Source organism: Mesorhizobium sp. M6A.T.Cr.TU.014.01.1.1, from assembly GCF_004022765.1.
Taxonomy (GTDB): Bacteria; Pseudomonadota; Alphaproteobacteria; order Rhizobiales; family Rhizobiaceae; genus Mesorhizobium; species Mesorhizobium mediterraneum.
The window spans coordinates 169,876-227,546 of sequence record NZ_RZPG01000001.1; the positions used below are offsets into that span (position 1 = coordinate 169,876).

Annotated in this window: 51 protein-coding genes and 1 pseudogene (2 of these 52 only partly in view); 13 read left to right on the top strand and 39 right to left on the bottom strand. The window is 61.7% G+C overall.

Features of this window, described 5'->3' with window-relative positions; genetic code table 11:
* The 15 genes from EN885_RS00855 to msuE form a co-directional block, all read right to left on the bottom strand.
* Nucleotides 1–1,294: the 5' portion of an LLM class flavin-dependent oxidoreductase gene (locus tag EN885_RS00855; protein ID WP_128241531.1), read on the bottom strand. It extends 32 nt beyond the left edge of the window; only the first 1,294 of its 1,326 coding nucleotides appear in the window; its start codon is at nt 1,292–1,294; its stop codon lies beyond the left edge, outside the window.
* 78 nt (nt 1,295–1,372) lie between these two features.
* Nucleotides 1,373–1,756, bottom strand: a complete 384-nt coding sequence (locus tag EN885_RS00860; RefSeq protein WP_128241532.1) for a ferredoxin family protein — start codon at nt 1,754–1,756, stop codon at nt 1,373–1,375.
* On the bottom strand, nt 1,753–3,342 hold the full coding sequence (locus EN885_RS00865; RefSeq protein WP_128241533.1) for an FAD-binding protein: 1,590 nt from the start codon (nt 3,340–3,342) through the stop codon (nt 1,753–1,755). Before EN885_RS00865 ends, EN885_RS00860 begins: the two co-directional genes overlap by 4 nt.
* Nucleotides 3,343–3,354: 12 nt before the next feature.
* A complete protein-coding gene (locus EN885_RS00870; protein ID WP_128241534.1) occupies nt 3,355–4,146 on the bottom strand; it encodes an ABC transporter ATP-binding protein in 792 nt (263 codons plus the stop codon).
* Nucleotides 4,119–5,006, bottom strand: coding sequence for an ABC transporter permease subunit (locus EN885_RS00875; RefSeq protein ID WP_128241535.1), 888 nt, complete (start codon nt 5,004–5,006; stop codon nt 4,119–4,121). Before EN885_RS00875 ends, EN885_RS00870 begins: the two co-directional genes overlap by 28 nt.
* Nucleotides 5,007–5,030: 24 nt before the next feature.
* Nucleotides 5,031–6,008 carry an ABC transporter substrate-binding protein gene (locus EN885_RS00880; protein ID WP_128241536.1) on the bottom strand — a complete coding sequence of 326 codons (978 nt, stop codon included), beginning with the start codon at nt 6,006–6,008 and terminating at the stop codon, nt 5,031–5,033.
* A gap of 55 nt (nt 6,009–6,063) precedes the next feature.
* Complete coding sequence (locus EN885_RS00885) at nt 6,064–7,401, bottom strand: LLM class flavin-dependent oxidoreductase (RefSeq protein WP_128241537.1); 1,338 nt, start codon at nt 7,399–7,401, stop codon at nt 6,064–6,066.
* A 195-nt stretch (nt 7,402–7,596) separates the two neighbouring features.
* A complete protein-coding gene (locus tag EN885_RS00890) occupies nt 7,597–9,231 on the bottom strand; it encodes a CopD family protein (RefSeq protein ID WP_164897743.1) in 1,635 nt (544 codons plus the stop codon).
* A complete protein-coding gene (locus tag EN885_RS00895; protein ID WP_245492953.1) occupies nt 9,228–9,773 on the bottom strand; it encodes a DUF1775 domain-containing protein in 546 nt (181 codons plus the stop codon). The genes EN885_RS00890 and EN885_RS00895 overlap by 4 nt, the downstream gene beginning before the upstream one ends.
* A gap of 19 nt (nt 9,774–9,792) precedes the next feature.
* Nucleotides 9,793–10,590, bottom strand: a complete 798-nt coding sequence (locus tag EN885_RS00900) for an ABC transporter ATP-binding protein (RefSeq protein ID WP_128241539.1) — start codon at nt 10,588–10,590, stop codon at nt 9,793–9,795.
* On the bottom strand, nt 10,584–11,603 hold the full coding sequence (locus EN885_RS00905) for an ABC transporter permease subunit (RefSeq protein WP_128241540.1): 1,020 nt from the start codon (nt 11,601–11,603) through the stop codon (nt 10,584–10,586). The genes EN885_RS00900 and EN885_RS00905 overlap by 7 nt, the downstream gene beginning before the upstream one ends.
* Before the next feature lie 11 nt (nt 11,604–11,614).
* Nucleotides 11,615–12,676, bottom strand: a complete 1,062-nt coding sequence (locus EN885_RS00910) for an ABC transporter substrate-binding protein (protein ID WP_128241541.1) — start codon at nt 12,674–12,676, stop codon at nt 11,615–11,617.
* A 65-nt stretch (nt 12,677–12,741) separates the two neighbouring features.
* Nucleotides 12,742–13,860: an LLM class flavin-dependent oxidoreductase gene (locus tag EN885_RS00915; protein WP_128241542.1), complete on the bottom strand. Its 1,119-nt coding sequence runs from the start codon at nt 13,858–13,860 to the stop codon at nt 12,742–12,744.
* Nucleotides 13,861–13,884: 24 nt separating this feature from the next.
* Complete coding sequence (locus EN885_RS00920) at nt 13,885–15,054, bottom strand: acyl-CoA dehydrogenase family protein (protein WP_128241543.1); 1,170 nt, start codon at nt 15,052–15,054, stop codon at nt 13,885–13,887.
* Between the two features lie 31 nt (nt 15,055–15,085).
* Nucleotides 15,086–15,646, bottom strand: a complete 561-nt coding sequence (gene msuE, locus EN885_RS00925) for an FMN reductase (RefSeq protein ID WP_128241544.1) — start codon at nt 15,644–15,646, stop codon at nt 15,086–15,088.
* Nucleotides 15,647–16,101: 455 nt separating this feature from the next.
* Between msuE and EN885_RS00930 the strand changes: the two genes are divergently transcribed.
* From EN885_RS00930 to EN885_RS00945, 4 genes and pseudogenes are all read left to right on the top strand, one after another.
* Nucleotides 16,102–16,779 carry a peroxiredoxin-like family protein gene (locus EN885_RS00930; RefSeq protein ID WP_128241545.1) on the top strand — a complete coding sequence of 226 codons (678 nt, stop codon included), beginning with the start codon at nt 16,102–16,104 and terminating at the stop codon, nt 16,777–16,779.
* A 36-nt stretch (nt 16,780–16,815) separates the two neighbouring features.
* Nucleotides 16,816–17,331, top strand: a complete 516-nt coding sequence (locus EN885_RS00935) for a cupin domain-containing protein (RefSeq protein WP_128241546.1) — start codon at nt 16,816–16,818, stop codon at nt 17,329–17,331.
* A gap of 352 nt (nt 17,332–17,683) precedes the next feature.
* Nucleotides 17,684–17,962, top strand: a pseudogene (locus EN885_RS34040) (hypothetical protein); the annotation flags it as partial.
* Between the two features lie 70 nt (nt 17,963–18,032).
* The gene (locus tag EN885_RS00945; protein WP_128241547.1) at nt 18,033–19,052 is read left to right on the top strand and encodes an LLM class flavin-dependent oxidoreductase; all 1,020 of its coding nucleotides are present in this window, start codon (nt 18,033–18,035) and stop codon (nt 19,050–19,052) included.
* Nucleotides 19,053–19,089: 37 nt separating this feature from the next.
* Here the strand turns inward: EN885_RS00945 and EN885_RS00950 are convergent, their stop codons facing one another.
* The 12 genes from EN885_RS00950 to EN885_RS01005 all read right to left on the bottom strand — a co-directional run bounded on the left by EN885_RS00950 (nt 19,090) and on the right by EN885_RS01005 (nt 32,425).
* Nucleotides 19,090–19,608 (bottom strand): RES family NAD+ phosphorylase, encoded by a 519-nt coding sequence (locus EN885_RS00950; RefSeq protein WP_128241548.1) that lies wholly within the window; start codon nt 19,606–19,608, stop codon nt 19,090–19,092.
* Nucleotides 19,605–19,994, bottom strand: coding sequence for an antitoxin Xre/MbcA/ParS toxin-binding domain-containing protein (locus EN885_RS00955; RefSeq protein WP_128241549.1), 390 nt, complete (start codon nt 19,992–19,994; stop codon nt 19,605–19,607). The genes EN885_RS00950 and EN885_RS00955 overlap by 4 nt, the downstream gene beginning before the upstream one ends.
* 258 nt (nt 19,995–20,252) lie before the next feature.
* Nucleotides 20,253–21,875: a GMC family oxidoreductase gene (locus EN885_RS00960; RefSeq protein WP_128241550.1), complete on the bottom strand. Its 1,623-nt coding sequence runs from the start codon at nt 21,873–21,875 to the stop codon at nt 20,253–20,255.
* Entirely contained in the window at nt 21,872–23,386 is a 1,515-nt protein-coding gene (locus EN885_RS00965) for an FGGY-family carbohydrate kinase (protein WP_128241551.1), read from the bottom strand. Before EN885_RS00965 ends, EN885_RS00960 begins: the two co-directional genes overlap by 4 nt.
* A 24-nt stretch (nt 23,387–23,410) precedes the next feature.
* A complete protein-coding gene (locus EN885_RS00970; RefSeq protein ID WP_095486269.1) occupies nt 23,411–24,253 on the bottom strand; it encodes a class I fructose-bisphosphate aldolase in 843 nt (280 codons plus the stop codon).
* The gene (locus tag EN885_RS00975; RefSeq protein WP_128241552.1) at nt 24,226–25,962 is read right to left on the bottom strand and encodes a glycerol-3-phosphate dehydrogenase/oxidase; all 1,737 of its coding nucleotides are present in this window, start codon (nt 25,960–25,962) and stop codon (nt 24,226–24,228) included. The genes EN885_RS00970 and EN885_RS00975 overlap by 28 nt, the downstream gene beginning before the upstream one ends.
* Before the next feature lie 18 nt (nt 25,963–25,980).
* Nucleotides 25,981–26,976, bottom strand: coding sequence for an aldo/keto reductase (locus tag EN885_RS00980; RefSeq protein WP_128241553.1), 996 nt, complete (start codon nt 26,974–26,976; stop codon nt 25,981–25,983).
* Nucleotides 26,973–27,953 (bottom strand): sugar-binding transcriptional regulator, encoded by a 981-nt coding sequence (locus EN885_RS00985; RefSeq protein WP_128241554.1) that lies wholly within the window; start codon nt 27,951–27,953, stop codon nt 26,973–26,975. The genes EN885_RS00980 and EN885_RS00985 overlap by 4 nt, the downstream gene beginning before the upstream one ends.
* Before the next feature lie 28 nt (nt 27,954–27,981).
* On the bottom strand, nt 27,982–28,971 hold the full coding sequence (locus tag EN885_RS00990) for an ABC transporter permease (protein ID WP_126103135.1): 990 nt from the start codon (nt 28,969–28,971) through the stop codon (nt 27,982–27,984).
* 19 nt (nt 28,972–28,990) lie between these two features.
* Nucleotides 28,991–30,532, bottom strand: coding sequence for a sugar ABC transporter ATP-binding protein (locus EN885_RS00995; protein ID WP_128241555.1), 1,542 nt, complete (start codon nt 30,530–30,532; stop codon nt 28,991–28,993).
* A gap of 114 nt (nt 30,533–30,646) precedes the next feature.
* A complete protein-coding gene (locus EN885_RS01000) occupies nt 30,647–31,678 on the bottom strand; it encodes a substrate-binding domain-containing protein (RefSeq protein WP_128241556.1) in 1,032 nt (343 codons plus the stop codon).
* Between the two features lie 363 nt (nt 31,679–32,041).
* Entirely contained in the window at nt 32,042–32,425 is a 384-nt protein-coding gene (locus EN885_RS01005; RefSeq protein ID WP_095486262.1) for a helix-turn-helix domain-containing protein, read from the bottom strand.
* 104 nt (nt 32,426–32,529) lie between these two features.
* Here EN885_RS01005 and EN885_RS01010 point away from each other — a divergent pair, with 104 nt between their 5' ends.
* Entirely contained in the window at nt 32,530–33,579 is a 1,050-nt protein-coding gene (locus EN885_RS01010) for a zinc-binding alcohol dehydrogenase family protein (protein WP_127288769.1), read from the top strand.
* Nucleotides 33,580–33,737: 158 nt separating this feature from the next.
* On the opposite strand, the gene EN885_RS01015 is transcribed toward EN885_RS01010, so the two are convergent.
* Nucleotides 33,738–35,120 (bottom strand): FAD-binding oxidoreductase, encoded by a 1,383-nt coding sequence (locus EN885_RS01015; RefSeq protein ID WP_128241557.1) that lies wholly within the window; start codon nt 35,118–35,120, stop codon nt 33,738–33,740.
* 458 nt (nt 35,121–35,578) lie between these two features.
* Between EN885_RS01015 and EN885_RS01020 the strand changes: the two genes are divergently transcribed.
* Together EN885_RS01020 and EN885_RS01025 are read left to right on the top strand one after the other, a co-directional pair.
* Complete coding sequence (locus EN885_RS01020) at nt 35,579–39,268, top strand: PAS-domain containing protein (protein WP_128241558.1); 3,690 nt, start codon at nt 35,579–35,581, stop codon at nt 39,266–39,268.
* Nucleotides 39,269–39,337: 69 nt separating this feature from the next.
* On the top strand, nt 39,338–40,045 hold the full coding sequence (locus EN885_RS01025) for a response regulator transcription factor (protein WP_095486258.1): 708 nt from the start codon (nt 39,338–39,340) through the stop codon (nt 40,043–40,045).
* A gap of 260 nt (nt 40,046–40,305) precedes the next feature.
* On the opposite strand, the gene EN885_RS01030 is transcribed toward EN885_RS01025, so the two are convergent.
* From EN885_RS01030 to EN885_RS01040, 3 genes are read right to left on the bottom strand one after another with little or no spacing between them, the layout of a single operon-like run.
* On the bottom strand, nt 40,306–42,015 hold the full coding sequence (locus EN885_RS01030) for a tetratricopeptide repeat protein (RefSeq protein WP_095486257.1): 1,710 nt from the start codon (nt 42,013–42,015) through the stop codon (nt 40,306–40,308).
* A gap of 4 nt (nt 42,016–42,019) precedes the next feature.
* Complete coding sequence (locus EN885_RS34625; protein WP_095486256.1) at nt 42,020–42,196, bottom strand: DUF1127 domain-containing protein; 177 nt, start codon at nt 42,194–42,196, stop codon at nt 42,020–42,022.
* Nucleotides 42,187–42,684, bottom strand: coding sequence for a methyltransferase domain-containing protein (locus EN885_RS01040; RefSeq protein ID WP_245492954.1), 498 nt, complete (start codon nt 42,682–42,684; stop codon nt 42,187–42,189). Before EN885_RS01040 ends, EN885_RS34625 begins: the two co-directional genes overlap by 10 nt.
* 2 nt (nt 42,685–42,686) lie before the next feature.
* On the opposite strand from EN885_RS01040, the gene EN885_RS01045 reads away from it, so the two are divergent.
* The gene (locus EN885_RS01045) at nt 42,687–43,109 is read left to right on the top strand and encodes an AbrB family transcriptional regulator (RefSeq protein WP_095486254.1); all 423 of its coding nucleotides are present in this window, start codon (nt 42,687–42,689) and stop codon (nt 43,107–43,109) included.
* Between the two features lie 115 nt (nt 43,110–43,224).
* On the opposite strand, the gene EN885_RS01050 is transcribed toward EN885_RS01045, so the two are convergent.
* The 7 genes from EN885_RS01050 to EN885_RS01080 all read right to left on the bottom strand — a co-directional run bounded on the left by EN885_RS01050 (nt 43,225) and on the right by EN885_RS01080 (nt 51,588).
* Nucleotides 43,225–44,616 carry a glycosyltransferase gene (locus tag EN885_RS01050; protein WP_127288761.1) on the bottom strand — a complete coding sequence of 464 codons (1,392 nt, stop codon included), beginning with the start codon at nt 44,614–44,616 and terminating at the stop codon, nt 43,225–43,227.
* A 495-nt stretch (nt 44,617–45,111) separates the two neighbouring features.
* Nucleotides 45,112–45,861: a ribonuclease activity regulator RraA gene (locus EN885_RS01055; protein ID WP_128241560.1), complete on the bottom strand. Its 750-nt coding sequence runs from the start codon at nt 45,859–45,861 to the stop codon at nt 45,112–45,114.
* A gap of 23 nt (nt 45,862–45,884) precedes the next feature.
* Entirely contained in the window at nt 45,885–47,048 is a 1,164-nt protein-coding gene (locus EN885_RS01060; protein ID WP_128241561.1) for a mandelate racemase/muconate lactonizing enzyme family protein, read from the bottom strand.
* Nucleotides 47,049–47,078: 30 nt separating this feature from the next.
* A complete protein-coding gene (locus EN885_RS01065; RefSeq protein WP_095486250.1) occupies nt 47,079–48,176 on the bottom strand; it encodes an ABC transporter ATP-binding protein in 1,098 nt (365 codons plus the stop codon).
* A 10-nt stretch (nt 48,177–48,186) separates the two neighbouring features.
* Nucleotides 48,187–49,077, bottom strand: coding sequence for a carbohydrate ABC transporter permease (locus EN885_RS01070; protein ID WP_126103146.1), 891 nt, complete (start codon nt 49,075–49,077; stop codon nt 48,187–48,189).
* The gene (locus EN885_RS01075; RefSeq protein ID WP_126103147.1) at nt 49,074–50,033 is read right to left on the bottom strand and encodes a sugar ABC transporter permease; all 960 of its coding nucleotides are present in this window, start codon (nt 50,031–50,033) and stop codon (nt 49,074–49,076) included. The genes EN885_RS01070 and EN885_RS01075 overlap by 4 nt, the downstream gene beginning before the upstream one ends.
* A 76-nt stretch (nt 50,034–50,109) precedes the next feature.
* Nucleotides 50,110–51,588, bottom strand: coding sequence for a sugar ABC transporter substrate-binding protein (locus EN885_RS01080; protein WP_128241562.1), 1,479 nt, complete (start codon nt 51,586–51,588; stop codon nt 50,110–50,112).
* 213 nt (nt 51,589–51,801) lie between these two features.
* On the opposite strand from EN885_RS01080, the gene EN885_RS01085 reads away from it, so the two are divergent.
* The 5 genes from EN885_RS01085 (at nt 51,802) to EN885_RS01105 (ending at nt 56,772) form a co-directional block, all read left to right on the top strand.
* Nucleotides 51,802–52,512 (top strand): GntR family transcriptional regulator, encoded by a 711-nt coding sequence (locus EN885_RS01085; protein ID WP_126107207.1) that lies wholly within the window; start codon nt 51,802–51,804, stop codon nt 52,510–52,512.
* Nucleotides 52,513–52,565: 53 nt separating this feature from the next.
* Nucleotides 52,566–53,732 carry a mandelate racemase/muconate lactonizing enzyme family protein gene (locus EN885_RS01090; protein ID WP_127288749.1) on the top strand — a complete coding sequence of 389 codons (1,167 nt, stop codon included), beginning with the start codon at nt 52,566–52,568 and terminating at the stop codon, nt 53,730–53,732.
* Nucleotides 53,733–53,777: 45 nt separating this feature from the next.
* Nucleotides 53,778–55,133, top strand: coding sequence for a mandelate racemase/muconate lactonizing enzyme family protein (locus EN885_RS01095; RefSeq protein ID WP_128241563.1), 1,356 nt, complete (start codon nt 53,778–53,780; stop codon nt 55,131–55,133).
* Nucleotides 55,134–55,236: 103 nt separating this feature from the next.
* Entirely contained in the window at nt 55,237–55,563 is a 327-nt protein-coding gene (locus EN885_RS01100; RefSeq protein ID WP_095486584.1) for an NIPSNAP family protein, read from the top strand.
* Nucleotides 55,564–55,572: 9 nt separating this feature from the next.
* Nucleotides 55,573–56,772 carry a mandelate racemase/muconate lactonizing enzyme family protein gene (locus tag EN885_RS01105; RefSeq protein ID WP_128241564.1) on the top strand — a complete coding sequence of 400 codons (1,200 nt, stop codon included), beginning with the start codon at nt 55,573–55,575 and terminating at the stop codon, nt 56,770–56,772.
* Nucleotides 56,773–57,123: 351 nt separating this feature from the next.
* On the opposite strand, the gene EN885_RS01110 is transcribed toward EN885_RS01105, so the two are convergent.
* Nucleotides 57,124–57,671, bottom strand: the final stretch of a protein-coding gene (locus tag EN885_RS01110; RefSeq protein ID WP_128241565.1) for an ABC transporter ATP-binding protein. Its footprint extends 1,072 nt past the window's final position; the window shows 548 of its 1,620 coding nt (coding positions 1,073–1,620); its start codon lies beyond the right edge, outside the window; its stop codon occupies nt 57,124–57,126.

The window sequence follows — 57,671 nt, forward strand, 5'->3', positions numbered from 1 at the left end:
GACCGAGATTTTCGCGGAGCGTCGACCCCTCATATTCGCGTCGGAACAGCCCGCGCCGTTGCAATTCCGGCACCACCTTTTCGATGAAGTCGTCAAGGCCGGCAGGAAGATGGGGGAACATGACGTTGAAGCCGTCGGAGCCGTCGCTGAAAAGCCATTCTTCCATCTCATCGGCGATAGTCTTGGCGGTCCCCACGAAGGCAAGGCCAGAATAACCGCCCAGCCGTTGCGCCAACTGCCGGACCGTCAGATTCTCGGCTCGAGCCAGCTCGATGACACGCTCGCGACCGCTCTTGCTCGCGTTGGTTTCGGGAATGTCCGGCAGAGGCTGGTCCGGAACGAAGCCTGACGCGTCATGACCGAGCGCGATGGACAGCGAAGCGATGCCGCTTTCATAATAGACCAGGCTATCGAGCGTGGCGCGCTTGGCACAGGCTTCCTCGACGGTGTCGCCCACGATCACGAACGCGCCGGGCAGGATCTTGATGTCGTCGCGTGATCTCCCGAGTTTTTCGGCACGTCCCTTCACATCCGCGAAGAAGCGCTGCCCGGCCGAGAGATCGGCATGGGCCGCGAATATGACCTCGGCCGTCTCGGCGGCAAACTGCCGTCCCGCCTCCGATGCGCCCGCCTGGACGATCACCGGCCAGCCTTGGGGCGGCCGGGCGATGTTCAGCGGCCCGCGCACCGACAGTTGCGGCCCTTTGTGGTTGAGGACATGCAATCTAGCCGGATCGAAATAGAGCCCGGTTTGCTGATCGCGAACGAATGCGTCGTCCGCGAAACTGTCCCAGAGACCGGTCACGACGTCGTAGAACTCGCGGGCGCGGCGATAGCGTTCGCCGTGCTCGACGTGATCATCCAGCCCGAAATTTAGCGCGGCGTCAGGATTCGACGTCGTCACGATGTTCCAGCCAGCCCGTCCGCCGCTGATGTGGTCCAGCGACGCAAAGCGTCGGGCGACATGGTAGGGCGCATCGAAGGTCGTCGAGGCGGTGGCGACCAGCCCGATGTGGTCGGTGACCGCCGCTAACGCTGACAGCAACGTGAATGGCTCGAACGAGGTGACGGTGTGGCTCCGTTTCAGGGCTTCGACCGGCATGTTGAGCACGGCTAGATGATCCGCCATGAAGAACGCGTCGAACTTGGCGGCTTCAAGCGTTTGCGCGAAACGCTTCAGGTGAGCGAAGTTGAAGTTCGCATCTGGGAAGGCGCCGGGGAAGCGCCAGGCACCCGTATGGAGACTGACGGGGCGCATGAACGCGCCTAATCGCAACTGCCGTTTCTGTGTCATGGAAATGAGGTCCCGGAGAAAGTGACCGAGTGCCGGCCACCGAGGATGCCGCGTGTCGCTATCTTCACTGCCTGACAGCTAGCCTCCTTCCACGCGTTTCGTCGCCGCTTCGGCGATCGCCATATCCCTCGCGCGCAGGAAGACGCTCTCCATCCGCCAGTGCTCGTTGGGATAGCGAGGATCGTCCGCCCATTCGTCCCAGCCATGATTGCGGCGGAACTCGCCGAGCAGGCCGGAGGCAAGGATTGCGTTCTTGTCGACCGGCGTCGGGTTTTCGCAGTCGGGCGCGACATAGATCGCGTCTGCCCGGCAATAGAGCTCGCACATAAAGCAGGTCTGGCAGTCCTCTTGCCGAGCGATGCGCGGCACATCGCCGGAAATCGCTTCAAGCACGTTGGTCGGGCAGATTTCGACGCAAGCGTTGCAGCCCGTACAACGCTCGGCGATGACGAGTTCGATCATGATGCAAGTTCCAGTGCATGGCCGTAGTCCGACGCCGTCCAGACCTTGTCCAGCCCGCCGACGAGAATGCGTCGGTTGAAGCGGGGGTCCATTTCCGGCCTGTCATCGCGCTGGTGCATGCCGCGACTTTCCTCGCGGGCCAAGGCGGACGCGGCGCACCAGCGTGCCGTCGCCAGCATCGCCGCGGTTTCACGTGTCCTCAAGAGCGCGTCGCCAGCGCCTTGGGCATGTGCATCGAATTCCGCCCAAGCGTCGTCAAGAATTTCGGCCGAACGTTTCAATGTTTCGCCGCTGCGGAAGATGTTCTTGTCGTAGGCCAGCATCTCGCCCTGGATGGTGGACAGTGTCGTACCGAGATCGACGTCGCGTCGCGCGGAGGCCGGACGGAGGCCAGCTTGCCCGATGGCGCGCCCGCCGGACTGAGAGCCGTTGGCGGCGGCATGGCGTGCCGCTCCCGCTCCGGCCCATTGGCCGGACGAAACCGCCCAGGCCGAATTGATGTTGCCGCCGCCCGAAATAGCACCGGCCACAAGTTCGCGCGTCGCCGCGTCGCCTGCCGCATAGAGACCGGGAACCGAGGTCTGGCAATCATCGCCAACGACCCGCAGGCCGCCGATGCCACGGACTGTGCCTTCGCCGTGCAGCGTCACCTCGAAGCGACCCTTGTACGGATCGATGCCCCAGCGCCGGAACGGCAGCATGAAGTTCGGCGAAATCGTCGGCACGCGCGCACGGATGTCCTCCGGCGTGCGGGCGAGGTCGCAAAAGACGCGCCCCTTGAGCATGGCCCTGGCCAGCGGGCGCGTCGTTTCAGGCCCCGGCGGCATCGCGATGACCGCGCCGTCCGCGTCGTAATAGGTGGCGAAGGCGTAGGACATGGAGCGCGTCATGGTCGAGCGCACCGGTGCGACGGTATAATAGGTAGTGAACTCCATGCCTGAGAGCTCGGCGCCAGCCTCCGCCGCCAAGAGATAACCATCGCCGGTGTTGGTGTGCGAGCCGAGCAGGCGCGACAGGAACGAGGTACCGCCCGTAGCGAGCACGACCGCGCCGGCGTTCACCTGCCAGTCGCCACCCGCCTGCCGCCTGATGCCGCGCGCGCCAGACACCGACCCGTCGGACCGCTGCAGCAACTCCAGGGCCGGGCTGTGATCGAGAACGGTGACGCCGAGGCTGTCGACCAGCTTGCGCAAGGCGCGCATATATTCCGGGCCGCGCAGGGCGCGATGCTGCTTCACGCCGTTCTCATCCGTGGAGAACTTATAGAAGCCATCGAGCGTCGGAAGGCTCTCCCAAGTAAGCGACAGGATGCGCGCCATCCATTCCGGATCGTTGAGGCCCGCTCCTGTCTTTCTCCTGTTACGAATGGCCGTCTCGCGCAATTCGGAAGGGTGCGGCGGTATCCACCAATGGCCTGGCCCCGCAGTTGCGGTGACGCCGCTGGTGCCGCAATAGCCCTTGTCGGCGAGGATGACGGAAGCACCGGCGCGCCGCGCCGCCGAAGCAGCCCAGGTTCCGGCAAGCCCGCCGCCGATGATCAGCACGTCGGCGGACAGTTCGAGAGTCTCTCCGCTCGATCTGCTCATCGTCCAAGACCCTCAGGCATTGCCGTGAGTGCCATGGCGCACACCCAGCCAGTCGAGAAGGCTGCCGCGTATCCTGGCGAAAACCGGATCGGCGACGTCGCGCGGACGCTCCAGGTCGATGCGTTCCTCATGCGCGATGACCCCGTCCTTCATGACAAGGACCCGGTCAGCGAGAAGCACTGCCTCCTCCACGTCGTGGGTAACCAGGAGAATGGCGCAGCCATGCCGCTGCCAGAGCTCGCCGACTAGGTCCTGCGCCTTGATGCGGGTCAGCGCATCGAGCGCGGCAAAGGGTTCGTCGAGAAGCAGCAAGTCGGGTTCGCGCACCAGCGCCCGCGCCAGCGAGGTTCGCTGCGCCTCGCCGCCGGACAGCACCTTCGGCCACACGTCGGCCCGGTGGCCGATGCCGACCTCGTCGAGCGCGGCCAGCGCGCGCGCCCTGTCAGGCCTTCCTGGCAGGCCGAGCACGACGTTGCGCCACACCTTCTTCCACGGCATCAGGCGCGGCGCCTGAAAGGCGACAGCGCGGCGCACTGGCACTTCCACCTCACCGACGATTTCGCGATCGAGATCGGCGAGGATGCGCAAAAGCGTGCTCTTGCCGCAGCCGCTGGCGCCGAGCAGTGCCACAAACTCGCCAGGCGCGATGTCGACGTCGAGGCTCTTCAACACCTCGCGCTCGCCAAAGCGGCGCGTGAGGCCGCGAACCCTGACCGCGGGCAGAGGGGCTTTCGACCGTTTCGGGGTGGGCGGAGGCGCGACCGCCTCGCCCACGTTCAAGTTCCGCTGAAGGCTGGCCGCCATGCGAGGAATACCCTTTCGAGAGTGCGAACGGTGAAATCGACGCCGAGGCCGAGCAGGGCATAGACGACGAGGCATACGACGATGACATCGGTCTGGAACATCTCCCGCGCAGTGGCCATCAGATAGCCGATGCCGGCGGTAGCATTGATCTGCTCGCCGAAGACCAGTGCCAGCCAGGCGATGCCGAGCGAGTAGCGCAGGCCGACCAGCGCGCTCGGCAGCGCTCCTGGCAGCACGACGTGTCGGATCATGGCTGCCCGGGAGAGATCAAGAGTCCGCCCCGCCTCGATCAGCGTTGAATCGACGTTGCGGATGCCGGCATAGACGTTGAGGTAGAGCGGAAAGGCCGTGCCGAGCGCGATCAGCGCGATCTTCGGCGCCTCGCCGATGCCGAACCAGATGATCAGCAGCGGTATCAACGCCACGGCCGGCACCATGCGCAGCATCTGCATCGTGGCGTCGACCATATCCTCGCCGAGCCGAAACAGGCCGGCGACGACGGCCAGCGTCACGCCGATGGAACCGCCGATCGCCAGACCCGCCAGTGCGCGGCTGAGCGAGATCAGCATCGCATCCTGCAGTTCGCCGTTGTCGATGAGCTTGGCGGCGCTGCCGATCACGGTTGTCGGACCGGCAAGCACCTCGCTTGGCAGCACGCCGGTTTGCGACGCGACATGCCATAGCAGAACGAGGAGAACCGGACCCGACAAGCGCCGCAGCCAACGTGGCACCCTATGCCTGGCGGTCGATACCGGCTCGATGCGCTGCCGTGCCAACAGACCGTCCGGCTTGGCCGTCTGGTCCGCCGGCCGCCTCTCGACGGCGCCCGGCGCGATGGTGATCGTGGCGATCGAACTCATCGACCTGTTCCTTTCGGACCGCGTTCAGTTCGTCGGCAAGCCGCGATAGACATAGTCGGCAAGCTTGAGGTTGCCGCTCAGTACGCCGGCTTCCTTCCAGGTATCGAAGACGTTCTGAAGGGACGCGGCGAAGGCGTCGTCGGTCGGCTGCCTCACATAGGCGGCTTCATCCGGGTAGAGGCCCTCTATGGTCGCCTTGTCCTGCTTGGTGAAGACGGCATAGAAGTCGAGATAGGCATCTTTGTTCTTTTTCGACCAGTCGAATGCGCGCTCGATGCGGTCGGAGAAGTCTGCGATCGCGGCAACCTTGCCAGGATCGGCCAACGCATTGTCGGTGGCGCTCAGTACGAAGTTGCCGGTGTTGATGCCGGGACCATCGATCAGCACGGTTGCCTTCAACGTGCCGATCGAGCGCGCCTTGTAGATACCCCAGGTCCCCCAGGCGTCAATGCTTCCCGCCTGGAAGGCGGCACTGGCGTCGGAAGGATTGAGGAAGGCGAGCTTCACATCATCCTGGGTGAGTCCTGCTTTCTTCAGGACCCCGAGCACGAGATAGTGGGCGACGCTGCCGCGCGTCGTCGGCGAGATGGTCTTGCCCTTGAGATCCTCGATGGTCCGGATCGGGCTGCTCGCCGGAACGATCAGCGAACTGCCAAGGCCGCCATTCGAATAGTTGGCGACGACCTTGATCTTCGAGCCTCCGGCGATGGCGCTGACAGTCGGAGAATCGGCGGCCTGGCCAATGTCGATTGCATCCGCCTTCAACGCCTCATGCAGATTGACGGCGGCCGGATAGACCGACCACTCGATCTGATAGGGGATGTCGGCGAGCAAGCCGGCCGCCTCGAATTTAGCCTTGGTCGCACCGGTCTGGTCGCCAACGCGCAGAACGACCTTGCTGAGGTCTTCGGCTGCCAGAGCTGAGGGCTCGGAACCGAATACGACGACGGCAGCGAGTCCGCCGAGAAGGAGACCGAATGTACGTCGATTGAGCGTTTTCATAGGAGGTTCACTTTCAGCTTGTGAGAGGGGCTTCGGTTGAAAAGCGCGGGAAAGGTTACTCGGCGGCGACGGCTTCGTGGCGCCCGGCATGGCGATTGGGCGGCACCGGAATGCCGAGATTGCCGCGGAACGTCTCGCTTTCGTATTCAGTTCGGTAGATGCCGCGCTTCTGCAAAATCGGGACGACGGCCTCGACGAAGACTTCGAATTCCCTCGGCAACGACACATTGAAGACGAAGCCGTCGGAGCCGCGCTCCTCCAGCCAGCGCTCAAATGCGTCAGCGACCTGCTCCGGCGTGCCGACAAATTCCGTGCGCGGCGTCGCGAAACGCAGCGCCACTTGGCGAAGCGTCAGGTTTTCCCGCTCAGCAGTCTCCAAAATCTTGCGCGAGGTGCTCTGGTTGCTGTTTGCGCCATGGGCCGACACATCCGGGAACGGCGCGTCGAGGTCGCGCTGCAGGAAATCGTAGTCGTTGAACGGACGGCCGAGCATCGACAGCGCGTTCTCGATTGAGGTCAGACCGGCAAAATCCTGGTATTTGCGCTCGGCCTCTTCCTCAGTCGATCCGATCACAGGGCGAATTCCTGGCAGGATGAGGAGCTTGTCGGGATCGCGCCCGAAGCCGGCCGCCCGCTTCTTGGTGTCGCGATAATAGGCCTTGCCCTCCTCCAGGTTTTCGTGGTGGACAAAGATCGCGTCGGCGCGGCTCGAGGCAAAATTCTTGCCGTCCTCGGAAGCGCCGGCCTGGAAGATCACCGGCTGGCCCTGCGCCGAACGGGCTATGTTGAGCGGACCCTTGACCTGAAAAAACTCGCCCTTGTGGTTGAGGGCATGAAGCTTGGCCGGATCGAAGAATACGCCACTCTTCTTGTCGTGGACGAGAGCGTCGTCCTCCCAGGAATCCCACAGGCCCTGCACGACGTCGAGGTGTTCGGCGGCGAGCCGGTAGCGCGTATCATGCGCAAGATGCGAAGCCTTGCTGAAATTGGCGGCGCTCCCCTCAAGCCACGACGTCACCACGTTCCAGCCGGCACGGCCGCCGCTGATATGGTCGAGAGAAGCGAACTGGCGCGCGACATTGAAGGGCTCGCTGTAGCTGGCGGTCAGCGTGGCGACGAGACCGATATGGGAGGTGGCGCCGGCCAGTGCGGACAAGATGGTCAGCGGCTCGAAGCGGTTGAGATAATGCGGGCTGGATTTTTCGGTGATGAAGACACTGTCGGCGACGAACAGGAAATCGAACTTCGCGGCCTCGGCGAGTTGAGCCTGCTTCCTGTAGTAGGCGAAATTCGTGCTGGCTGTCGGGTCGGCGTCGGGATGACGCCAGTCACCCCACCCCATGCCGACGCCGTGGAGCATGAAGCCGAGTTTCAGCTGACGTTTTTGAGGCATGATGGACTCCCTGGCTGTGACCACAGGCGCGACCGAAAGACCTTTTCGTCTCTGGCCGACTTCCATCAGGCTAATTTCTAGTAATTTAGTAGACTAGGTATAACGTACTGAACTTTCTCCCGATCGGAGAGTCGAATTCTCCTTTCCGGCCGATACCGGGCATGTCGTGCGGAGCCTCGAAATCGGCCGGCCGGTTCATTGCTGTGCTTTCCGGACATCGAAGACATCCGTGAGTGTCACGGAACGAAAATCCGTCACTAGGATGGTGACGCGAACGATCCAAAACCCGTCCAGCGGCAGGACGAAACCATCGGCACTGTAGGTTCCGTCGCTTGCCGGGCTTGCTTCGCGCGTGAACGGGCCGATGCCGTAGGACGGCTTGTCGAGATCGATACTGACGCCGACCGGCTCGAACGGTTTTCCATCCAGAAGCAGATCGCCAACCTCGACCCTCACCGGACCAACGATCGGCGGACGGATCGACAGGATGGCGCCGACGCCCTCCTTCGCAGAGCTGACTTCCTGGACTTCGAACAAAGCCGGGTTTGCCGCGATCGCGCGCGGCGGTGGCGTGAAACGCCACAGGCCGAGCACCGCGATGACGGCTGTCGCAAGACCAATCTCCGCACCGACGCTCCGCGTCAGGCGCAGCGTCGCACTTGCGCTGCCGGCGAGTATGGGGACGGTCAGGTAGAAGCGATTGAGCGCGGCGAGCAGCAGCAGCGCGGCGACCAATGCGAGCTTGGCCAGAAGCACCCGGCCATAGTCGGTGTTCCAGAGCGCCGGGATCGTCTGCACCTGAATGACGGCAAGTGCCGTGCCGGACAGTGCCAGTACTATCACGATCGCGGGAATGAAACGGGAAAACCGCCGCAGGACGATCGGCAGCGCCGCGCCACCCCGGATGAGCACCGCTCCAAGCGGAACCAAGGCGCCAATCCACAGCACCACCGTCACCGCATGGAGAAACACGGCCGGAATGGTGAGGTATCGCGGTGATGCGGTCGAGGCGTGACCTGCACTGGCGACCGTCACGCCAACCAGAAGCAACGCGGCGACGGCGAGCCCGATTCCGAGGTGTGAGCCATTGCTTGCCTGCCCGGCTGCGTAAGCCAGGAAGATCGCCGTCGCCGCCAGCAGCGTCGAACGGCCATAGCTCGTCGCCCACAATCCGGCCTCCCAGACATCAGCCGTCGCCACATCGGAAAACGGCGCGCCCAGCGCATCGAGCCCTTGGAAGCCGACCAGCAACGGCGCGGCAATCAGTCCTGCGAACAGCGCGCCCGTCACGATGCGGGCTCCCGGCGCCGGGTCGGAGCGGCCGATCAAGGCGTTGAATGCCACGCCGCCGACACCGACGATCAGGCCGGCGAGCAGCAGGAAGCGCGCCGACCAGAGCCCGACCCGGACGGAGATATCGGATTGCTCGATCGCAGCCGGCGTCACCGCGCTCGATGCGCCGATCGAGAATACCAGGCCGCCGCCGATCGGATGACCATCGGATGAGGCGACGCGCCACGACAGGACATGCGTGCCGTTTTCCAAGCCGGACGGAAGCGTCAGCACGATCACCGAACCCTTCTCGCCGATCTCCTTGAGGATTTCGGCGCGTCCGCTCGGATGGATCAACCGCGCCACAAGCGGCCGGGCGGGCTCTGAAAAGGTGAGCGTAAGCCGATCCGGCGCCGTCGCGAGAACCGTTCCGTCGGCGGGCTCTGCGCCGATCAACTGGGCATGAGCGAAAGCTGCCGCGACGGACAGCGCCAACGCAAAAACGGCGGCGCAGATCGCCGCCGAAACCCGCAACATCCAAATATGGAACCCGCTCACGATCCGGGCAGGATCCTGATCGACGGCGCCGGGAATTTGACGTCGTCCGATGATCCACCGGCGGGCGGGATCTCGATCCAGCGCTCGACGCCGGTCTCGCATTCCTGGACGATCGGAACAAAGATCGCCGCCACTGCGATGTCTTCCGCCACCTTCGCCCGGAACACGAACTCATCATAATAGGCGGCGTCGAGCTTGCCGCCCGACCAGGCGATCTCCTTGATGACGGCATCGTCATGTCCGCCACGCGCAGCGTGAACGTTTTCGCCGGAGCCATCGCCCTGGGCTTCGATCCGGGTGACGTCCAGCGCCCAGCCCGGCTTGGGCTGCGGCTTGGCCTCCGTCAGTTCCTCGGGCAGCGCTATCCTCACCGCCGTGGTCGGAGATCCTGCGCAGCCATGCGGGACGCGCAGCACGAACTTGACTGTGCTGCCGGCGTTCACCTCCTTGTTCTCGAAGGTGATGTGGGCGTGGGCGGGAAGCGATATCGTAAACGCCGTCAAAGCAAGGGCAGCGCGCAGCCCGTAGTTCAACATCTTCATTTGAAGGATTCCGATCTGTTTACCAGGTTGCGGCGAGGCCGAGGTGACCGAGCGCTTCGCGCCGAAGCTCGGCGAGGCGCGGATCGCCGCGATGGCGTGGGTAAGGGAGGTCGACTTCGATATCGGCGACGATGCGCGCCGGCCGCGGTCCGAAGATCAGCACGCGCTGCGTCAGGAACAGCGCTTCCTCGACATCGTGAGTGACGAGGACAGCGGTCAGCCCCGCCCGCTGCCACAAGCCGACAAGCTCGGTCTGCATGGTTAGCCTCGTCAGCGAGTCGAGCTTGCCGAGCGGCTCGTCGAGCAGAAGCAGGCGTGGCTCGTTCACCAGCGCGCGTGCCAGCGCCACACGCTGCGCCATGCCGCCCGAAAGCTGGTGCGGATACGCCTTGTCGAAACCGCCCAGCCCGACGAGCTGGATCGCGTCATCGACCCTCTGCCTCGACTTCTTCAGAATGCCTCGGGCTTCGAGGCCGAGTGCTACATTGTCCCATACCGTTCGCCATGGAAACAGAGTCGGGTCCTGGAACACCATGATGCGCGAGGGATCGGGATCGCCGACGTTTTCACCATCCACCTTCAAGTCGCCTTTGGTCGGATGATCGAGACCGGCAAGCAGTCGAAGCAGCGTCGACTTCCCGCACCCCGAGGGACCGAGCAGCGCGACGAACGATCCCGGCTCGACAGAAAAGTCGATGCCGTCGAGCACCGGAAGCGGCTCCCCCTCGAGTTCGAATTGATGGAAGACGCTCTGGATGTCGATCTTCTGTCCGGCCGCGGTGGATGCCGCTGCCGGGTTCGTTGCAACGGCTACCATCTGACGAGGCCCTTCTGCCATGAAAGCGTCCAGTCACGCACCTTAAAGAGGATGGTGATCAGGCTCGAGCACATCAGCGCCATGACGAGAAGTGCGGCATACATGTTGGCATAGGCCGCCCATCCTTGAGCCCATTGCAGATACCAGCCGAGACCGGCCTTGACGCCGAGCATTTCGGCAACGACGAGCACCGCGAAGGAGGTGCCGAGGCCCATGAAAAGCCCCACGAAAACATGCGGGAGTGCTGCCGGTATTGCCACCTTCAGGATCAGGAAGGACGGTTTTGCGCCGAGCGTGCGGGCGATGTCGTAATAGTCCCGGTTGACGCTGGCGATACCCGACCAGGTGAGAATGGTCACGGGGAAGGCCGTCGCAAGAGCAATCAGGAATACGCTTGCCGATCCGCTGGTCGGAAAGATGAAGAAGGCGAGCGGCAGCCAGGCCGTGGCCGGCAGCGGCCCGATCAGTCTAAGCACTGGATGTACCCAATAGCTCGCTGCCCGCGACCAGCCGATGGTGACGCCGGTGACGAAGCCGGCGAGAGCACCGAAGAAGTAGCCCTTCGCCAGCAAGAGCACCGAATACCAGACGCTGATGCCGAGCCTGCTCCAATCGTCGAAGAACACCTCCAGGATGCTCTGCGGCGACGAGAAGAAGGGGACGGGCAAAAGGCCGGTTTTGGCCGTCACGATCTCCCAGCCAGCGACGACGAGCGCGGCGGCAAGGAACCAGGGCCCGTAATAGCGGGTGGTGGTCGCGGCAGCTCCTAAAAGCCGTCCCGTTGCCGCGACGACGATCAATCCGAGCGCGATCACAAGGGTGATGATTGCCAGCTCCCGGGCGTAAGGCTGGGGGATAATTTCCGGCCAGAGCTCGATCAGCGCGGCCACGCCGATCCAGCTGGCTGCCGCCACCAACCCAAGCACCCAGATGCCAGCACCCGCCTGCCTGGGGGTGCTGTCCAGAGCCGAAGTTTCAGCGCGCTCCGAAAACGCCGGGTCGATCGAAGTCATTGTTCCGTCTCCTACGCCGTCAGCACATCGGCATAGACGCGTTCTGCAAATTCCTGCGGATCGGTCGAGTTCTTGAAGACCTGCACGTCACGCAGCTCCTGAGCGTAGAGCCTGATTTCCTCGCGTAGATCCGAGCCGGTGGGGTTGTGGCCGTGCGTCTGGTCGAGCAGAACGCCCACCAGTTGTTCGACCGTCTTGTCCTTCGGGGCCTGCGGCAGGAACGCCTTGGCGGCAATCTCCGGCTTGGCGACGGTCAGATCCTGCGCTTCGAGCAGGGCTCGGGTAAGAGCCGACGCCGTCGGCAGATCGTCGCGCACGAGGCTCCCCGACAGGCCGACGATGCAACAGACGCGGTTTTCAAAGCCGTGATCGAGATTGGATGCGATCTGAAGGTATTTCGGATCCTGCAGCCAGAAATACGCCTTGGGGTCACCGTCGGCGATGGCGTGGATTTCGCCCTTCTCGGCCGCAAGTTGCAGCAGTTCGCCCGGATACTGACGCCATTCGACGTCGGCGACCGGATCGAGGCCTTCCTTGTGGAGCAGGATCGAGAAGAAGTTCTTGCCGGGGCTGGCGAGATCGGAAATGCCGATCGTCTTGCCCTTGAGTTGCTTGAGGTCCGTGATGCCGGCCGACTTGAGCGCCACGAGGCGCGAGCAGCCGCCATGGGTGCCCGCCGTGATCTTGACGTCAAAGCCCTGTTCCAATGCTTTCAGCCAGCGCAGCGCCATGCCGACGCCGCCATCTGCCTTGCCGGTCGCGATGGCTTCCAGCAGCGCTTCGGTCGAGGCGCCGAAATTGACCAGTTCGACCTCGAGCCCGTACTTCTTGAAGATGCCCTGCTCCTGCGCGACGAAAACCGGCGCCAGGCATATAGCGGTGGCGTTGGTCGCGAACTTGATCTTCTTCAGTTCGCCAGCCGGCGCCGCGGCCTGCGCCCACAGGCTGCTTGCAGATATCGCGCCGAGGGGTGCCGCGAGGCCGAGCGCGCCTGCCGTTTTCAGGAATGAGCGGCGATCGAGTCCGTCGATGAGCGAGTTGTTGCTCGCCGACGCAAGGGTCTTCCAGGTCATGTTCGTTTCTCCTGAGTGTGCCGATTTGATGGGAGCGCTCCGCCCGTTGGCGGTGCGCATGGGAATTATTCAGCTGCCTGCACATGCGGCGACACGTTGTCCCGCTGCGCGATGAGCGCCCGCACACGGGGGATCAGATCGCGGCCATAATGGAAAGCGTCTTCGAGCGGATCGAAGCCGCGGATGAGGAAGGTCGAAACGCCGAGATTGTAATAGTCGAGCATGGCCTCGGCGACCTGGTCGGGCGTCCCGACCAGCGAGGTCGAATTGCCGGCTGCGCCGGTCAGGGCTGCGATTTCCGTCCAAAGCCGCTTGTCGAGCCGCGCGCCTTGCGCGGCCGCGGCCAGTAAGCGCCGCGAGCCTTCGTTCGGCGGCTGGGCGGCACCGCTTTTCGCGTTGACGTTGATCAGACGCTCGCCACTGGCGCGCAGGGCCTTGGCCCGCTGCAGTGTGCGGTCGGCCTTCGCCCACGCTTCCTCCTCGGTGTCGGCCAGGATCGGGCGGAGCGAAAGGCTGAAGCGTGGCGAACGGCCATGAGCAGATGCGGCGGCGCGGATGCGATGGATCGTCTCGGCCACCTGCGCATAGGTCTCGCCCCACAGCGCATAGATGTCGGCATGCTTTCCGGCGACGGCGATCGCGGCCTCGGACGAGCCGCCGAAATAAATCGGAACGCCGTCCCGGCCCAGCGGCTTGACCTCCGAGAAGCCACCGGCGACGCGATAGTATTTGCCGTCATAGTCGAACGGTTTTTCGCTCGTCCATTCCTTGCGCACGATGTCGAGATACTCGCTCGTGCGGGCATAGCGCTCGTCCTTGGTCAGATGGTCGCCGTCCTGCGCCAGTTCCTGATCGTTACCGCCGGTGATGATGTGGACGGATACCCGGCCGTCGCTGAGATGATCGAGGGTCGCCAGTTGGCGCGCGGCAAGTGTTGGCGCAGTAAAACCCGGCCGGTGGGCGATCATCAGCTTCAAGTTTCGCGTGATGCTCGTCACATATTGACCGACGAGAATGCTTTCGGGCGAGGTGGAATGGAAGGCAAGCAGCACCCGGTCGAAGCCGCCGTTCTCATGGATGGCTGCAGCCGCCGCGATGTGGTCGCGGTCGATAATTGGGCCGGAGCGCTCGATCGTCTCCGAGGCGTTGAAATTCCCGATGTAACCGATGAATTCGACTGGCATGAAAACCTCCGTCGTCCTTCTTGTTCAGATGCCGAGAGCAAGCCGCCCGGCCCCGAGCCGGACCGTGTCTTCCTGCGGACTGTGAATGCGGCCGCAGAGCACGTCGCGATGATGGCGCTCGAGCGGGTTGTTGCGTGAGATGCCGTGATTGCCGGTGAGCTTCAGCGCCTTTTCGACGGCCGCGATCGCGTTTTCCGTGGTGACGACCTTGATCAGCCCCGCATCCGACAGGGTGAATGGGAGCCCGTCGTCGACATCGCGCGCAGCCGACGAAATCAGCCGGCGGTTGACCGCGATCAATTCCTCGATCTCGCCGACCGCCTGCTGGATGCGGGGAACGGCGGCCAGCGGCTGGCCGAGATTGGTCGGCACGCGGTCCTTGAGAAAGCGCACCAGCCAGTCACGCGCGGCTTCCGCAACACCGGTATAGAGCGCGCCAGGCAACGTACCGAACCACGCCGCCTGTCCCTCGCCGCGCGTATCCCACTCGGAAGGGAGGCGGATATCGGCGGCGTGATCGAGCGGAACCCGCACGTCCTCCAGCACGGCGTCGTGGCTTCCGGTGGCGCGCATGCCGAGCGGATTCCAGGTCTTTTCGATTCGCAGTCCGGGCGCATTTGCCGGTACCAGAAAGCCGCCCACGCGCGGCTCGGCTTCGTCCGTACGCGCCCAGACGATCGCCCAGGTGAGACCTTCCACGCCCGTCGAATAGATTTTTCGACCGCTAATCGACCAGCCGTCGGGCGTGCGCCGTGCCGTAGTGGCGGGCAGCCCTCCCCGTATCGGAGTGCCGAGTTCAGGCTCGACGCGGAACGCGTTGATCAGCGCGCCGTTCTCAGCAGCGTCACCGACCACCTTGCGTACGAGATGCTCCGGCCAGCGGCTCTTTGGCAGCGTTGCAAGGTTGATATACTGCATGATCAGGATGAGCGCGGTCGACGGCTCGCCGCGGGCGATTTCGCGGATCACGTCGGATGCTTCGGCGAGGCCGGCGCCAGCGCCCCCGAATTCGACCGGCGCCGTCAGGGCGATAAGACCTGCATCATGCAACCGAAAAATGTTCTCGTGCGGAAACGCAGCGCTCTCATCGTATTCGCCGGCGGTCTCGGCAAATATTCGCGCCAGTTCGGCCGCCACCTCCACGGAATTGCGCGCGGTCGTTACGGTTCTTGGGCGAAGCGGGGTGACCGTCATCTGCTCATCCCTTTTGCAACTGACGACGGCATCACTCGGCTGCCACAGCGTGATGCAATGCTTGCGGGAAGAATGCGCCGAGCTCGGCGACTGCCTGTTCGGCACGGCGGCGGATGGGCTCGGAAGCGAGGCGGTAGTCGGAAAAATCCCGGTCGGCCGCATAGACGGCGCTTGGCAGCGTATGCGCCATGAAGAAGCCGAAGAGCGGGCGAAGCTGATGCTCGACGATCAGGGCATGACGGTCGCCGCCGCCCGTCGCAGTCAAAATCACCGGCTTGCCTTGCAAAGCAAGCGGGTCGATCAGGTCGAAAAAATGCTTGAACAGCACGGTATAGCTGCCCTTATAGGTCGGCGACCCCACGACCAGAACATCGGCCGAAATGATCTTCTGCACGACCTGCCGAGCGGATATGTCGAGGTCGTCATGGCGCCGCGCATTGCCGAGCGAAGGACCGATATCGGTCAGGTCATAGAGTTCGGGGCGGAGGCCGTATCGGTCGCGCACGAGCCCGGCAACGGTCTCCACCAACGCGTAAGACTTTGACGGGCGGCTGAAGTTGCCGACCAGGCCGACCAGTTTTCCGTGAGACATGCAGGCACCTTGTCGTTGAAATTTCAAGGTTTTTTCGATCGAGCATTATAGGGCGCCAGAAAGGAGGTGCTGAGGCGCCTTCAATGTCTACAATATTTATAGAATTTAAAGACAAGGAGTCTGGGATGTTTCGAATGTTCGCGGTCCGTTAGAATATCATGCTTGGTGCGGAGCCATTCATGGAACCGCGGCGTCGGCACTTGCCGGCGAGCCGCGTGTCGGAACGGGCTGATGTTCCCCCGGCCTTGGCTTGCCGATTTCGGTCGCCTGCCGATCAGGCTCGGCAAAACTCTGCGGTCTGTCCGCTCGAATTAGACAATTCGTTGCGCGGTGAAATCTTCCGCGCAATTTTTTATCTCGCGCCGCCAACGCGCAGTCTTATCCTGAATGGAACGCGATGGCCTCGCCATCGTCCTTGCCGCTTCGGCGGCTAATCTCACCGACAGAGAAGGCCAATGGCACAAGCGCAATCGCTCAACGAAACCCTTGCTGAATTCCAGGCCAAACGGGCGCTGACGATGCCGGCCGACAAACTGAAGATCAATGTCGAACAGCGACGACTGCTCGTCGACACCGCAGACCGTTCGGCCTTCGTGAAAGCGGGCGATACCGTGCAGCCTTTCAAATTGATGGAAGTGGACGCCGGTCCGCTGTCGCTCGCAGCACTTGTGAAGAACGGGCCGCTCGTCCTGATCTTCTTCCGCTTTGCCGGTTGTCCGGCCTGCAACATCGCCCTGCCCCACTACAGCCAGTATCTCGCTCCCGAACTGCGCAGGCTGGGTGCTACTCTGGTCGGCGTAAGTCCGCAGGTCCCCGAAAAGCTGCGCGACATCAAGGATCGCCACCGACTGGATTTCCAGATTGCGACCGACGCCGACAATTCACTGGGACGCCGCTTCGGCATACTCTATTCCTTCGACGAACCCTCGCGCCGCCTTTCGGCCGAAAGCGGGAGCCCGATCGGCGAGGTCACCGGAACGGGAACGTGGGAACTGCCCATGCCGACGGCGATCGTCATCGACCGGTCGAGCACGGTGCGGTTCGCCGATGTCAGCCCGGACTGGCTTGCGCGGACAGAACCGGCCGATATCATTGCGGCCGTCCAGGCCATCACGGCGCGCGCCGCTGCCTGACCTGAACGACCGGCACAGAGAACGGAAGAGACGATTTTGACCAAGGACCACGGCCACGACGACCATCATCATCACGATCATGACCACGGACACGACCACACGCCGGTCGACTGGCGCGAGAATGGGGTAAAGGTCATCCCCGGGAATTCGCTTGATCCCAACACCGCCCAGACGCCGGGAATGAACCGGGCAACCGCGATCAGCAAGGCACGGGCCGGCGCCGAAAAGATCTGGGCAGGCACCGTGATCATCCACGCCAACGCCAAGACCGGCGCGCATCACCACGGCGATTTGGAAAGCATCATCTATGTCGTCAAGGGCAAGGCGCGCATGCGCTGGGGCGAGAGCCTGGAATATGTTGCGGAGGCCGGCCCTGGCGACTTCATCTATGTGCCGCCCTACGTGCCGCATCAGGAAATCAACGCCAGCCGCGACGAGACGCTGGAATGCGTTCTTGTCAGGTCAGGCCAGGAGCCGGTGGTTGTCAATCTCGACATCGAACCTGTGGAAGCACCCGAGGAGGTGCTTTGGATTGATCCGATTCATCGGTGAACTTCCGGACCTCATGGAAATTGCGACGAAGCCAAGGGGCTCGATTCGGCGCAAGTTCGCGCGCCATGGATTGCGCTCTCGCAAAGTCAGCTGAGCCACACACGGCTAATTATGGATATGACGCCGAATATCGTCGTGGGACTGGCGGGCGTCGCCAGCAAAAAGCCGCCTCAAGAGCCGTCGGCCATCCTGTCGCAGGAACGAAAATGCAAGAGAAGGAGAACTTTCGTGTGCAGTATTTGCACACGACCTCCCATATCTATTTGATTTCGTTTATTTGTCCGTCCCATCCATCATTTCCGATGCCTTCTCCGCGATCATCACCACTGGAGAGTTGGTGTTGCCGGAAATGATCGTCGAGCGCGCGGCCCTGGTCGCCGGCGTCCGCGGCGACCTTGCCGGAGGGCGAACGGGCGAAGAAGTTCGCGGACCATTCACTGAGCGCTGGCCCTCGCTTTCGTAAGCCGAGGTCGACGAACGCTATGTGCAAAAACAACTCGGCCATGCCTCCGCCGGGATGACCCGCCGCCATCAACGCCGCAGAGACCAGTTCCGGGTCAACCTGACCAAGGCTTGCAGGCTCGAGGGGCAAAAAGCCCGCCCTACCCTTCTTCCCATCTGCCAGGTCTGAATTGGCGTGGCAGGCGAGCGGTTCAATAATTAGATAACGAGAACGCCTTTCACTCTGACGTGGCATTCTCATGAAAAAAATCGGGTTTCTGTCGTTCGGACACTGGGCGCCCTCGCCACAATCGCAGACGCGATCAGCCTCCGACGCTCTGCTGCAATCCATCGAGCTTGCCGTTGCTGCCGAGGCGCTGGGCGCCGACGGGGCATATTTCCGTGTGCATCACTTCGCACGGCAACTCGGCTCGCCATTCCCGCTGTTGGCGGCAGTCGGCGCCAAGACCAGCCGCATCGAGATCGGCACAGCGGTGATCGACATGCGCTACGAGAACCCGCTCTACATGGCCGAGGACGCCGGTGCCGCCGACCTGATCGCCGGCGGGCGTCTGCAGCTGGGCATCAGCCGCGGCTCGCCCGAGCAGGTGATCGACGGCTGGCGCTACTTCGGCTACGCCCCGCAGGAGGGTGAGAGCGACGCCGACATGGCCCGGCGGCACACGGGAGTGCTGCTCGAAGTCTTGCGCGGCAAAGGCTTTGCCCAGCCGAACCCGCGGCCGATGTTTCCAAACCCGCCCGGCCTGCTTCGCGTCGAACCACACTCGGAGGGTTTGCGCGACAGGATCTGGTGGGGCGCCGCGACCAATGCAACCGCTGAATGGGCGGCGAAACTGGGAATGAACCTGCAGAGCTCCACGCTCAAATTCGACGAGGGCGGAAGGCCTTTTCACATTCAGCAGGCCGAACAGATCCGGGCCTTTCGTGCAGCCTGGAAAGCGGCCGGTCACGAACGCGAGCCGAGGGTGTCGGTGAGCCGTAGCATCTTCGCGCTGGTGGACGATCGCGACCGCGCCTATTTCGGCAGCAACGAGAGCGAGGATCATTTCGGCTACATCGAAGCGGACAGGCGCGCCGTGTTCGGCCGCACCTATGCCGCCGAGCCGGACGGCCTCATCGAGGAACTGAAGAAGGACGAGGCCATTGCGGAGGCCGACACGCTGCTGCTCACCGTTCCCAACCAGCTCGGGGTCGATTACAACGCGCATGTCATCGAGGCGATCCTGACCCATGTCGCCCCGGCCCTGGGCTGGCGCTGACGCCTGCGGCCAAAGCCCCTGCCCTTCCGCGAATGCTTCATCGCCAGGACAGCTGGTCCTTCGGCAGCCGGCCGCTCGGGTCGAACACGTTCACCTTGTGCGGAAGATCCGGACCCCAGTCCCACAGCACCAGGTTGCGGTCCTCCGTCTCGGCGCCCGGAGCAAAACTCGGAACCAGAATACCGGCAATGCCTTGAGGCCGCAATCGGTCATAGATGGACCAGGATGCAGGGCGCTCTCCCCCGCTGAGAGCCGTCGCCCAGGCGCAGGCCATGTCCGCGAGCGTAACAGAAGATTCTCCTCTCCCCTGCTCCGCTGTCAGATCAGTGACGCCCCCGCAGTCCACCTCATAAGAGCACAGCACGCAGGGGTCGATCCGATGTGCGAAACCTTGGTTGGCTTCCTTGACCGCTGTCATGACGGTCAGCGCCAGATAAAGCGCCGGCACGCCTTTGGGATTGAATCGGGCACCCCTGATCGCCGCTCCATCACCGGAAGTCGGCTTGAATGCCCAACGTGGATCATGCGCCCCGTAGCAGGTTCCGACAAACCTCAAGCAAAGCCACCCAAAGCCATATGATCGAGATAGTCGCGAACGGCGGCGGCTTTGCCTTCCTTCACGAGGGCTTCGGCGGTGCGTCCGCCGAACGCTGGCAGCGGCTGGGCTCGGTACCAAGCCATGGCCTGTTCCTTGCCGCCCGCCCAATCGGCCACGCGGCTGATGATCTCGAGCATTTCCCGTAGACGCCCCTGTGTCTTGGCCGTGCGGCTGCGCTCTAGCCGATAGAGGGTTTCGCGAGCAAGACCGGCAGTCTCCGCCAGTTGGCTCTTGGACATTCCAAAACTGCCCGCCACCTGGTCAATGGCAATTTTCCCGGCCCGGTCCATATAGGACAAAACCAGAGATTCATTCTGCACCGGTATCTTAAGGGCCTTACCCATAGACGTCCTTTTGTCATACTCACAGTCACATTTACTGTGCAAAACATATGACAGTTATCGACCGTCTTCAAGTCCGGGAAGCCGATGGCATCTCCAACCGAGCAGTGTGCCCGCCACGGGCCGTCCGATGTGTCAACGTGACGTGCTGCGCTTCGAAGCACTTGTCCTACCTCTGTCGAACACATCGATTCGGCGGGACGCCGAGAATCGCATGCACTGCTCATTCGTTTCAGTTTAGCTCAGATGCGCCACCGACGATCATTTCTCACGGTTGGCGTCCTGCAAGATCATTTTCGATGCCTTCTCCGCGATCATGATCACTGGAGAGTTGGTGTTGCCGGAAACGATCGCCGGCATAATCGAAGCGTCGACGACGCGCAGGCCAGAAATGCCGTGCACCCGCAGCCGACCGTCGACCACCGCCATCGGGTCTGCGCCCATCTTGCAGGTGCCAACCGGGTGGAAAATCGTCGTGCCGATATCGCCGGCCTTGCGGACGAGATCTCCGTCGCTTTCATATTGCGTACCAGGCAGCATTTCCTCGGGCGCGAAACGGGCGACGGCGCGCGCCTTCATCAAGCGGCGGACATGGCGGAGCGACGCTACCGCCACGGTCCTGTCTCCCTCGGTGGACAAATAGTTCGGCCGGATCTTCGGGGCAGTCTGCGGATCGGGCGTCTCTATGTGGACGGTGCCGCGGCTTTCCGGTCTGAGGTTGCAGACCGAAACCGTGACCGCGGGGAAGCGATGCAGCGGCTCGCCCAGCCTGTCAGTGCTCAACGGCTGGACATGGTATTCGAGATCGGGCGTCTCCAGGCGTGGGTCGCTTCTGGCGAAGATGCCAAGCTGGCTCGGCGCCATCGACAGCGGTCCGGTGCGACGAATGGCGTATTCGACGCCCATGGCCGCGCGGCTGAACAGATTGTGGTAGCGCTGGTTTAGCGTCGAGGCATTGGCGACCTTGAAGACTGTGCGGATCTGCAGATGATCCTGCAGGTTCTCGCCGACGCCACCCAATGCGTGGCGAACCGGGATTCCTGCTGCGCGAAGTACGGCAGGTCGGCCGACGCCGGAAAGCTCGAGCAGCTTCGGCGAATTGATCGCGCCAGCGGCAAGTATCGTCTCGCCTGCCCGCGCACGATGCAACTGACCGCCCATGCGGAAGACAACGCCAGTGACGCAAGCTCCGTCGAAATCCAGGGTCTCGGTCTCGGCGCCGGTCACGACGCGCAAATTCGGCCGCCGCAGCACGCTCCGCAGGAACGCTTTCGAGGTATTCCAGCGCACGCCCTTCCTCTGGTTGACCTCGAAATAGCCCGACCCCTCGTTGGTCCCGCCGTTGAAATCCTCGGTCCGGGGGATGCCGAGTTCCTCGGCAGCATCGCGGAAGGCATCCAGGATTGGCCAGGATAGGCGTTGGCGCTCGACGCGCCATTCGCCACCGGCGCCATGAAGGTCGTTGGCACCGCCAAAATGGTCCTCCGACTTGCGGAAATATGGAAGCACGTCATCCCAGCCCCAGCCAAGATTTCCGGCTTGCCGCCAGCCATCATAGTCGGCCGCCTGGCCGCGCATGTAGATCATGCCGTTGATCGACGAGCAGCCGCCCAGAAGCTTGCCGCGCGGATAGTTGAGCGCACGACCGTTCAGCCCGGCTTCAGGCTCGGTCTTCATTAGCCAATCGGTGCGCGGGTTGCCCATGCAATAGAGATAGCCGATGGGAATGTTGACCCAGTGGTAGCGGTCACTGCCGCCGGCCTCCAGAAGCAGCACGCGCATGCCTGGATTGGCCGACAGTCTGTTGGCCAGCACGCAGCCGGCTGAACCCGCGCCGACGATGATGAAGTCGTATTGTCCAAAATCGGCAACGGTCTGTGTCAATTAGAGGTCCGTTCGCTTGCCATCCTGTCCCATAGCGGACCCATGGCCTGGTTGATCTCGCCATACAGACGATAGCGCTGCTCATAGAACGGTGCGATCTCGCTATTGGGCTTGTAGAAGCGGTCGGGCGCGGTCATCGCGGCGGCGCCCGCCGAGAAGTCGGCAAACAAGCCGACACCCGTTCCGGCTGCAATTGCAGCTCCCAGTGCACCAGTCTCGCGGCTGCGCGCCACGGTCACCGGCACGTTCAGCACATCGGCGAATATCTGCGGCCAGATGGCGCTGCGCGAGCCGCCGCCCGAAAGCACCGCCTGGCTGACATTGGCTCCCGCTTGGCGCAGCGTCTCGACATGGCGCCGATGTTCGAAGACGACACCCTCGAACAGTGCGCGCAGCATGTGCGCCCGCGTGTGCCAGCCGGCGATACCGTAGAAACCTGCACGCGCCTTGCCGTTCTGCTGCGAGCCGTAGAGGAATGGATGGTAGATCGGGATGTCTCCCGCGGGATCGACGGAGGCAACAAGCTCGCTGCAGATCTCGAATGGCGATGCGCCTGCCGGCGGCGCATGCTCGAAGAACTCACGAACGATCCACTCGAGATTTGCGGCCGAAGTGGCGCTCGATTCGATGGCGAGATAGCGCACCGGATCGAATGTCGACAGCATGAAGATCGACGGATCGCGGATCGGCTCTTCGGTGATAACCTGGTTGATGCTCCAGGTGCCGGCAATGATGGAGGCGGCGCCGGTGCTGGTGACACCCGAACCGATGGCGCTGGCGACGACGTCGAACAGGCCAGCCACCACAGGCGTGCCCGCCTGAAGGCCGGTGGCGGCGGCGACATCGCGCGTGATATGGCCGGCGATGTCGGAGGCTTCCAGCACGTTCGGCAGCAGTTTCATGCAATCGTCGAGACTGTAGGCGGCCAGCAACTCACGCTCGTAGCGTCGGTCAGGCATGTGCAAAAGCCCGCAGCCCGACATATCCGAGGTCTCGGTTGAGCGCGCGCCGGTGAGGCGGTTGACGACAAAATCCTTGCACAGGAAGACGGTGCCTATTCGGGCAAAAAGCGCCGGGTCATGGCGCTTGAGCCACGCCAGCAGAGTCGGCGTCTGCGCCGCCCAGGGCCGTTGCAGGCAGTGGACATAGGTCCGGTCGCCAACGCCCGCGGCCGCCCATTCGCTCACGATGCCAACGCCGCGCGTGTCGAGCGACTGGATGCCGAGCAGCGGGTCGCCACCGCGGTCCAGCGCGTAGAGCCCGTTGCCGTGGCCGGCGCAGCCGATTACCGCGATGTCGCTGGGGTCGATGCCCGACTGGTCGAGGCACTGGCGGATGACCTCGACGGCGTTGCGCCACAATTCGCCGAGGTCCCGCTCGACATGGCCGGGCTTTGGCATGCAGGAGCGGCCATCCCGAGCGGCGAGCGCGAGTTCGCGACCGTCGGTGTCGAAGATGATGGCCTTGATGACGGTGTTGCCCGCATCAAGACCCAGAATGTATTGCTGCATTGAAGCTCCTCCCAAGCGCCAGGGTTATTCTTGTTGGTAGAGCTCCCAGGCCGCCGCGCCGTCCGCATTCTCATGGATGATCGCCATCAAACCTCTGACCACGGCACGAGGGTTGGAATGCTGGTATATGTTGCGGCCATAGACCATGCCTGCCGCGCCCTGCGCCATCAGCGCCGCCGACTTGTCGAAGACGGCGCGCAAATCCTCCCTGCCCCCACCGCGCACAAGGACAGGACAGCGCGCCGCCGCCACGACCCGGTGGAAGTCGTTCGGATCGGTGGTCGGGTCCGCCTTGATGATGTCGGCGCCCATCTCGCTGGCGAGCCGGGTCAGGGTGACGATCTTTTCGGGGTCGCCGTCGACCATGTAGCCTCCGCGCTCCGAGTTGGGCAGCATTGCCAGCGGCTCGATCATCAGCGGCAGGCCGTATTTTTCGCAGTCGGCGCGAACGCGGGCAATGTTGTGGACGCATTGCCGGAAGAGATCCGGCTCATCGGGCAGCATGAACAGATTGACGACCACGCAGGCGGCGTCCATCTCGAGCGCGCCGATCAGTGGCTCGGCTTCGTTCTGCAGGATGGCCCACATCGAGCGATGGCGGGTTTTGTTATATGGATTGCCCATGTCTATGCGCATGACCAATGCTGGCTTGTCCTTGCCGGGCAAGGACTGCAGCAGATCGGCCTGACCATAATTCATCTGAATGGCGTCCGGTCCCGCGGCGACCAGCTGAGCGACAACGCCGGCCATATCCTCTAGCCCTTCGAGGAACGACGGCTCGTTGCACACGCCATGGTCGATTGCGACGTCGAGACAGCGCGCTCCGCCGAACAACCGGTTCATGCGGACTTTCTTGTTGATGCGCATTCGGCGCTCCTTCCTTGGTCTTTTTTGGATAGCTGGTCGAGATCGACGCCGTGCCGGCGTTGCAACAAAGCGAGGAAATCGGTGCGCTCGAACGCCTTGCGCGTGGCGTCCCAGTTCTTTTCGACAGCGAGAATGTCGAGAACCGCATCGAGAAGGTCGGCCGAGAGCGCACCGGTAATTGCGATTGTCGTGCGGCGGAGCAGCAGATCCTCCAACTGCTCGACATATTCATTGGCGATGAGATATCGAACCTCCCGGGCCGAGTAGTCGCTGCCGGGCAAGAGCTCGTCATGTCCCGCTGCCATATGGGCGGCGATGGCATCCGCCGCGGTACCGTAGCGCTCGAAAAGTCTGCGCATGCGCTCAAGCGACAGGCCGTGCGCCGTCGCGCGTTCTGCGCACCATTTTTCGGGAGCAATGGGAAAATTCCGGCCGCCGCCGATCGGCATGTTTTCGGTGCCGACGACGCGCTGTCGGCGCAATCGCTCAAGCACGATATCCGCTGCCAGTTCGCCAAACGATCGGAAGGTTGTCCACTTCCCGCCGATCATACAGAGCGTCGGCGGCAGCATACCGGCGCCCTCGACGAGTTCGCAGAAATGATCGCGGGGTATGCGCCCTGTAAAACTGTCTTGGCTTATCGGCAGCGGCCTCACCCCGGTGAACTGAAAGACGATGTCGCTATCGGCGATCTCAATCCCGGGAAACACGAAGGACAGTGACTGCAGAATGTATTGCCGCTCGTCATCCATGCAGCGCGCTTGGTCGGGATCATCGACACGGATATCAGTCGAGCCGACCAGCACGTTGCCGAGATAGGGGAACAGGATGCAGATCCGGCCGTCCTCGTTCTCGTAGTAGATCATGTGGCCGTCGAGCGCGTCATGAAGCTCGCGATTGTCGACGATCAGATGCGAGCCTTTGGTGCCGCCCATAAGCTTCGGCGCAACGGCTCCGATCGCCGAATTGGTCAAGTCGATCCAGCCGCCTGTTGCGTTGACGACGAGCCGCGGCTTCACGGCTACCGTTTCGCCGGATAGTCCGTCGTTAAGCACCAGGCTCGCGTCGTCGAGCGATACGCGTGCATAGTTGAGCGCCCGGGCCAACGGCTTCTCCTTCATGGTATCGCACAGCATCTCGGTACCCAGCCGCTCGGGGTGGCTGACCCAGGCATCATAGTATGTCGCCGAATTCCGGATAGCAGGATTGATTGCAGGCCAGACCTTGAGTGTCTCAGCGCGGCTTCTGAATTTATGCATCGGGACGACACGCCGTGCGGCGGTGAAGAAGTCATACATCGCCAAGCCGGTCTTGATGACCAATGCGCCGCGCCGGCCCGGACGACGGCTTAGCCCAAGGAAGCGGACTGCGCCATTTGCTATGCCTGAGAACAGGTCGAAGATCGGCACCGTGGTTGGCAATGGCGCGACATAGTGCGGCGCGTTCTTCAACAGCCGGTCGCGTTCGAGCAGAGATTCGCGGACCAGCTTGAACTCACCGTTTTCAAGATAACGCAAGCCGCCATGAACCATGCGCGAGAGGGCTGCGCTGGCGCCGGAGCAGTAATCGCCCTTTTCCGCGAGCAGCACATCGACGCCCTGCAAAGCGAGTTCGCGAAACACGCTGATGCCGTTAATGCCGCCGCCTATGACGAGCACGTCAACATCGGGGTTCTCGCGCAAGCCGGCGATCGTCTGGATGCGATTCATCTCAGGATGCGCTTTCGATCACGCATCTATCGCCACGAGATGCCCGGCCACCGCCGCATCGACGGCCGCCAGTTCCGCGGCGCTCAGCGAAATCTCCCCTGCCCTGGCGTTGTCGACCGCCTGCTTCGCGTTTCGCGCCCCACACAACGCGAAGGTGATGCCGGGCTGCGCCAGCGTCCAGGCGATGACGATCTGCGCCATGCTTGCCTGGTGGACCTCCGCGACCGGAGTCAGCGCATCTTTCAAAGCCGCTACCTTGCGCCGGTTGGCCTGAGAGAAGCGCGGATTGTCTTTGCGCTGGTCGTCGCCGCTGAACTCACGCGCCGGATCGATCGCACCCGAAAGCAGGCCGAGCGCAAGCGACGAGTAACTGAGCGCAGCAACTTGATGCTGGCGCGCGAACGGCAGCAATGTCTGCTCAATCTCGCGATCCAGCATCGAATATCTCTCCTGGATCGCGTCGAGCTGGCCAGCTCCTACATAACGCTGCAGCTCTGCGGCGTTGAGATTGCTTGCGCCGATGGCGCGGATCTTGCCAGCTGATTTAAGGCGTTCGAGCGCTTCCATTGTTTCGGCAATGGATGTCGTCGGGTCCTGCCAGTGGGTGATGTAGAGATCTATATAGTCGGTGCCGAGCCGCCTCAGGCTCTGCTCCACTTCATAGGCGATGCCGTCGGCGCCCAGATATCGGTTCACCGGCTTTCCGTCCTGATCAAAGAAGTGGTTGCCCTTTTTCGTATGCCAGTTCAGGCCACATTTGGTGGCGATGACCGCGCGGTCGCGCCGGCCCTTGATGGCCTTGCCGACGATCTCCTCGCTGCGGCCGAGACCGTAAGCCGGCGCGGTGTCGATCAACGAGACGCCGGCATCGATGGACGCCTGGATCGCAGCGATCGATTCTGCTTCATCGGTGCCACCCCACATCCAGCCGCCGATGGCCCAGGTGCCGAGCCCTACTGCCGAAGTGACAACGCCGGACTTGCCGATCGAGCGGGTGATTTGTCGAGAATTCATGCTGCATTTCCTTCGGCGAGCTCGAGGATTTTCAAGCCGGTGGTTTCGTCGGTGACGAGGATATCGAGGTGGGAGCCGCGCATGGCACTGAGGATCGGGACCACCTTGCTTGCGCCGCTTGCAACCCCGATCGACTGCGGAATGGTCGCGAATTCCTCGAGTGTCAGCGAAACGAGTGAGTGGTTGAGGCGGTAGTCCGCGATTTTGCCGTTGCCGTCTATGAGATGGGCGAGCAGTTCGCCCGCCGCGCCCGAGCGCTCGATGGCCAGCCGGTCGGCGCTTGAGGACGGGTGCAGATCGTAGTAGCTCGAATCGTCGGTCAGGATGGAACCGATGCCGACGACCGCAAGCGTTGCCTCCCGCGCCTTGCTGAAGACGTCCGAAACGGCCCGGACGCCCATCAACATGTCGCGTTGGGCCGGGCTGTCGGCAAACAGCGGCGCGTGAATCTGATAGGCGCGCCCGCCGAGCTTGTCGGCCATCAGAGACGCGACATGATTGACGTCGGTGTAATGCTTGCCCTGGACCAGGCCGGTCGCGGGAACGACCTCGACATCGTAGCTGCGGTTCGGCTTGAGGCCGGCGACGACGGCACTCACCCCCTTGCCCCCGGTTATGGAAATCGTATCGCCGTCCTTGATCGTCTCGAGCACCAGTCTGGCCGCGGCCTCGCCGACGCGCTGGAGCGCGGTCTGCGGATTGTCCGATACGGAAGGGACGACGACGGCCCTTTGGATGCCACCTATCGCGACAAGTCGCGCCTCGATGTCGACCAGTTGCTCGATCGGCGACTTGATCTTGATCTCGACAAGCCCGAGTTGATGACCGCGTTTGATCAGCCGGTTGACCGTCGCATGCGAGATGCCGAGCTCCTTGGCGATTTCAGCCTGCGTCTTGCCTTCCATGTAATGAAGCACAAGCGCCTGATACATCTGGCGGACGATCGTGATGTCGTCCCGCGAATTGGTTGGTGACATGATGGATGCTCAACTCTTGCGCTGCTGCTCAGGATTTCCTGCTGTGCAGGAAGTGGTCAATCGATACCGCCGCGAGCAGGATGCATCCCTTGATCATATCCTGCCAATAGACGGAGACGTCGAGCAGGATCAGCGAACTTGTGACGACGGAGAGCAGCGCCATGCCCAGTATGGCGCCGAAGATGGTGCCCGAGCCGCCATTGAGCGATGCCCCGCCAATCACGGCCGCGGCGATGATGTTGAGCTCCATGCCAGCGCCGAAGGTCGGGGTCGCAGCGCCAAAGCGCGACATGTAGATGACGCCGGCAAAGCCCGCGAGGGTCGAGCAGAGGACCGTGACCCAGAATTTGACCTGCTTGGTCTTGATGCCCGAAAATTGAGCCGCCTTCTCGTTGCTGCCGGTATAGAAGACCTTGCGGAACGCGGTGGCGCGCCGAAGCAGGAAATCGAAGATGGCCACGACCACGACAAAGATTACGATGACATAAGGCACATTGCCGAAGCTGCCCTGGCCGATCGCCTTGAACCCGGGCGGCAGGGTGAACAGCGACAGCGGGGTTCCCTTGGTGATGACAAGGCAAAGCCCGCGCACGATCACCATCGCCGCCAGCGATGTGATGAAGTGATTGAGCCCGATGACGGTCACGAAGAAGCCCATCGCCGCGCCGACCAGCGCGCTGGCGCTTATGCCGATGAGGCTCGCGGTCCACGGGTCCAGTCCCATCAGGAAGAGAGCGCCTGAGACGACCATGGAGAAGCAGACCACCGATCCGACGGAAAGGTCGATGCCGCCGACAATGAGGAGTATCGTCATGCCGACCACGACGATGCCTTCAATGGAGAAGCTCATCAGCATCGCGCGGAAATTTCCCCAGGTCAGGAAATGCGGCGAGGCGAATGTCATGGCGATGCACAGCGCCAGCATGATTGCGATCAGCCCCGCTTCGCGCATTGACCCCAGACGCAGCCAGTTGCGCCCGCCAAGCCCGGGGGCGCTGGCCTTGATTTCAGCGTCCATGAGGGTTCCTCCGGTCTGTCTAAGCGACATTGTGAGCCTGCCTTGCGTTTGATCGTTGCTGCCGGACACCCGACGCCAGCAGCATGATCGCCTCTTCGGTCAATTCGTCCGCCCCTAATTCGCCGACGATGGTCCCTTCGTGTATGACGAGCACCCGGTCGCTGAGCCCGATCAATTCCGGAAGCTCGGATGAAATCACGATGACGCCGACGCCCCGCTCGGCAAGGTCGCGAAGCAGGCGATGGATTTCCACTTTGGCGCCGACATCGACCCCGCGTGTGGGCTCGTCCAAAATGACCACCTTGGGGCCAACCGAAAGAAGCCTGGCGATGGCCACTTTCTGCTGATTGCCACCACTAAGCGTCGACACCTGTGTCTCGATGCCGCCCATTCGCACACCGTGGCGCTCCACCAGCTCGGTGGCCTGCTTTGCCTCGGCGCGGCGGTCGAGCAGCCCAAGGGGGGTGGTCAGTTTCCGAAGGTCCAGCGCGGAGATGTTCGACGCAATCGACAGGTCCAGGAACAGGCCCGACGCTTTGCGGTCCTCGGAGAGGTAGACCAGGCCCGCGCGCACCGCATCGCTGTAGGTCCTGATGTTGACCGGCTCGCCATTGAGTTCGACAGATCCCGACACTTTCGGGCGCAAGCCGCAAACGGTCTGAACCAGTTCGCTGCGGCCGGCGCCAATCAATCCGCCAATGCCAAGAATTTCGCCCGCACGAAGCGCGAAGCTGACGCCGTCCGAACCCTCTCGATAGGAGAGATTCCCGACCGACAGCACAGGACGATCGCTGCGCCGTTCAGGCGAGAGCTTTTGCGGATAGAGCTGCGTGATTTCGCGCCCGACCATCTTGCGCACGACATCATTGGGAGTGACCGAAGCGATAGAATCGGTCGCTACATATCTGCCGTCACGAAAGACCGTGACGCGGTCGCACAGGCTGAAGATCTCGGCCATACGGTGGCTGATGTAGACGATTGAAATTCCGCGCGCCTTGAGATCGCGGACGATTGAGAAAAGACGCCGCGCCTCGGTCTCGGTCAGGGCGGCTGTCGGCTCGTCGAGCATCAGCACCCGGCATTCGAGCGTCAGCGCCTTGGCGATTTCCACAAGTTGCTGGTTGGAAATCGAAAGCTCGGCGACCGGCGTCTGGACCGGGATCGGCGCCAGCAGGTCCATTATCTTTTGCGCATCGGCGTAGAGCCGGCGAAAATTCATCAGCGGCGCACGCCGGTTGTTGATCGCCGCCATGAGAATATTCTCGGCGACCGTAGCATCCTGGCAGAGCGCGATTTCCTGATGGACGAGGCCTATGCCAAGCCGCTGCGCGGCAGATGGCGATGCGATGGTGACGTCCTTGCCTTCGAGACGGATGGTGCCTTCGTCGGGTTGCACAATGCCGGCGATGACATTCATCAGCGTGGACTTGCCCGCGCCATTCTCGCCGCACAGCGCGTGAATTTCGCCCCGCTGCAGCGTGAAATCGACCCCGGTCAGCGCTTTGATGGCGCCGAAGGATTTCGATATGTCGCGGATTTCAAGTATGGCGGCGGCAGTCACTCCGTCCCCCTGCAGCATTGATGTTGATATTGACGATAGTCGCCCGGTCGACGGGGCGCGAGCGCGCCCCGTCCGGTTCGAGCATTTCCGAGAGATCTCCGAAGAAGGCGAGCCTTATTCCTCGATGCCCTTGGTGCCGCGCCGCTTGAGGTAGGCATCCCAATAGAAATCGTCAGCGTTTTCCGCAGTGACGATGGAAAAGCCGTTGTCGACGAAAGGCACGCCCATGCTGTTGAATCCGGATCGCCGGGCGTCGTTCATCGGATCAATCAGCTCAGGATGCTTGGCCAGCCACAGCAGCATGAATCCCATGTAGCCCTGCATGCCCTGGTTCGGGTTGACCGAGCCAAAGATTTCGCCCGCCTTGATCATATCGAGGATCTTGGCGTTGACGTCGGCCAGCATAACTCGGATCTTGCCGCCGCCCTCCTTCGCGGCCTGCGCTGCGCCGATTGCCGAGTTGGCTTCCGGCATGAACACTGCGCCCAGTTCGGGATGCGCCTGGGCGAGGCTGAGCACGGCCTGATAGGCCTTCGTCGCGTCCTGGTTCGAAGCCGCGCGGCCGACGAGCTTCATATCCGGCCATTTGGCTTCCATGCGGGCGATGAAGGCGGCGATGCGCTTGTCGTGATTATCCTGTCCGGGGTTTTCGAGGACCGCGTATTCACCCTTGCCGTCCATCGCCTTGGCAACGGCATCGGCGGCATAGGTGCCTTCGGCGACGTTGTCGGAGGTGATGTAGGATACTCGTTTGGAGTTGGGCGAATCTGCGGCGAATGTGACTACTGCCGTTCCCTGGTCTATGGCCCGATTGATTGGCTCGATGAATGGATCGGAGTTCATCGGATGCACCAGGATGCCAGCCGGCTTCTGAGCCAGCGCCTGGTCGAATGTCGCTATCTGCTTATTCACGTCGTATTCCGGCGTTCCGGTGTATTCGGTCTCGCAACCGAACTGCTGTCCAGCCTGCTTGAACATCTCGTAGACCGGGAACCAATATTCGACGCCGGAAACCATGACGTTCATGACGTATTTTTCACCCGGCTCGCATTTGAACGGGTTCGCGGCCTGGGCCGCGGCGTGGCTTGCCCCCAACACAGTGGTGGCTGCTGCCGAAATGGCGAGCATGCTCAAAAATTTGCGCAAGAATCCTCCCTCGGCCGAAGCCTGGTCAATTGGACGGTCGGACACTTACGTGCCGCCGCTCGTGGTTGCTGACACCGAACCTCCTCCCGAGGCCCAGCAGTTGATCATTTGCAGGAGTTCGCTCAACTGTCAATAAAATTCATATGCAGAAATATATTTCATACTTGCTTGGTGCATCCGCCGAGCGAGACACCATGCTCGCCATCGCAGCGGCTGACCTCGTGCATGTGGACCGGCGCCGGAGCATGACCCTAGCTCGACTTCCACTATGCTATTGATATTGCAGTTATTATTAATTTGTGTCGGAGGTCACCAACCTCAAGGTCGCATTGCGCCATCTCAAAGTCCGCATGCTGCCGCTATCTATGAATTCCGCGAAACAGTCCGGCGGGCGTGAGTTGCAGCCTGCTTCGTACGCTGGCGCTCGAGCCGCGCCTCGCCCCATTTCGAAAGCATCTCCACAATAGGCCGGAGACTTTCACCTTCCTCGCTGACGCGGTACTCCACCCGCGGTGGAACTACGGCATAGACCGTCCTGCTGACCAGGTCTGCCTCCTCCAGATCCCGAAGTTGCTTGGTGAGAAGCCGGGCGGTGATACCGGGTACACGGCGATGCAGCTCGTTGAAGCGCAAGCAGCCGGCGTCGAGCAGATGAAATAGCACGACGCCCTTCCAACGCCCGTCGATAAGGTCGAGCGTAACCTCCACCGGGCACCCCGGCACATCAACATAGTGCTTTACCTTCATCCCGACGGTTCCCTTTTGGGAAGTTAATACGCCAAACAGCCGTATTGGCAAAGTCTGTCGCAATGGCAATTTGCTCGGTGTTTCAGCATCGAAAAGGAATTCCCATGCAGGCTATCGGCTACCGTCCAGGCTCCGCCTTGTCCGACCCTCAATGCTTCGTAGAGATCAGCAAAGAGTATCCCAAGCCGCGCCCGCGCGATCTCTTGGTCTCGGTACGCGCGGTCTCTGTCAATCCGGTCGATACCAAGATCCGCAACGGCCAGGTTTTCCTAGGCGAAGAGATCGACGTCCTCGGCTGGGATGTTGCAGGGGTCGTTGTCGATGTTGGTGCCGACGTCACGCTCTTTCGCCCAGGCGATGAAGTCTTCTATTCGGGCAATCTCAATCGGCCCGGTGCCAATGCGGAATTGCACGCGGTAGACGAACGTCTCGTGGGTCGCAAGCCGGCCCGGCTCACATTCATGCAGGCGGCAGCGCTGCCTCTTACGTCGCTGACGGCCTGGGAGTTACTGTTCGACCGCCTCGACGTTACGCCCGGAAGGCTGCACGATGGCGGCACGCTGCTGATCATCGGCGGGGCAGGCGGTGTCGGCTCGATGCTGATCCAGCTGGCGCGACGCCTCACCGGCCTGACCGTCATCGCGACCGCCTCACGGCCCGAGAGCCGGGAGTGGTGCCTGTCGCTCGGGGCGCACCATGTCATCGATCATTCGCGATCGATGATCGAGGAGCTTGCCGCTACAGGCGCTTCGGCAATCACCCACATCGCAGCCCTCAACCAGACAGAGCAGCATTGGGCTGCGATCGCAGCGATCATTGCCCCCTACGGCAAGGTCGGAGTCATCACCAACCATGCAATCCTTGATGCGACGCCGCTTCGGTCGAAAAGCGCTTCGTTGCATTGGGAGGACGTGGTGACGCGACCTCATTCTGGCGGTGCCGACATGGTCGCTCATCACAGGATTCTCGAAGAGGTCTCGGCGCTCGCTGACTCCGGTGTCCTGCGCTCCACAGTGACGACCGACCTTGGAAAGCTCACGCCCAGCAGTCTTCTGGAGGCGCATCGGCTTGTTGAGGGCGGCCGCATGTTGGGAAAAGTCGTCTTAGAGGGATTGTCGACCGAAATGGGGGCGCGCCACTACCCGCGACGATGACGGCGAGGGCTGATGATCGCAGGCCAATTGCTGTCTTGCATTTCCAGTTCGTAAGGGCCGCTTTCCGGTCAGCCCTCGATGGAACGCGACACCGGCTTTCGCATGCCACAAGCCTGTCCGCCTCGGCGTGACCCAAAGACGGACAGGCTCAGCCCGGCTTACGGCCGGATGTTGTGGTTGACGCGGAAGAGGTTCGCCGGATCGTATTTGCGCTTAACCGAGACGAGCCGCTCATAGTTGGCACCGTAGGCGGCGCGCACGCGCGCTTCACCTTCATCATCCATCATGAAGTTGATGTAGGCGCCACCATGCGGGTTGTGCTTGTGCACCGCGGCCCAATACTCGCTTGCCCAGCGCCTCAGCTCCGACGCCTTCGTCGGGTCGGGATCGATGCCCGCGATAACCATGGACCAACGCGCTCGCCGCGCGCCCCAGGCGGTGGCGTCCGGAGCCACGTCCTGAACCGCTCCGTCGATGGGGTAGAGATGCATCAGCGACAGCTCGCTCGGGGTCTTCGAGCCGTGCTCGGCATGGGCAGCGATGGCCGCATCGGACAGCTCGTCGACATAATCGCCCTTCCAGTACCACTGCAAGCCCTTCGGCAGCAGCGGATCAAACAGCGCCTGCAGATCGACGAAGGGCATCTGCGCCATACCGTCCATAAAAGGCTTGGGAAGCGCGTCGCGCACGGGCTGCATCGCCCGGATGCCGTCCTCCTCTGCGCCGTTGTAGCAACTGATCAGCGCGCATATGCGCCTTCCCCAGATCTCGCGCGGGAAAGGGTCGCAGGAGGGCACCGTCTTGATGCCGAAGAACATCCCGAGCTCTCGCGGCGCTCCGGGCAGGAAGTCGCGGTACCAGCGCATGATCTCCGCGGCATCTGCGATGTCGAAGAAGATCGGCCCGGCATAGACATCCTTCGCCGGATGCGCCTGAAATATGAAGCGCGTCACAACGCCGAAGTTGCCGCCGCCGCCGCGCAGCGCCCAGAACAGCTCCGGGTGTTCGTCCTCACTTGCCGTCACGACGCTGCCGTCGGCCAGCACGACCTCGGCCGCAAGCAGATTGTCAATGGTGAGGCCGTGTTTGCGCGTGAGATGGCCGGTGCCGCCTCCCAGCGTCAGTCCGGCGACGCCTGTGGTCGCGACGATGCCCGCCGGCACCGCCAGCCCATGAACGCTGGTGGCGCGGTCGACATCGCCTTGGGTGCAGCCGGCCTCGACGCGAACCGTTCGAGTCGTGGGATCGATATCGACCCGTTTCATCGGCGACATGTCGATGACCATCCCGCCGTCGCAACTGCCGAAGCCTGGACCGTTGTGGCCGCCGCCGCGAATGGCAAGAAGCAAATGCTTCTCTCGGGCGTAATTGACGGCCGCGACGACGTCGGCGACCTCGGCGCAAGGGATGATCCAGCGCGGCCTCTTGTCGATCATAGCGTTGTAGAGCCCGCGAGCCTCTTCATAGACCGGATGGTTTTGGTCAATAAGGCTCGCGCGGAGCCGGTCGGGGAAATCATACGAAGTTACTGGCTTATCCATTTTGAACCCTCAGGTTTCGGAGCAAGACGCGTCGGCAACTCGCCAAGACTAGATTGTTCGTCCTGGGCGCCGGACATTTGCGTTTCGCCGGTTGAATCTGCCGCACTGCGGCTCTTCTTGTCATACACCGCCTTCGTTTCAGACGTTTTTCTGTGACGCCGTGGGAATGTTTCGTTTGTTTCAGCGGCACGCTCGAAGGGGATGACAGGCGGCATTTTGTGGCTGGTTAAGATCCCGAGTCGTTAGCTCGAGCCGTGGTTTCGGCCGTGCAATCTAGGCCATTCATGTTTCGGCCGTTTTTCTGGAGCGTTGGATAGATTTCGTTTTCACGCCAGCGCTGGCGAAGACTCCCACGCGCCGAAACAGTTGAAACAAATCACGCAGCGTCTGAATGTGTGCTGAAACAAAGAGGGTCTAGTATCCGCCCTCGGGACATCACGCGAACAAAGGGAACGTCCATGCGGCCTGATAATCCGGTTACATCCACACCCACAGGCTATGCCCTCTTTGACGCCAACAATGTCCTCGTTGGTAGCAATCCGGAGATATTTGGAAGCCAGCGGCTCGACCGCGGCGAGATGCAGCCGATGGACGCCATTGCCGCAATCGCCGAAGCCCTCTCATGTCTGAAAAGTTTCGACGGCCGCCCCATCGAGCCGGGCAACGCGTTCGCTGAAAGCGCTGCGGCGCGATGGATGCAAATCGACGACGCTCCTGTTGAAGCGGAGACTTTGGATGGGCGGTGGAAGTTGCTCACGGCACATCCTCGGCCGGACGGTGGCATCGCCCTGGTAAGCGTCGACATTACTGACATGAAGCGAGCGCAGATCGCGCACCTGGAAAACGCCGAGATATTCCGCTGCATCACGGACAGTCACCCGCTGCCCGTTTGGGTGGTGGACGCGGGAAGCGGGCAAATCCTCTATGAAAGCCTCGATGCGTCGAACCTGCTTGGCCGAAAATGGACGTCGAACGAACGGCAATTCCTGACGGATCATTTCGTGAATACTGGCGAATTCGATGAAATCAGGTCTCTTGCCAACAACAGCGACATCGTGCGGGATCACGAAATCCAGCTTAGAAACGCGAGCGGATCGACTGTCTGGTGTTCGACCAACTGCCGTCGCGGTGTTTATGGCGGGCGCCGCTCGCTCATCATCGGGGTGTTGGACATCACGGAACGGAAGCAGCGCGAGGATCTGTTCGGTTTCTTGATCAAGCATCATCCGTTGCCGGTATGGATGAACGACGCGAGTTCGGGGGAACTCATCTACCAGAGCAATGCTGCCGAACGGCTGCTTGGATGGAGCAAAAAGGCGCAACGTGAGACGGTGCGGCTCGGCGACTACTTTGTCGACCCCGAAAAACACCGGGAAATCAATCGGGAGCTCATGCAAAAGGGCGTCGTCGAAAATTGCGAGGTGCTTCTTAAAAGACCCGACGGCCAGGAGTTCTGGGCCACGGGCAATCTCAGGATCGTCGAGTTCCAAGGCCGGCGAGTGGTTCTCGCCGGCATCGCCGATGTGACCAAGCAGAAGAAGCGTGACGGCGAAGTCGCTGCGGCGCGAGAGATGCTCGCAGACGCCGTTGAATCACTCTCCGAGGGATTCGCACTGTACGACGAAGATCACCGCCTGGTCATGTGCAACAGCCTTTACCGCGAGCTGAACCACCCGGTGCGGGATCTCATTAAACCGGGCGTGGAATGGAACGAACTCCTTCGCGAATCCGCCAAGCGCGGCGTGTACCGCAATGCGGTTGGGCGCGAGGATGAGTGGCTGGACGAGCGGATTCAAGGCCGGATCGAGTTTCACTCCCATTTCGAAGTCCCCCTCTCCGACGGCAAATGGCACTCGGTATCGATACATCCCACCGATCTTGGCGGCTTCGTCGTAACGCGCGCCGACATCAGCGAGCGCAAGAAGGCCGAGGCTGCCGAGCGCGACGCCACAGCACTGCTGCAAAAGGTGCTCGATGCCTGCCCTTCGCCGATACACATGACCACGATCGAGGGAGAAACGCTCTACCGCAATCCTGCTACCAGAGATCTCTACGCCGACCGTCCTCGAATAACCGACCACTATGTCGATCCAGACTATAGCGCAATATTGGAGCGCACCCTGATCGAAAAGGGCAGGATCGATGATTTTCGGATCCAGCAGTACGACACCGAGAACAAGGCCTTCTGGGCTTCGATTTCCGCTCGCCTGATCGATTTCCAGGGAAGGCAGGTGATAGTGTCGAACACGACGAATATCACCGACATGATCGCCGCCCAGCAAGAAACGCGCAAGGCCAACGAGCGGCTGATCGACGCGATCGAATCTCTGGCCGAAGGGTTTGCCCTCTACGACAGGAACGATTGCCTGGTGCTGGCCAACAGCAGGTACCGCCAGATGCACGCGATAAGCGCGGATGTGCTCGTTCCCGGCGTGAACTGGTTCGAGTTCCTCCGCGTGACCGCAGAGCGCAACCAGTTTCCGGTTCCACGGGACAAGATCGACGACTGGCTTGCCGAGAGGGCAAGGGACCGCCGCGAATTCCGGCAACAGGAATTCCGTCACACAGACGGGGGTTGGTTTTTCGTCTCGAACTGTCCGACCCGCGAAGGCGGGTTCGTGGTCACCCGTGTCGACATTACAGAGCGCAAGCGGGCCGAGGAGGCCGCCAAGGAAGCGGATGAAATGGTCCGCAAGGTCCTCGAAGCCTGCCCCGTCAACATCCAGATGACCCGCGCGCATGACGGGAAGCTGCTTTACCGCAGCCCCGCCACCGTTGAGCTGCTCGGCAACGTGACCAGCGCCATCGACTACTATGTCGATCCTTCAGCGCGGATGCGATACGTTGAGCGGCTGCTCGCGATGGGGTTGGTCGACGATTTCGAAACCCAGCTCAAACGCAAGGACGGTGGAACCTGCTGGTGCTCGATTTCGTCTCGACTGATCGATTACCACGGTGAGAAGGTGATTGTTTCCCACGCCTACGATCTTACCGACCGTATCGAAATGCAGCAGGAATTGGAGCGGCAGCGCGAGACGCTGCACCAGAACGAGAAAATGTCGGCGCTCGGCGGATTGCTGGCGGGGGTGGCGCATGAACTCAACAATCCGCTCTCGGTGGTGCTTGGCCTGTCATCGCTGTTGAAGGAGACCGCAACCGACGCCAAGGTCGTGGAACGCGCCGACAAGATGAGCAAGGCAGCCGAACGCTGCGCCAGGATCGTCAAGACTTTCCTGGCTATGGCCAGACAGCAGCCGACGCGAACCTCAAACGTTGCGATCGATGACATTATTTCCGAAGCGGTGGACGTGGCGAGCTATTCGATTCGATCGTCGGACATCAGGCTTTCAGTTCATCTTGAACCTGGTCTTCCCCCGATCTGGGCGGATCCCGATCAGCTTGCCCAGGTGCTGATCAATTTGCTTGTCAATGCAGAACAGGCGCTGCACGGCTGGGAAGGGCGACGGACAATCACGGTTTCAACGCGGCTTCATCCCACGACCGGCAACATAGTCGTCAGCGTTGCCGACACGGGTCCGGGAATTTCCAAAGAGATACTTCCCCGCATTTTCGAGCCGTTCTTCACGACGAAAGAGATTGGGGCAGGAACCGGGATCGGGCTATCCTTCTGTCATCGGATCGTTCAATCCCATGGAGGAACCATCGAGGTCGAATCCCCCGAGGGGGGTGGCTCGACCTTCATACTTTCGCTGCCTGCTTCGGACCGTCTCGACGAACGAGCCGAAACGGCCGAAGACGAGCTCCCGAATTCAACCGGCATTGCTTGTCTGGTGGTGGACGACGAAGAGGAAGTGGGTGAGCTGGTCGCTGAGGTGCTCAGACGAGATGGTTTCAACGTCACCTTTGCCAGATCCGGCGAAGAAGCGCTGCTGCACCTCCAGAACCGCACTTTCGCGCTGATCCTGAGCGATCTGAAAATGCCGAACATGGACGGACGGGGATTGTTCAACCAGATTGCCAAGCTCCATCCGGCCGAGCTCGACAGGTTAGCCTTCCTGACGGGGGACACGATCAGCCCGGACGCGCAGATGTTCCTGCGCGCCGCGAAACGGCCCTATCTTGAGAAACCGATCAAACCTAACGAGCTCCTTTCGTTTGTCTCGAACTTGGTTAACAACAATACTTGACAGATCCATTGAATTGCACGTCACTCCAGAGGCAACTTTTCCATTAGGCTAGTTGCTCGGTGGTCGATTTTGACGACGCACGCACACGTAGTTGTCTGCGATGACGAACCGGATATCCGCGACACGGTGGCGGAATATCTGGAGCATCATGGCTATGCCGTGACGCCGGCCAATGCAGGGCCTGCCCTGCGTGAACTTGTTGATAGCCAGCACGTCGATGTGGTCATATTGGATATCCGAATGCCAGGAGAGGATGGCCTCTCCCTGGCGCGATATCTACGAGAGCACTCAGACGTTGCCATTATCATGCTGACCGGATCGGCGGAAATCGTCGACCGCGTTGTCGGATTGGAGATTGGCGCCGACGACTATGTCGCGAAGCCCGTGGACCTGCGGGAGCTGCTGGCGCGGGTAAAGGCCGTGCTGCGCAGAACATCGGCGAGCGAAAGAGCTGCGGAGAAAGCGAGCACTCCGGGCCACCAGGTCCAGTTCGGCAAGTGCCGCTTCGACCCGGACGCACACAAATTATACAACGCCGACGGGGCCGAAATAGCGATCACCGCGATGGAGTTCCGGCTTCTGAAAGTATTCAGCGAACATCGCGGACGAGTACTCAACCGCGATCAACTGCTCGAACTCGCCCACGACCGCGGATGGGATCCCTTCGATCGCAGCATCGACATTCGCGTTTCGCGCCTGCGGAAGAAAATTGAGGTCGATCCCTCCAAGCCGGAGGTGATCAGGACAATCCGCGGCATGGGTTACCTCTACTCTTGAGCGCGCCGCTGCCTAGTCGGACCAGCGCAGCCCTTGCGGCCGAGGTATTGCGATTTTGTGGCTCCCCCGCTCAAACTTCTGATTTTCGGGATCCATGCTGCGTTGGGTTGCGGTTCCACTATGACGTGTGGGCACTGAAAGGCAGGCGTGCAGGCCAAGCCTGTCTTCTCGACACCTGGAATTGTGTGCCGCAGCCGCCGGGTTGCGAGGCTGCGACACGTTTCCTGAGCCGACAACGACGCCGGCACCTTAAGCGCGGCTCAGAGCCGTTCGATGCCGAGAAAGTCCGGCGCTCCCACCCAGGCGGCCTTGAGGCGTGCATCCATCTCTTCGGCGTCCGCTGCCCTGCCGGTCCTGCGGAAAACCTCGCGCAGGCCCCACAACGCCCAGGCGTTGTTTGGAGTCTGCTCCAGGACGTGCTCGAAAGCTGCCGCGGCCGCCTCGTGCTCGCCCATGGCCATGTGGATCGCGCCGAGCGTCTGTCGGACCGGATAATACCAGTAGGCCGGTTCCATATAGGCAAGGCCGTCCTCGATCGCGACCGCCGCCTCAAGCTTGTTGCGCGCTTCCTGTAGGTCACCCTGGTGCTGGGCAATGCGGGCCTCCACGATTAGCGCGCTCAATTCCAGCAGGTCCGGCGCCGGAAGTCCTCCCGCCGTCTCCGTGGAAAAATCGGTCTCGGCGGCGAGCTTGCGGATTGCGGTGGCTTCTGCGCGCGCCGCCTCGCTCGCACCCGTTGCGGCGAAGGCGACACCCCTCGCATATCGCCAGGTTGCCTCGACATACGGCAGGGCGTTTGCCGGCACCGGCAGCGCGAGTATGACCTCGGGATCGCTGTACTGGGCGTGCGCAAAATAGGTGGCCGCCTTGATCGGCTGCAGCCCAGCCACCTTTCTGGCCATGGTGTCGGAGACCAGCGCTTCGAGCTTTTTGGCCGCCCCGGCGATTGCCTCGACGTCGCCCGCCATCTGTGCGGAGGTCATCAAGAAATGCAGGTTGTGAGGATAATAGCCGTCCGTGTAGACACCGGGCGTGCTCTCCGGCGCTATGCTGACGCGCTCGAAATAGGCCTCGTCCGCGACCACCGCCTCGCGGTTGATCTCCAGGCTGTCGATCCACCGGCCGACCTGGTGATAGATGTGAGATGGCATGTGCACGATGTGTCCGGCGCCGGGCATGAGGGCGGCAAGCCGGTCGGCGTAGGGTTCGGCCCTTTCCGGCGTCTTGGACGCTTCGACGGCGTGGATATAGAGATGGATCGCGCCGGCATGATCCGGATTGCGGCCCAGCACCCGCTCCAGTGAGGCCACAAGCTTGATCGTGTCCGGCTTTGGCGTTGCTCCGCTGTCAAGCCAGTAGTCCCACGGCATCAGGTTCATAAGCGCGTCGGCGTAGAGCGTGGCGATCTCGTCGTCCTGCGGATGGCGTTCGGCCAGTTTCGCCATCGCCGTGGCATAGGCCCGGTTGAGGGCGCCCTGGTCGGTCGAAGTGTCGGCGCTGTAACGCTTGGAGAGCGCGGCGATGAGGTCCTTTTCCCGGCTGGAGGCGAGGTGCGCCAACTTGCGCGCCTGCGCGACGGCTTCGGCGGCGTTCGCGGCTGCCTCCGGATCCATGCCGGCGTTGATGTTGGGGCCGAGCACGTAAGCCTCGCCCCAGAAACACATGGCGCAGGTCGGGTCCAGCTTCTGCGCGGCCCTGAAAGCGCGCTGCGCCTCAGAGTGATTGAACGCCCACGCCCAGCGCAGGCCCTGGTCGAAATAGGCCTGCGTCAGCGGGTTAGCGGTGGTGACAAGGTAGGAATGGCTGCCTAGGTTTTCGAACAGCGGGACGCTTGTCGAATCCTCGGCAACCGCCGCCGCCTTGGCCTGGCGGTGCGGAAGGCCCGAGTCATGGGCATTGGCGGCGGGCGCCGCCAGAAGGGCGGCCACGCTCGCACAGGCCAGTAGCGGGAGCCTAAATGAAAGCTTCATGGTTTCAGCCCGCCTTGTCTTCTTGGCCGCGCTTCAAGCCGCGGACCACCAAACCAATTTCGGACCGGCTGATCCCGATGTCCTTCAGGAGGGCATCCTCCATTGCCGCAAGGGTCCGTTCCGCCATACGGTGAACCCGGTAGTCCCGGAAAGAGCGGTAAGCTGCTCGCATTATCGACATTGCAACGCTCCATGATTAACGCCGCGGAATGCAGCGGTGCCGTTGCATTTAAACCATCCCTGTTTCAGGCGTTTTTCCGCGCTGAACGCGAAGTGTTTCGTTTGTTTCAGCGCCGAGGAGCGCTTCCCCGGTGGTGTGAATTCCGAGCTGCCAGAGGCGCGGGAAACCACCTTCTTTCTTGGCGCTGGATCGTGAAACCGGCGTCCGCGATCAGCCACGCTGGCTCGCGCGTCAGATGCCAGCCGCCGGCAAGCCAGCCCCACAGTCGGACAAGACGCCCTTGCAGCGTGCTCGGGGAGCGGAGTTTCGCCGCCGCCATGCTCTATGAACACCAGCCGCCCGCCGGCCTTCAGGACGCGGCGGAACTCAGCCAGCGCGCCGTTCGGGTGCGGGATCGTCCAAAGCGAGTAGGTGAGGACCACGGTATCGGCCATAGCATCAGCCAGGCGCTTCTGGTCTGCATTCTGCCGCCACTCATTGTTTGACATCCATGGCTCGGCAACCGACGGCATCAACCTGCGGACCTTATTGGTTCGGACAGTTTCTCATCGGCATTTCGATTGGCTCTCGCTTCAAGAGGGAGGTGGTCTTGCGGCTTCCTCGCGTCTTCGTCAGCAGCGCGGTTTTCATTCTGATCCTTGCCACCTTGCTTTTCGGTTATGCTGCCCTTCTGTGCTGGCTAACGGGACTGGACCTGGCCAGTGCGACCCTCGGCGCCTCGCCTGGCGGCCTGGTCGAAATGGCCATCACCGCACAAACGCTGCACTTGTCCGTCGGGCTTGTGACAGGGTTTCATGTTGTCAGGGCATTTCTCGTCAACGGATTCGCGACGAAGTTTTGGGTAGAATTTCATCGCGTCGGATTGTTTACCGGCCTGGACTGGATCGCCAGCAGATTAAAGAGACATCGATGATGCATCGAGAGACCGGCAGGTACACGAACCGAGCCGACGAAATTTCCTTTCAGCGGAAGGGATAGGCTGAAGACGGATGCAGCAGTCCAGGCGCGAACGCAGCGTCCCACAGCCGTCACTTTGTGGAGTCACTGCGCGTCGCCACCGCGTCCTTGACGGCATTCGCAAGGTTGGCGAGGATTCTCCATTCCTGCTTGAGACCTTCGAGCGTTGCCTCAAACGAACGGGTGCGGGTAGCTCGGGCACCAGCATGGCTCGCGACAGCGTGCGAATAGAGATCGACGGTCTGCTGCGCGGTCGAAGATTGTGAGTAGGAGGCCGCAGTCAATCTGGCTTCTTCTTGCAGTGCCGCTCGGCCCGGCGGAGTGAGCGCGCGGACTCTGGCGAGAGCCTTGGAGAATTGGCCTGGGGACGCATCGGCTGACAGGAGATAGCCGTTCTTTCCGGTGCGTACCACTTCACGGACTCCAGGTTCATCAAGCCCAACTACGGGAACGCCGGTCGCCATCGCCTCGACGAGCACAAGACCCTGGGTTTCGGAACGCGACGAGAAGGCGAAGACGTCCATCGCGGCATAGACGTCGGCCAGATCGGCGCCTTCGACCACGCCTAGCAGATGGCACCTGTCCTGAAGACCCGCCTCTTCCAGCATGCGGCGCATTTCGGACGCTGACGCACCGTCGCCGGCGACGACAAAATGCGCGCGCTCATTTTGCAAAAGAAACAGGCAAACCGCTTCAGTGAGGTAAGTCAGGTTCTTCTCCGGCGCCAGCCGGCCTACGTGCCCGACGATGAAATCGGTTTCCACTATTCCCAACCGGCTCCGCAATCTCAGCCGATCTCCATCGGCGAACCTGGCCAGATCAATGCCGGTCGGGATTGTGGTGATCGGTTTGGTGACGTCGTGGTGGCGCAAGAGGTCGGCAATGCTGTGAGTTGGAGCGATGATATGATCGCACAGGTCACAGTAGCCAGCCGCCAGGCTGAGCACGAGCCGTTGGAGGACCGGTGCATCCTGCGCAACGTAGTGGCCGTAGAGTTCGTAGCGGGTGTGATAGGTAAATATCGTCGGCAATGCTCGCGACGCCGCGGTGCGAAGGGCGGTGTCGCCGAGAAGAAACGGGTGGTGCGAATGGACGACATCCGGTTCGAAGGCGTTCAGTGTCTTCTCGAGCGAGCGGGTGAACGGAATCGGCACTGAAAAATCGCTGCCGTTAAAATTCTGGATCGCAGGGACACGAAGGATGTCGCTTTCTGATCGAGCTGCTTCCGCATAGTCCGGCGCGACGATCAGGACTGCATGCCCCAACTCACGCAGCATTTCCGACAACGACGCAACGCTGTGTGCAACGCCGCCGACATGCGGGCTGAATGTGTTGGTAAACATCACAATGTTCATGCAGGGCCTGTCGAGTACCGCGCCTATCGATCGAAGGGAGGTAGCCTCCAAAGCAATCGCCGCGTCCAGCTTGTCGAGCCATCGGATGATCGAAATCCGATCTTCCACAGTCCGGACTCCCTGCGACAACCAGGCAGCAAGTTTGGGAGCCTGGCGCTCGGACTAAACCCTGACCTTGCCGTCAAGGATCACCTTACCATCCTGAACATTAACGCGGAAAGCCTGAGCTTCGGCCTCGCGCTTCAGCGCTGACTTGTGCGTTTCGATGTAGGAAACTAGGGGCCTGGTGTGCCGAGCAAATACCAACTCGTCCGACCGCGCTCGTGACCTCTACGACCGCGTCAAACGCCTCGCTTCGAGAACGAAGATCCCTCCCTCCTGTTCGCCGAGGTCGGCAAGAAGTGACTCTCGACACCCGAAACCAGAATCAACACAGTCCGTCAAGAGCCGACATTCGGCGGACTTCGAGGAAGTCTGAATCACGTCAATCCCGGCTGCCAGATCGAAAGCGGTGCCCCAAAGCGAAATTCGACTCCCCACTTTTTCGTAGACGCCGGCGATACCGCCAGACGGTCTGCCGCCCGCCGCAGGGTAATCCATGCGCTAACTAGGGTTCTCCAAGCGATTTGTTTTGCGCCACTCCTCATACTCCCCGCGGGCATCGTCATGCAGCGGATAATAGCGCTGCAACGACCCGCCTCCCATGAGTTTCACTCGCGAGAACTCCTCCCAGTCGTGATGCTTCTGCGATTCTTCGATTACCTTTGCGGCCATCGCGACGGGGAGCACCACCACGCCATCGTCGTCGGCGACGATGATGTCGCCGGGGATCACCGTGACCCCGCCGCAGGCAATCGGAACGTTGACGGCATTGGGGTAGATGCTGGTCTGCACATGATAATTTGGCGTCCAGCCGCGCAGCCATAGGGGCAGATCGAGCTTTTCAACATTGGGCCGGTCGCGCATGCACCCGTCGATGACGATACCCGCGCCGCCTCTGCCTTTGAAATACGTCGACATCATATCGCCGAAGACGCCCGAGCTCATGTCGCCGCGCGCGTCGACCACGACCACATCGCCCTCCTGCGCGTGATAGAGCACGTGCCGATGCAACTGCGTCTCCGGATCGGCATATTCTCCCTCGGTGAATAGATCCGGCCGCTGTGGCATGAACTGCAGCGTCAGCGCCGGCCCGACGATCGACTTCCCGTGGTTTTGGGCTACCGGTCCGACCATGTGCGGATTGCGAAATCCCATGTGGCCAAGGGTGCCGGCAACCGTCGCGGCGCCGATCTCCCTTAGCGCGTCGATCAGGTTTTTTGGCGGCCGCGTGATGTCAGGAGCATGTGTCATCGTGGACTCCGGTTGAAAGAGAACTACCAGTTCGTAACGGAACCGTCGCGGCGCTTAAGGTGAGGCGCTTCCCAGAAACGAAAGCTCTCCGCCTGGACCGCCTTTTCGTCGACCTCGACGCCTAGCCCCGGTAGGTCACTGACCGGATAGTCGGCGCCATCGAGTTGTGGTTGCACCGGGAAGAAGTCGGAATTGTCGAAGCCCAGCTTTCTTTCGGGCGCCCTGGTCTCGAGCCACGCGAAGTTGGAGACCGCGGCAGCGAGATGCATGGTCGCGGCCGTGCACACCGGGCCAAGCGGATTGTGCGGCATCAGGTCGACGTAGTGCGCTTCGCTCCAGCCAGCGACTTTCATCGCCTCGGTGAGTCCGCCGACATTGCAAACATCGAGCCGGTTGAACTGGTGGATGCCGCGTTCGATATAGGGCAGGAACTGCCACTTGCTGGCAAATTCCTCGCCGATGGCAAAGGGGATGTCGGTCATCGTGCGCAGGGATTCGTAGGCCTCCGGTGTCTCGTCCCGTATCGGCTCCTCGAGGAAATCAAGCACGCCGCGGCCGAGCTTGTTGCAGAAGCTCGCCGCCTCCGCCACCGATAGCCGATGATGATAGTCGATGCCGAGGACGACGTCGTCGCCCAGCGCCTCGCGCGCCTTGTTCATCATACTCGCGGTGGCGCCGATCGACTCGCGCGGCTCGAAGATGTCCCTGCCGTTTTGCCCGACGGGGAAGAAGCGGATCGCCTGCCACCCTTGCGCGCGGAGTTCGCGGGCTCGTTCTATGGCGACATCCCCCTCGGCCTCGTCTCCGGTCGAGGCGAAGGTGGGGACGCGGTCGCGCTGCTTGCCGCCCAGCAGCTCGTAGACAGGCACCCTCAGCGCCTTGCCCTTGATGTCGTGAAGGGCGATGTCGATGGCGGAAATCGCCGCCTGCAGAACTCGGCCGCCTTCGAAGTACTGGCTGCGATAAACCTCCTGCCAGATCCGGCCAATCTGCATCGGGTCGCGGCCGATGAGGAACTCGCGATAGTGCTCTACCGCGCCGGCCACGGCCTTCTCGCGACCGCTCAAGCCGCTCTCGCCCCAGCCGAAGATGCCTTGGTCGGTCTCGACCTTGACGAGCATCTGGTTGCGCGTTCCTACCCATACTGGATAGGGCTTGATCGCGGTGATCTTAAGCTTCTCAGTCATCTACGCCCACGTTCCACGCGCCGCCCTATCTCAGTTGGCCGTGAGGGCCATTTCAGTTTCGCCGTCGAACAGATGCATCCGCTCCTGATCGAACTCGAGCCAGATCTGTTCGTCAGGTGCGACGGCGATGTTGGGAGGCACGCTGATGTTGACGATGGCGCCGGAGAGGAACGCCTGCACGAAGGTGACGTCTCCGGTTGGTTCCACCGTAAAGGCCTTGGCCGGAATGGCACCGGGGACCGCGCTGTTGTGCAGCTTGATCGTCGAGTGTCGCGCTCCGAGCACGACCTTCTTGGTCGTCGCCCTCTGGACCTTGCGCGCGTTGAGTTGCGACAGCTCGAGGCTCCAGCCTTCCGCGCTGGTCAACACGGTGTTGCCGTTTGCCGTCGATGCCTCCAGCGGAATAAGGCTCATCGCCGGGCTGCCTATGAAGCTCGCGACAAACATGTTCACGGGATGGGCGAAAACCTGCGCCGGCGAATCGTATTGCTGCAGATAGCCGCCGTTCATCACCGCCATCCTGTCTGCCATGGTCACGGCCTCGAGCTGGTCGTGCGTTACATAGATGATCGTCGCCTTCAGGTCCTGATGGAACCGCTTTATTTCGGACCGCATCTGCACGCGCAGTTTGGCGTCGAGGTTAGAGAGCGGCTCGTCCATCAGGAACACAGCGGGGTCGCGGACGAGGGCACGGCCCAGGGCCACACGCTGCTGCTGTCCGCCCGAAAGTTCGCGCGGCTTGCGCTCGAGCAAGTGCGTCATGTCGAGCACTCGCGCCGCTTCCTTGACCTTCTTGTCGATCTCGTCCCTGGGGAGTTTGCGCATCTGCAACGGGAACGCCAGGTTCTTGTAGACCGATTTCTGCGGGTAGAGCGCGTAGTTCTGGAACACCATTGCGATGTCGCGGTCCTTGGGGTCGAGGTCGTTGACCACTCGTTCCCCGATGACGATGTCGCCCGATGTGATCGGGATCAGCCCCGCGACGAGATTAAGCGTGGTCGTCTTGCCGCAGCCTGAAGGGCCGACTAACGCAACGAATTCGCCGTCATTGACCGTCAACGAAACGTCGTTGACGGCTTTGAAGCTGCCATAGGTCTTGACGAGATCTTTGAGGACCACGTGGGCCATCGGCAACTCCCTAATGCTTGACCGCGCCTTCTGTGAGGGCGCGTACGAAGTATCGTTGCAGGACGAGGAACAGCACCACGACGGGCACGCTCATCATAAAGCTGGCCGCCATCAGGCCCGGAAAGTCCGTCGTGTTTTCCGAGAAGAAGCGCTGGATGCCTACCGGCAGGGTCAGCTGTTCGTTCTTGGAGAGGAAAGTGTAGGCGTAGATGTATTCGTTCCACGCGCCGATGAAGGAATAGATCGCGGTGGCGATGATCCCCGGCGTCGAGAGCGGCATCACGATCAGGATGAAGGCCTGGAACCGCGTTGCGCCATCGATGCGCGCCGCCTGCTCGAGCTGCACCGGGATGTTGTCGTAGAAGCCCTTGAGCAGCCAGATCGCCAGCGGCAGGCCGAAGGTGAGATAGGTGAGGATCAGCGAGCCATGCGTGTTCACCAGCCCCAGCACGCGCATCAGGATAAAGAGCGGCACGAGAAAGATCACCGCCGGGAACATGTTGCGCAGCAGCACCGAGAAGAACAGGAAGTTTCGGCCGGGGAAACTGAAGCGCGAAAACGCGTAGGCCGCAGGGACAGCCACGATCACCGAAAGGATTGTCGTGACGGTCGAGACGAAAAGGCTGTTCCAGAAGAAGCGGAGGAAGTCCTGACCGACGCTGTTCTGCGGATCGAGCAGCTTTTGATAGCTGGCGAGGGTAGGCTGGTCCGGCCACCATTGCGGGGGAAATTGCATCGCCGCGAACCCGGACTTGATCGAAGTGATCAGCATCCAGATCATCGGCAACGCGGTGTAAAGCAGCATGAAAACGAGGAAGATGCGCCCGGCCCACCGCCATCCGTCGACACGCATGCGGCGCCGGGTCTGACCTCGAGGGGCTGTCTCGACAATCGTGCTCATGCGCTCCCTTCTTTCCGCTCGTTGCCGCTTAGCGCACGGACGTAGAAGTAGCCCAGCGTCATCAGGATGAGGAACAGGAGCACCGAATAGGCCGATGCCACGCCCCAGAGCTGTCGGCCGAAGGCGAGCTCATAAATGTGGGTGATCCAGATATGCGATGCGTTCGACGGCCCGCCGCCGGTCATGATCCAGGGGATGATGAAGGAATTGAAGTTGGCCACCGCGAGCAGCAGGATCGTCACTGTCGAGACGTTGCGCAAATGCGGGAAGGTGACGTGCCAGAAGCGCTGCCATGCACTGGCTCCGTCGACTTTTGCAGCGCTCAGCAACTGTTCGGGGACTGTCTGCAGGCCGGCCATCATCATGATCATGGCAAACGGAAACTCGCGCCAGATATTGACGACGATCAGGGATGGCAGCACCGTGCTAACGCTGTCGATGAAATTCGGCGGCCGGTCGGCCAATCCGAGGCCGACCAGCACTGCGCCGATGATCCCGAAGTCCGAATGGTAGATCCACCTCCAGATATAGGAGGCGGCGACCGCGCTGATGACCCAGGGAACGATCAGGATAGCGCGCAGGACACCACGGCCGATAAAATCGCGGTGGAGCGCCAGCGCGGCGGCAAACCCCAGGACAAAGGAGATGAAAGTGGATCCCAGTGTCCAGATCAGAGTGTTCCAGGTGACTTTCCAGAACACACGACTGGCGAGGATGGTCGTGTAGTTGTCGAAGCCGATAAAGGTCTTGTCGCGGAGCTGTAGGCCGGGCGGCGTCTTAAAGAACGACAGTTCGATCGTGTAGTAGATCGGATAGGCGATGACGATGAGCATCACGGCGATCGCAGGGAGCACGTACGCGTAGTCGGCGCGATGCTCCCATATCTTCCGCAACAGGCCGGATTTACCGGGTTGCAATATTCGGCGAGCCTCGGCCTTGCCGGTCACGATCGTCACTGGGGCGTGCCCTCGTTCTTCGGAACGAGCCGGCTGCACTATCGGCGCAGCCGGCCAGATCCAGGTCAGGCTTGGACTAGAGTCCGCCCATCAGGTCTTTGACCCTCTGGGCCGCGTCGTCCGCTGCCTGGTCGACGGTCATCGCTCCGGTCAGGGCATTCTGCAGCATGTCCGGGACGATGATGTTCATGATCTCGGGGGACTGCGGCAGCGCTGGGAACGGGATGCCATATGGTAGCATCGAGGTCGTCACATCGAGGAACTCGATGTTGTCCAGACGTTCCTTCATCCATTTGGTCTTGAAGCCGTTAAGATTGCCCGGGTTCGAGCCGGCGTAGGCCATCTTCAGCGACCATTCAGGGCTCGTCCACATGCAGATGATAGCCTTTGCAGCCGGCTCGTCTACCTTGCCGCCCTCGACATATTCGGGCTTCAGGATGTGAATGTTCGAGCCGCCGAAGACGACGGCGCGCTTGCCGTCGGGGCCAGTCGGAATCAGGCCGTAGCGCATGTTGTCGATGACGGTCTGCGCCTTGTCCTTGTCGGTGCCCGTCGCCTTCTTCTGCAGGTCGAGCATCACGTCGTAGTCGGACGGGTGCGAGATCATCATGCCAAGCTGGCCGGCGACGAACAGGGGCTGGTTATCGGCCTGCTGGTTGGTGAGTGCCGAAACCGGAACCGACTTGTCGCGAACGTACATGTCGTAGGAGGCTTGCAGCGCCGCCTTGCTCTGCGGGTTATTGAGCTCGACCTCCTCATAGGTCGGGTTCGCGGTTGCTTCGTCGAAGACTCCGCCGCCATAAGCCCATAGCTGTGGCATGAAACGGTACGGCGTATTGCCGGCATTCTTGCGAGCCACGAGGCCATAGCCGGCAATGCCGAGCTTGTCGTGGATCTGCTTGGAATATTTGACGACGTCGTCCCAGGTTGCCGGTGGCTTGTCCGGATCGAGGCCCGCCCGCTTGAAGATGTCGGCGTTCCAGATGAACGCCATCGTCTCGTTGTTGGTCGGAATGCCGTAGGTTACGTCCTCCCAGGTTACAGCCTTCATGGCGCCGGGCCAGAAATCATCGGTCGAATAGCCGACATCCTCGGGTTTGAGCGGTTCCAGGTAGCCCTTTGACGCGAACTCGGTACCACCCAGGATTTGCAGGCGGACCGCCATCGGCGCGGCATTGCCCAGGAGCGCCGTGCGGAACTTGTCAAGAAGGTCGTTATAGGTGAGGGCTTGTTCCTCGAGCTGGATGTTCGGATAGGTCTTGCGGAAGGTCTCGAAGAATTCCTTGTAGTACTGGCGCAGGAGGTCGGGGTCGCCCTCGAACACGCCCTGATACCAGAAAGTCAGTCGCCCCTTGTAGTCGAGCGGGGTGACCTTGGCGCAATCGGCTGCCGTGTCAAAATCCTGTGTGCCGGCAATGGAGCGCACATATTCGGGCGACCACTTGCTCAGGTCGACCGGCGGCGCACCGAGTGCCGATGTGGACATCAGCGATGCCATCAAAGCAGTGGCGACAGTGCCGCGCAGGACCGCACTGCCGAGCGTAATCCTCGTCATAGGTATCCTCCCTGGTTCTCCATGCCGCCCTGCGCCGAGGCAAAGCGGCTTAGCTCGTACGACCGTGGGACGCCTCCCTATTCTATGTATCCCTTCGATCACCTTGTACGTTTTCAGATCGTGGATTGCCTGTCAACGCATAGGATCGTACATTGTTTGTGGAAACCGTGTGTGATATCGGGCAGAGTATGTACTGAAATAGGGGAGCCGGCATTGGCCGAAATAAGTGATTTTAAAGCCAAGCCACCGGTGGAGATTGACCCCATAGGGGCCTCCAGCGAGGGCGCCTCAGTTTACGAACTGATTAGGGAAGACATCATCGAAGGACGGCTCGCCGCCAACGAACGGCTTGTGGTCACCGATCTCGCCCGGCGTCATGGCACCTCAACCAACCCCGTGCGCGAGGCCCTGCAGCTCTTGCGCGGGGAGGGGTTTGTCATCTTTCTCCCCAACCGCGGGGCGCGCGTCCGACCCATAGATCAGGATTTTGTGCGGGATATCTATGAAATCGGTGTTCTGATCGAGCCGGCCTTGACGCGATGGTTTGTGAATATGGCGACCGGCGAGGACATCGCCGAGCTCGAACGTCTCCAAGGCCTGATCGAAGAGAACAACTTCGCCGACACGTTCAGGCACAGCGAGCTGGATACGGCTTTCCACACCGTGATGTACCAGCGGCACTATAACCGCCATGCCGCCGAACTTTGGTGGAAGCATCGCGAAGTGCTGCGAGCCGTGAGCCGGCGTTTCAACTTCACGCTTGCACGGCGTGCCGCGATCATTCGCGAGCACCGCGAACTCATCGCGCTCGTAAAGGCGGGAGAGGCCGACAAGGCGGCCGAACTCGTTTCTCGCCATGTCGAGGGTTCAGGCCGGCATATTCTCGAACAGATGCGAGCGCGCAACGCCGCTCGGGCCGGATAGAATGTCCGGTCCAGAACATCGTTAGCCCGACCATTTCGAAAAAGGTAGTTGAGATGAAAATCACGAGCATTCGGCCGTGGCTGATCAAGTCCGATGCTTCCTATTGGGGAGAGTTCCTTTTCGTCGAGGTGACGACCGACGAAGGGGTGAGCGGCTGGGGAGAGATCACGACAACCACAAGGCTCGCCAACCGCGCCCTGTGCACGATCCTGCGGCAGATCGGCATCGCCGTGACAGGCGAGAATCCAGCTCATATCGAGCGTCTCTGGCACAAGATTTTCCGCAGCTTCACCTACATGGGCAGCCGCGGCGCCGCCGTCGAATGCGTGAGCGCCATCGATATAGCCCTCTGGGATATCCGGGGCAAAGTCCTCGGTAAGCCGATCTACGAGCTGCTAGGCGGACCGGTGCGCGATGAAATCGCACTCTACACCCATCCTAACCAGGCCAAATTCACCAGCAAGGAGGCTGTGGTCCGCGAAATTTTGGACATCGTCGAGTCCGGACACACAGCGCTCAAGTTCGATCCTTTCCCCCACCAGGGCCGCACCGCCGATGGCCTGTCCCGCGAACAGCGGGACGGTTACCTCGATGGCAGCATGACTCGCAAGGACGAGCGCGAAGCGGCCGAACTCACGGCGCTGATCCGCGAAACGGCGGGGCCTGATGTCGACATTCTCATCGACGCGCATGGCCGCTTCGACGTTCCCACCGCTATTCGCCTATGTCGGAGCCTGGAGGAAGCCGGCCAGATCGACTGGTTTGAGGAGCCCTGTCCGCCCGAGAGCCTTAACGCACTCAAGCAGGTGCGTGAGAAGGTCAGTGCCGCGATCTCGTGGGGCGAGCGCGGCCACACGAAATGGGATTTCGTGCCGGTACTCGAGAACAAGCTCGCTGACTACATCATGCCTGATGTGACCTGGACCGGCGGCATTACCGAACTCAAGAAGATTTCCGCCCTATGCGAAGCCTACTACATCCCGGTCTCGCCGCATGACGCCGCTGGGCCGATCAACGTGGTTGCGGGAGCGCAGGTGATGATGACCGTTCCCAACTTCTACAAGCTCGAAACGTCGGAGTGGAACCTGGGCAAATACGATCACCTCATCGACAGACCTCTCGACGTTTCGAACGGCAGCCTGAAGCTGACATCGAAGCCTGGTCTGGGTGTTGAGATGGACCGCGACTACCTGCAGGCCCATGAGATTGAGCTGGGCTAGTTTAGGCCTGCCCACGAGCCCAGCTGACCAGAACGAGGACTGATCATGCCAAAAACAGATGGGGCCGACGAGGCGCTCAATCGGGTGAACACGGACTCCAAGCCGTCCGACCTTCGCATCACCGACATGCGGGTTGCCGAAATCGTCGGCGCGCCGTTCACCTCGGCGCTGCTCAAGATTTACACCAACCAGGGAATCGTGGGGCTTGGTGAGGTGCGCGACGGCGCCAGCGCGACCTACGCGCTGATGCTGAAAAGCCGGCTGCTTGGCGAGAACCCTTGCGACATCGATCGCCTGTTTCGCCGTATCAAGCAGTTTGGCGGGCACGGCCGGCAAGGCGGCGGCGTCTCTGCGGTGGAAATCGCATTGTGGGATCTCGCCGGCAAGGCCTATGGCGTCCCGATCTACCAGATGCTCGGCGGCAAGTTTCGCGACAAGGTGCGCGTCTATTGCGATACCGACGCCGAGAAACCGAGCGGCACCGAAACCGGAAAGCGTCTCAAGGAGCGCATGGACCGTGGTTTCACCTTCCTCAAGATGGACCTGGGTTTGATGCAGATCGCCCATGTCCCGGGCGCCGTGGCCGCGCCCGCCGGCGCGCTTGAAGGGTTTCACGCCAATCCACGCGGCCGTGGCGGCGCGCTCGAGGAGCGCAAGGCGCGCAATCTCGCCTACGATGCGCAGAACGTGCAGCACCCGTTCACGGGCCTGCATTTCACCGAAAAGGGTATCGACCTGCTCGAGCAGTATATCCACGAGGTCCGCGAGGTGATCGGATACGAGATCCCGCTCGCCATCGACCATGTCGGCCACATCTCGCTGCAAGACGGCATCCGTCTCGCCCGGCGGATCGAGAAATATGCACCGGCCTGGCTCGAGGACGTGATCCCCTGGCAGTACACTGAGCAGTATCGGCAGTTGCAGCAGGCTACGTCCGTGCCGATCTGCACGGGTGAGGACATCTACCTCAAGGAAGGCTTCGAGCCGCTGCTCAACTCAGGCATCTCGGCCATCCATCCGGACTTGCTGACCACCGGCGGCATCCTCGAGACCAAGAAGATCGGCGACGCGGCACAGGACCATGGTGTCGCCATGGCGATCCATATGGCGGAAAGTCCAATCGCGGCAATGGCTGCGGCGCATGTCGCGACCGCGACCGAAAACTTCATGGCGCTCGAATATCACTCCGCCGATGTCGACTGGTGGGACGATATCGTCACCGGCGTTCCCAAGCCGCTCGTCAAGGACGGCTTTATCACTGTTCTGGACAAGCCGGGCCTGGGGATTGACGACGTAGTCGACGAGGTAATCTCGCTGCACCTGCAACCGGGGGTCACGGGGATATGGCAATCCACCGAGCATTGGGACAATGAATATAGCTGGGACCGGACCTGGAGTTAGCCCAGACCCCTTCCCTCATTCCCCCCGGGCTCACAGGGCCAACGACCGACCATTCGTGTCGACCTCTCCCAATGGAGAGGCGAAGAAAGAAACGGACGAAACCATGATCTACGAACTGCGTATCTATGACTGCCTGCCGGGCAGGCTGCCGGCTTTGCTCAAGCGCTTTTCCGACCAAACGCTGGCCATCTGGGAGAGGCATGGCATCCGCCAAGCCGGGTTTTTCACCACGGCGATCGGCGAAAACAGCAATCGCCTCACCTATTTCCTCGCCTGGGAATCGCTGGCCGAGCGTGAGGCGAAATGGGCGGCTTTCGTCACCGATCCGGCATGGCACAGAGCCCGGGACGAGTCTGAGCGCGACGGGCAGATCATTGCCAATATCAGCAGCCAGTTGCTCACGCCGACAGCTTTCTCGTCTGTGAAATAGGACTGCGCCATGAAGATCACCGATCTCCGCTGTGCCGTCATCGGCAAGCACCCCATCGTTCGCGTCGTCACCGACGAGGGCCTCTATGGCCTGGGCGAGGTCGAGTACACCAAGCCCTACCTCAAGCCCTGGGTGCTGCATTTCCGCGAGGCCCTGATCGGCGAGGACCCAACCGACGTCGAGCGGGTGATGCTGAAGATCCGCCAACGCGGCTCTTTCAAGCCCTATGGCGCGGCGGTGAGCGCTATCGAGCATGCGCTATGGGACATTGCCGGCAAGGCTGCAGGCGTGCCGGCCTACAAACTGCTCGGCGGCAAAGTGCGCGACAAGGTGCGCGTCTACAACGGCTCGATCCGCCAGAAACGCACGGGCGACCGGCCGGAGGACTACGCCGCTGATGTCAAATGGATGATGGAGCAGCCTCAGAACTTCTTCATGGTCAAGCAAGGAATCTCGTTCCACTCCAATATGAAGGACACTATCGAGGGCTTCCATTACGGCGTGACGCAGAAGAAGGCAGGCTATCACGGCGCCATGGATCAGGGCATGATCAGCGAGCGCGGTTTCAATCACATGCTCGACTGCGTGATCGCAATGAAAGAAGTGCTGGGCGACAAGGTCAGCCTGGCGCTCGACTGCGGCCCGGGCTGGATGCTGCCGGATGCGATCAAGTTCGCTCGCGCGGTCGAGAAATACAATTTGATGTGGCTCGAGGACATGCTGACCGGCGACTATGTGCCGTGGGTCAATCCGCAGGCCTATCGGGAGCTGACCACCTCCACCTCGACGCCAATCCATACCGGCGAGCAGATCTACCTGCGGCACAATTTCAAGGAGCTGATCGAGACGCAGGCGGTGCGCGTCATTGGTCCCGATCCTGCCGATATCGGTGGCATAGCCGAGCTCAAATGGGTGGCCGAGCACGCCTATATGCACTCGATCCTGATGGCGCCGCACGGCACGGCGAACGGCCTGCTCGGCCTCGGCGCGCTGATCAATGTCTGCGCCACGTTGCCCGCCAACTACGTGGCTTTCGAATATCCCAGCGCTTCGGACCCGTGGTGGAGCGACATCGTCATTGGCCTGCCTGAGCAGGTCGTGAAGGACAGCATGGTGGACCTGCTGGAAGCGCCGGGGCTGGGCCTCGATATCGACGCCGAAGCAACCAGGAAGTACCTCAGGGAAGAGGACGCGGGCTTCTTCGACTGAACCATTCTCGCCGGCATCTGCCGCGCTCGACCCGACTAGCGACGTTTTCCTACATCGACCTGCGCTGGATGTTCGTTAACAACAGCCAACTGTCGCGCAAATCAGGCGGGTGCTCTGTCTGGAATGCAAGCTCAAAGCATGCGTGGTTTATCCCCATTGCGCATTTACGCTTTTGTCGGCGTTGATCCCGAAAGGTCAATCACGTGGGTCCCACTCTTCAGGGTTTGTGTGGTCAGACTTGATACTAATCACCTAGCCGGAATGAACTGTCTCCCTTCTCCCGGAACGGCCAGTGGTTGGCTGTTTTGCTCCCGAAAAAATCTCCCTCCGCTGCAGGCCTGACTGATCGCGTTACGCGCTTAAGCGAAACCGAGTGACGTCGATGGCCGCGGCCATGAGCGTCTGCGTGTAGGTAGCTTGCGGATTGCTGAAGATCGCCTCGGTCGGCCCTTCCTCGACGATCTTGCCTTGCTTCATGACGATGATGTAGTCGGCCATGGCGCGCACGACGGCGAGATCGTGGCTGATGAACAGATAGGACAATTCATGGTCGGCCTGCAGCTTGCGCAGCAGCTCGACGATCTGCTTCTGGACGGAGCGGTCGAGCGCCGAGGTCGGCTCGTCGAGCACGACCACCTTGGGCTTGAGGATCATCGCGCGCGCGATGGCAATGCGCTGGCGCTGGCCGCCGGAGAATTCGTGCGGGTAGCGATTGCGCGCATTCGGATCGAGTCCGACTTCGCGCAGGGCCTCGACCGCGCGCAGATCGCGCTGCCTGCCCGACAGGGTCGGCTCATGCACCAGAAGCCCTTCGGTGATGACCTGGCCGACGGTCATGCGCGGCGACAGCGAACCGAAAGGGTCCTGGAACACGAGCTGCAATTCACGCCGCAGCGGCC

Bases quoted from the DNA above. Each gene is read 5' to 3' on its own strand.
- EN885_RS00860 (WP_128241532.1), bottom strand. From the start codon at position 1,756: ATGATCGAACTCGTCATCGCCGAGCGTTGTACGGGCTGCAACGCTTGC.
- EN885_RS00865 (WP_128241533.1), bottom strand. From the start codon at position 3,342: ATGAGCAGATCGAGCGGAGAGACTCTCGAACTGTCCGCCGACGTGCTG.
- EN885_RS00870 (WP_128241534.1), bottom strand. From the start codon at position 4,146: ATGGCGGCCAGCCTTCAGCGGAACTTGAACGTGGGCGAGGCGGTCGCG.
- EN885_RS00875 (WP_128241535.1), bottom strand. From the start codon at position 5,006: ATGAGTTCGATCGCCACGATCACCATCGCGCCGGGCGCCGTCGAGAGG.
- EN885_RS00880 (WP_128241536.1), bottom strand. From the start codon at position 6,008: ATGAAAACGCTCAATCGACGTACATTCGGTCTCCTTCTCGGCGGACTC.
- EN885_RS00885 (WP_128241537.1), bottom strand. From the start codon at position 7,401: ATGCCTCAAAAACGTCAGCTGAAACTCGGCTTCATGCTCCACGGCGTC.
- EN885_RS00895 (WP_245492953.1), bottom strand. From the start codon at position 9,773: ATGAAGATGTTGAACTACGGGCTGCGCGCTGCCCTTGCTTTGACGGCG.
- EN885_RS00900 (WP_128241539.1), bottom strand. From the start codon at position 10,590: ATGGTAGCCGTTGCAACGAACCCGGCAGCGGCATCCACCGCGGCCGGA.
- EN885_RS00905 (WP_128241540.1), bottom strand. From the start codon at position 11,603: ATGACTTCGATCGACCCGGCGTTTTCGGAGCGCGCTGAAACTTCGGCT.
- EN885_RS00910 (WP_128241541.1), bottom strand. From the start codon at position 12,676: ATGACCTGGAAGACCCTTGCGTCGGCGAGCAACAACTCGCTCATCGAC.
- EN885_RS00915 (WP_128241542.1), bottom strand. From the start codon at position 13,860: ATGCCAGTCGAATTCATCGGTTACATCGGGAATTTCAACGCCTCGGAG.
- EN885_RS00920 (WP_128241543.1), bottom strand. From the start codon at position 15,054: ATGACGGTCACCCCGCTTCGCCCAAGAACCGTAACGACCGCGCGCAAT.
- msuE (WP_128241544.1), bottom strand. From the start codon at position 15,646: ATGTCTCACGGAAAACTGGTCGGCCTGGTCGGCAACTTCAGCCGCCCG.
- EN885_RS00930 (WP_128241545.1), top strand. From the start codon at position 16,102: ATGGCACAAGCGCAATCGCTCAACGAAACCCTTGCTGAATTCCAGGCC.
- EN885_RS00945 (WP_128241547.1), top strand. From the start codon at position 18,033: ATGAAAAAAATCGGGTTTCTGTCGTTCGGACACTGGGCGCCCTCGCCA.
- EN885_RS00955 (WP_128241549.1), bottom strand. From the start codon at position 19,994: ATGGGTAAGGCCCTTAAGATACCGGTGCAGAATGAATCTCTGGTTTTG.
- EN885_RS00965 (WP_128241551.1), bottom strand. From the start codon at position 23,386: ATGCAGCAATACATTCTGGGTCTTGATGCGGGCAACACCGTCATCAAG.
- EN885_RS00970 (WP_095486269.1), bottom strand. From the start codon at position 24,253: ATGCGCATCAACAAGAAAGTCCGCATGAACCGGTTGTTCGGCGGAGCG.
- EN885_RS00975 (WP_128241552.1), bottom strand. From the start codon at position 25,962: ATGAATCGCATCCAGACGATCGCCGGCTTGCGCGAGAACCCCGATGTT.
- EN885_RS00980 (WP_128241553.1), bottom strand. From the start codon at position 26,976: ATGAATTCTCGACAAATCACCCGCTCGATCGGCAAGTCCGGCGTTGTC.
- EN885_RS00985 (WP_128241554.1), bottom strand. From the start codon at position 27,953: ATGTCACCAACCAATTCGCGGGACGACATCACGATCGTCCGCCAGATG.
- EN885_RS00990 (WP_126103135.1), bottom strand. From the start codon at position 28,971: ATGGACGCTGAAATCAAGGCCAGCGCCCCCGGGCTTGGCGGGCGCAAC.
- EN885_RS01005 (WP_095486262.1), bottom strand. From the start codon at position 32,425: ATGAAGGTAAAGCACTATGTTGATGTGCCGGGGTGCCCGGTGGAGGTT.
- EN885_RS01010 (WP_127288769.1), top strand. From the start codon at position 32,530: ATGCAGGCTATCGGCTACCGTCCAGGCTCCGCCTTGTCCGACCCTCAA.
- EN885_RS01015 (WP_128241557.1), bottom strand. From the start codon at position 35,120: ATGGATAAGCCAGTAACTTCGTATGATTTCCCCGACCGGCTCCGCGCG.
- EN885_RS01020 (WP_128241558.1), top strand. From the start codon at position 35,579: ATGCGGCCTGATAATCCGGTTACATCCACACCCACAGGCTATGCCCTC.
- EN885_RS01030 (WP_095486257.1), bottom strand. From the start codon at position 42,015: ATGAAGCTTTCATTTAGGCTCCCGCTACTGGCCTGTGCGAGCGTGGCC.
- EN885_RS34625 (WP_095486256.1), bottom strand. From the start codon at position 42,196: ATGTCGATAATGCGAGCAGCTTACCGCTCTTTCCGGGACTACCGGGTT.
- EN885_RS01040 (WP_245492954.1), bottom strand. From the start codon at position 42,684: ATGTCAAACAATGAGTGGCGGCAGAATGCAGACCAGAAGCGCCTGGCT.
- EN885_RS01045 (WP_095486254.1), top strand. From the start codon at position 42,687: ATGGCTCGGCAACCGACGGCATCAACCTGCGGACCTTATTGGTTCGGA.
- EN885_RS01055 (WP_128241560.1), bottom strand. From the start codon at position 45,861: ATGACACATGCTCCTGACATCACGCGGCCGCCAAAAAACCTGATCGAC.
- EN885_RS01060 (WP_128241561.1), bottom strand. From the start codon at position 47,048: ATGACTGAGAAGCTTAAGATCACCGCGATCAAGCCCTATCCAGTATGG.
- EN885_RS01065 (WP_095486250.1), bottom strand. From the start codon at position 48,176: ATGGCCCACGTGGTCCTCAAAGATCTCGTCAAGACCTATGGCAGCTTC.
- EN885_RS01070 (WP_126103146.1), bottom strand. From the start codon at position 49,077: ATGAGCACGATTGTCGAGACAGCCCCTCGAGGTCAGACCCGGCGCCGC.
- EN885_RS01080 (WP_128241562.1), bottom strand. From the start codon at position 51,588: ATGACGAGGATTACGCTCGGCAGTGCGGTCCTGCGCGGCACTGTCGCC.
- EN885_RS01090 (WP_127288749.1), top strand. From the start codon at position 52,566: ATGAAAATCACGAGCATTCGGCCGTGGCTGATCAAGTCCGATGCTTCC.
- EN885_RS01095 (WP_128241563.1), top strand. From the start codon at position 53,778: ATGCCAAAAACAGATGGGGCCGACGAGGCGCTCAATCGGGTGAACACG.
- EN885_RS01100 (WP_095486584.1), top strand. From the start codon at position 55,237: ATGATCTACGAACTGCGTATCTATGACTGCCTGCCGGGCAGGCTGCCG.
- EN885_RS01105 (WP_128241564.1), top strand. From the start codon at position 55,573: ATGAAGATCACCGATCTCCGCTGTGCCGTCATCGGCAAGCACCCCATC.